This window comes from Streptomyces sp. NPDC107454 (assembly GCF_055582885.1).
Window position 1 is genome coordinate 57,672 of sequence record NZ_JBVJPA010000011.1, and the last position, 57,229, is coordinate 114,900.

Below are 57,229 nucleotides of genomic sequence, written 5' to 3' on the forward strand. Positions count from 1 at the left end.
GATGTCTCCCGCACCGGCACCGACAACCAGTGCTTCACCTACGACTACCTGCGCCGGCTGACCGAGGCGTGGACGCAGGGCGACCAGACCTGTGCCACCGCCCCGTCCGCCACCAAGCTCGGCGGCCCGGCCCCGTACTGGCAGTCGTACACCTATGACAAGGCCGGCAACCGGCTGACCGACACCCAGCACCACACCGGAGGCGACACCGCCAAGGACGTCAAGCGCTCGTACGAGTACCCGGCCCCCGGGACGCCGAAGGCCCACACGCTGACCTCGGTGACCACCGAGGGACCGGCCGGGACGAGCAAGACCGACTACAAGTACGACCTGACGGGCAACACGACCGACCGAGGGAACCAGCACCTGGACTGGGACGCCGAGGGGCTCCTCGCCAAGGTCACCGAGCCCGTCGAGGGCAAGCCGGACAACGTCACTGAGTACCTGTACGACGCCAACGGCAACCGGCTGATATCCCGCACCGGCGCCCGCACCACCCTGCACCTCGGCCACACCGACGTCACCCTGAACAAGGGCGCGGCCAAGGCCAAGGCGACCCGTTACATGGACCTCGGCAGCGGCCACCAGGCGATCCGCGCCGACGACGGCACCTTCTCCTTCACCCTCGCCGACCACCACGGCACCGGCCTGCTGGCCGTCGCCGCGACGGACCTGGCGCTCACCCAGCGCAGGGTCCTCCCGTTCGGTGGCGCCCGAGGCACCGCTCCGGCCGCCTGGCCGAGCACGCGAGGCTTCGTCGGCGGCATCGACGACACCAAGGACACCGGTCTCACCCATCTCGGTGCGCGCGAGTACGACCCGGCAACCGGCCGGTTCCTCTCCGTCGACCCGGTGATGAACCTGTCCGACCCGCAGCAGATGCACGGCTACACCTACGGCAACAACAACCCGCTGGTGTACGCCGACCCGGACGGCAAGTTCTTCGGATTCCTCGGCATCTTCAAGGCGCTGCAGAAGGCCGTCGAAAAGCTCCTCAACAGGGTTCCCAACAAGAACCCGGGATTCATGCAGCGGCGGGCGGTAGCTCCGTCGGTGAGCAACGGCAAGCTGCGCGGGGCGCTCCAACAGATCTATCCCAAGGCAGTTGCGAAAGAAGTCTTCGGCAACGGAAAGATGTCGACTGCGATCATCTACGAGTTCAACACCGGGAAGAAACTTGCGGGCAAGAAACAACTGCATGTTGAAAAAGGTTGGGCGACGATGCAGGCCCTCTCGGACGTCCTGGACAACGACCGTAAGGCGAGGGAGACGGGGAAGAACACGCAGAAATTCCTCCTGTCCGACAAGGACCTGGCGGTGGCCAAAGCCGAGGCGCAGGAACTATGGGACGCGCTGAACTCGCGCGATGTCACGGGAAACATCAAGAAGACGATGAACGGCAACGCGAACATGAAGTCCGCCATCAAGACGAACTTCGAAGCCGTGATGAAGACGCCCGCCGTCAAGGACCTCACGGGTCAGGACTTCACGCCGCCCACGAAATTCAAGGGGCCCGCGCCCGTCGGTCAGCCCACCCGCCTGCGCGGCTTCTCCCGCACCCTCGGCGTCGCCGGCGGCCTCCTGCAGGCGGCCCAGGCTCCCTCCTACGTCAGGGAGTACGGCGCGGGCGGAGGCGCCTGGGAGATGTTCAAGGACATCGTCGACCCGGTCGGGGCCCACGACTCCGTGGTCGACCCGTTCGTCGGCCAGGGCGGAGGATCATCGGTCTGCGACCCTTCGAGCGGTAACTGCGCCTGAGGTTCGCTGAAATCGGAGGTCTGCCGCGCACGGCGCGGCAGACCTCCGGCTGTACCGCACACTATGACCACCAGATGCCGAACCGGAAAAGACATGAGTGAAATCCCCGACGAAGACGTTCCCGCCCTCCTGCTGCACACGGTGCCTGAATCGGCGCAGTTCATTGCCGAGAAGTACGGTCTGCCGGCGGAGCAGGCAGTACTGACCGAGGACGCAATCGTGGGCCTGTACGGACTGCTGACCGAGTGCTTCACGGAACCGGTGCTGATGTCCCAGTTGCAGAGTCCCGACCCCGACACGGAACTCCTCCAGAGATGCTGGAACTTTGTGGAGCCGATTGTGGACCATTCCTCGGAACACGTGGGAGGCGCTGTTTACTTCGAGGTACTCGAACAGCTCCTGAACGCCGACGGCCTCGTCGAGGCCGCCTGGCCGTACATGAAGGAGCGGACGCGGGCACGGACCCTCAGCATGCTGGATTCCTACGGCGTCTACCTGCCCGGCATCAACCGGCGGTAGGACTCACAGCCGCACGATGACCAGGGCCGTGTCGTCGGTCGTGCCGCGGGCGGCGCCCCTCCAGCAGGACGCCCACCCGCTGCACGGCACGCAGCCGCCCCAGCGCCCGCTTCAGGCGGTGGCCCAGACCAGGGCTGCTGTCGGGCAGTCGAGGGCGGTGAGCGCGCCGACCACGGGACGGGCGAGAACCCTCAGCAGGCCGAGCACCTTGAGGTAGGGCACGTCCTCCGGCTCACCGAGGCGAGCGAGGTGCGGTGGATCTCATCGGCGGCACGGACCGTGTCCGGATTGGATAGCAGGGGCGCGAGAGCATCCCGCGCACCTGCTTGGGCCCTCGCGCCAACCTGGACGTGCACGCAGTTGTGGCGGGTCAGGCAAGGGGTAGCCGCCGTCAGGCAGTCGACCGTCGGGCTTCGACTGATACAGGCGCAGCGCGTATGCGTACAGGGAGGGCCAAGGGGCGGGGACTCCACCGCCTGCCTGGGCGCTCATCGGGTGGGGTAAGGCTCGATTCCATAGGTCATGCAGCGGATCCTGTCACCACTGGTTGGTCGATGGCTAGGCGTTCTAGCTGTTCAGGAACGGACCCGAGGGACGGTCTCGGGAACAGCCATCCGGCGAGGTCTGCACCGGCCACGCTGGAAGGGGACTTCTCTGGAGCGATCCGCGGGAGACCCGGCACGCGTACGAAGGGTCTGTGGGAGGCCGACAATCTTGGTGCCCCTGCTTCTTGTCACCAGTGGTGGCCAGCCGGTGGTCGGACGCCTTTGGACGGTGCAGCATCGGATGGCACGCGTCAACCTGTTGCACGTGCTCTGATCAGGCACAACGTCACTACGCGGCACGACGAAACACCACGCAGCACGAACGCTCACGGTCTCGTAATGCGTAGGTCCCACTATCTGACGTTCACCGACTGCACTCAACACCCTGAGACGGCCTCAAGAGCGCCACGTCGGTCCTGGAGTAGGCCCGTCCACCCGCAAACAGCGACGTTCCCTGGGGAGTTTTCGGAGACTTTCACGTCTGTCCCGGGGAGTTTCTGGGGACTTTCCGCCGCGTAAGCAGGGAAGGCCCTGACAGCACTGAAAGATGCAAACACGCTGGTCAGGGCCTGTTTCCCTAGCACTCGATGATGTTCACCGCGAGCCCGCCCCGCGCCGTCTCCTTGTACTTGACGCTCATGTCCGCGCCCGTCTCCTTCATGGTCTTGATGACCTTGTCGAGGGAGACCTTGTGGGAGCCGTCGCCACGCATGGCCATGCGGGCGGCGGTGACCGCCTTGACCGCTGCCATGCCGTTGCGTTCGATGCAGGGGATCTGGACGAGGCCGCCGACCGGGTCGCAGGTGAGGCCGAGGTTGTGTTCCATGCCGATCTCGGCGGCGTTCTCGACCTGTTCGGGGCTGCCGCCGAGGACCTCGGCGAGGGCGCCCGCGGCCATCGAGCAGGCCGAGCCGACCTCGCCCTGGCAGCCGACCTCGGCGCCGGAGATGGAGGCGTTCTCCTTGAAGAGCATCCCGATGGCGCCGGCGGCGAGCAGGAAGCGCACGACGCCGTCCTCGTCCGCGCCCGGGATGAAGTTGATGTAGTAGTGGAGGACCGCCGGGATGATGCCCGCGGCGCCGTTCGTGGGGGCCGTGACCACCCGGCCGCCCGCCGCGTTCTCCTCGTTCACCGCCATGGCGTAGAGCGTGATCCACTCCATCGCGTGGGCCAGCGGGTCGCCCTCCGCCCGCAGCTGGCGGGCCGAGACGGCGGCGCGGCGGCGGACCTTGAGTCCGCCCGGCAGGATGCCCTCGCGGGCCATGCCCCGGGAGACGCACGCCTGCATCACGCGCCAGATGGCGAGCAGACCCTCGCGGATCTCCTCCTCGGTGCGCCAGGCCCGCTCGTTCTCCAGCATCAGGGCGGAGATCGACAGGCCGGTCTCCTTCGTCAGCCGCAGCAGCTCGTCGCCCGTGCGGAAGGGGTACTTGAGCACCGTGTCGTCGAGCTTGATGCGGTCCTCGCCCACCGCGTCCTCGTCGACCACGAAGCCGCCGCCGACCGAGTAGTACGTCTTCTCCAGGACGAGTGTGCCGGAGGCGTCGTACGCGAAGACCGTCATGCCGTTCGCGTGGTACGGCAAGGCCTTGCGGCGGTGCAGGACCAGGTCGTCGTCGAAGGAGAAGGAGATCTCGTGCGTGCCGAGGAGCGAGAGGCGGCCCGACGACTTGATCTGCTCCACACGGTCGTCGGCGCCCTCCACGTCCACGGTTCGCGGCGACGCGCCCTCCAGGCCGAGCAGCACCGCCTTGGGGGTGCCGTGGCCGTGACCGGTCGCGCCCAGGGAGCCGTACAGCTCCGCCCGGACGGAGGCCACGGAGTCCAGCAGCTCCTCGTTGCGCAGCCGGCGGGCGAACATGCGCGCCGCACGCATCGGGCCCACCGTGTGGGAGCTCGACGGGCCTATGCCGATCGAGAACAGGTCGAAGACCGAGATGGCCACGGGGACTCCTCACAACAGGGGTGGTGCATGGGGGCGGGCGCCGCGCACAGCTCCGATTCCAGTGTGCGCGGCGTCCCGGTGAATCGTACGTTCCATGCGAATTTCTGTACGAAAGTGAACTTTCGCAGGAACTGGTTCTGTACTACTTCAGGCCGGGGTACAGCGGGTGCTTGTCGGCCAGGGCGGAGACCCGGGACTTGAGGGACTCCACGTCGTATGAGGGCTTCAGCGCCTCGGCGATGATGTCCGCGACCTCGGTGAAGTCCTCGGCCTGGAAGCCGCGGGTGGCGAGGGCGGGCGTGCCGATGCGCAGGCCGGACGTGACCATCGGCGGCCGCGGGTCGTTCGGGATGGCGTTCCGGTTGACCGTGATGCCGACCTCGTGGAGACGGTCCTCGGCCTGCTGGCCGTCCAGCTCGGAGTTGCGCAGGTCGACCAGGACCAGGTGCACGTCCGTGCCGCCGGACAGGACGTCCACGCCCACGGCCTTGACGTCGTCCTGGACCAGGCGCTCGGCCAGGATCCGCGCGCCGTCCAGCGTGCGCTGCTGGCGCTCCTTGAAGTCGTCGGAGGCGGCGACCTTGAAGGAGACGGCCTTCGCGGCGATCACGTGCTCCAGCGGACCGCCCTGCTGGCCGGGGAAGACCGCGGAGTTGATCTTCTTCGCCAGCTCGGCGGTGGACAGGATCACGCCACCGCGCGGGCCGCCCAGCGTCTTGTGGGTCGTGGTCGTGACCACGTGGGCGTGCGGCACCGGGTTCGGGTGCAGGCCCGCGGCCACGAGGCCCGCGAAGTGCGCCATGTCGACCATCAGGTACGCGCCGACCTCGTCCGCGATCCGGCGGAACGCGGCGAAGTCCAGCTGACGCGGGTAGGCCGACCAGCCCGCCACGATCAGCTGCGGCCTGGACTCCTTGGCGAGGCGCTCGACCTCGGCCATGTCGACCTGACCGGTCTCGTCGTTCACGTGGTACGCGACCACGTTGTACAGCTTGCCGGAGAAGTTGATCTTCATGCCGTGGGTGAGGTGCCCGCCGTGCGCGAGGTTCAGACCCATGATCGTGTCGCCCGGCTTCAGCAGCGCGAACATCGCCGCCGCGTTGGCCTGGGCGCCCGAGTGGGGCTGCACGTTCGCGTGCTCGGCGCCGAAGAGCGCCTTGACGCGGTCGATGGCGATCTGCTCGACCACGTCGACGTGCTCGCAGCCGCCGTAGTAGCGGCGGCCCGGGTAGCCCTCGGCGTACTTGTTGGTCAGGACCGAGCCCTGGGCCTCCATGACCGCGACCGGAGCGAAGTTCTCCGAGGCGATCATCTCCAGGGTGGACTGCTGGCGGTGCAGCTCGGCGTCGACGGCGGCGGCGACGTCCGGGTCCAGCTCGTGCAGGGGCGTGTTCAGAAGCGACATCAGTCAGAAGTCCTTAAGAGCCGGAGAACTCGGTGTACTCGTCGGCGGAGAGCAGATCGGCCGGCTCGTCCGTGACGCGTACCTTGAACAGCCAGCCACCCTCGAAGGGGGCGGAGTTCACCAGCGACGGGTCGTCGACCACGTCCTGGTTGGCCTCCACGACCTCGCCGGTGACCGGCGCGTACAGGTCGCTGACCGACTTGGTCGACTCCAGTTCGCCGCAGGTCTCGCCCGCGGTCACCGTGTCACCGACCTCCGGAAGCTGGGCGTAGACGACATCGCCGAGCGCGTTGGCCGCGAACTCGGTGATGCCGACCGTCGAGACGCCGTCCTCGGCGACCGACAGCCACTCGTGCTCCTTGCTGTAGCGCAGCTGCTGGGGGTTGCTCATGGCCTGAATTCTCCTGTACGCGGGGGAGTGCGGATGAACGGGATGACCGAGTGGTCTTGGGATACGAGACGTGACACAGCGGCGTGCGTCACGTGGGCGCGCTGGACGGGGCCCTTTCGGCCCCGCAGCTCGGCCCCGAAGCTACTTCTGGCGCTTGTAGAACGGCAGCGCCACGACCTCGTACGGCTCATGGCTGCCCCGGACGTCCACGCCGACCCCGGCCGTGCCCGGCGCGGCGTGCGCGGCGTCGACGTACGCCATCGCGATCGGCTTGCCCAGCGTCGGGGAGGGCGCGCCGGAGGTGACCTCGCCGATCACCTTGCCGTCGGCGACGACCGGGTACCCGGCGCGCGGCACGCGACGGCCCTCGGCGACCAGCCCGACGAGGACCCGCGGGGGGTTCTCCTCGGCGCGGGAGGCGGCCTCCTGGAGCGCGGCACGCCCCACGAAGTCCCCCTCCTTCTCGAACTTCACGACCCGCCCGAGCCCCGCGTCGAAGGGGGTGAGCGAGGTGGTCAGCTCATGCCCGTACAGCGGCATGCCCGCCTCCAGGCGCAGCGTGTCGCGGCAGGACAGGCCGCAGGGGACGAGCCCGACGGGCGCGCCCGCGTCCGTCAGCGCCTGCCACAGCTTCTCGGCGTCGGACGGGGCCACGAAGAGCTCGAAGCCGTCCTCGCCCGTGTAGCCCGTGCGGGCGATCAGCGCCGGGACGCCCGCGACGGTGCCCGGCAGGCCCGCGTAGTACTTCAGCCCGTCCAGGTCGGCGTCGGTCAGCGACTTGAGGATGCCGGGGGACTCGGGGCCCTGCACGGCGATCAGCGCGTACGCGTCGCGGTCGTCGCGCACGAGGGCGTCGAAGCCGGCGGCACGCTCGGTCAGCGCGTCCAGCACCACCTGGGCGTTGGAGGCGTTCGCGACGACCATGTACTCGTCTTCGGCCAGCCGGTAGACGATCAGGTCGTCCAGGATGCCGCCGTCCTCCCGGCAGATCATCGTGTAGCGGGCGCGGCCGACGCCGACGGAGGCGATGTTGCCGACCAGCGCGTGGTTGAGCAGGGCGGCGGCCTGCGGTCCGGTGACCGTGATCTCGCCCATGTGCGACAGGTCGAAGAGACCGGCCCGGGTGCGCACGGCGAGGTGCTCGTCGCGCTCGGAGCCATAGCGCAGGGGCATGTCCCAGCCCGCGAAGTCGGTCATCGTCGCGCCGAGCGAGCGATGCAGGGCATCGAGCGCGGTGAGACGGGGTGCGTTACTGCTCATCGGTGGGGCTCCCAAGGCATGACGGCGAGGTCGTTCCTCCCCATCTGTCATCGGAACCTGAGAGGTTCATCACGACCCCGCGAACGGAGGTCCTGACTTGCACCTTGGGTGGAGCCACTGGACAGCGGCCCGCTTTTCAGATGTGCCTCGCCCGCGCGGTAACGGGGCCTGAGAGATTCAAGGGAGGGACTTGCTCCTTCGGCGCCCGGGTACCCGAAGGTTCCCGGAACTCTCCCGCGCGGATTCAAGCGGCCGGTATGCAGTTGGCGGGCACATCATCGCACGCGCCGTCCGATCATGGCAGTCCGCATCTGTAACCGGCCTGTGGCAGTCCGCGTACGGAAACGAGAGACACCGCGCATTACCTTCTCTTTACACTCGACGGGGATGGGACTCCAGACCCAAGGGGAGGACGATCACGGTGAACAGGACCACGGCGTACGCCACGACCTCGGGCCTCGCGCTGCCCGAGCAGCCCGGTGCCCCGGCCAGGACCCGGGAGACGTGCGGAGCGCTGCCGACAGCCGTGGTCCGCGACCTCAGAGAGCGCGCGGGACACTCTCCGCACGGTCTGCACTTCGCGGCGGCCGATGTCGTCGTGGTCACCGGATTGCCGGGCAGCGGCAAGTCCACCCTGATGCGCCGCGCCGTCGAGGGCCCGCGCATCGACTCCCAGGACACCCGGGACCGCTGGGACGGGCGGACGGGCGGCCGGCTGCCGTACGCCGTCTACCGGCCCCTCGTCCGCCTCGCGCACTACGCGGGCCTGCGTCGCGCCCTGCGCTCCGGCGCCGGGCTCGTCGTGCACGACTGCGGTGCGCAGGCCTGGGTGCGCCGCTGGCTCGCCCGCGAGGCCCAGCGCCGCGGCGGCACCCTCCACCTGCTGCTGCTCGACGTCACGCCCCGCACGGCGCTGGAGGGCCAGCGCGAGCGCGGCCGGGGCGTGTCGCGGTACGCGTTCGCCCGTCACCGGGGCGCGGTCGCCCGGCTGCTGCGCTCCGTCGAGCGGGGCGACCTGCCGGAGGGCTGCGGCTCGGCGGTGCTCCTCGACCGGGACGCGGCGGACGTACTGCGGCGGATCGGCTTCGGTGACTGAGAAACGGCCGCGAGTGGCCGAGAGCAGTCGAGCGGGGCCGTGAGCGGTCGGGAAGTCGTACTGGCCCACTAACCTTTCCAGCCAGAACACCAGAACAGTGGTTCACCGCAGGCGGTAGACAGGTAGACAGATGGACATCCCCGACTTCCCGGACTTCTCGGTACCGGCGTACCCGCAACCCGGCCCGCACCCCCACTCGCACGGCGGCTGGCCGGGCAACGAGCTGGAGGAGGTGCTCTCCGCGTCCCTCGGAGTGCCCTCGGCCGGCGGCCGCATCGTCGAGGTCCTCGGCCGCAGCTTCGTCTGGGTGCCGCTGCCCAACGGCGGCGGACCGCACGCGGGATCCCTCGACCTGCCCACCCTGGAGATCGAGGGTCAGGCGTACGTGCCGGTCTTCAGCTCCGAGGAGCAGTTCCGCCAGGTCGCCGGCGGCCATCTGTCGTACACGATCGCGCCCGCCGTCGAGTTCGCCCGCGGGCTGCCCCCGCAGGTCGGTATCGCGATCAACCCGGACGGGGTGGTCGGCGTACCGCTGCCGCCCCTCGCGGTCGCCGAGCTGTGCCGGACCGGGCGCACCCCGCTGGACGGGCCCACGAGCGGTGGCCGGGTGAAGCTCTACGAGCCCGACTGGCAGGACGATCCGGTGGACTTCTTCGCCGCCGCCTCGGCCGAGTTCACGGCGACGGGAGTCGTCCTGACCGCCCGCCGCTGCCTGGCCAGCATCGAGGGCGACGACCCGGTCATGTTCGTCGGGGTCGAACTCGCCGTGTGGGAGGGAGACCTCCGGACGCTCCCCATGGACGCCCTCGCCCGCGCCCTCGCCCGCGTCGCGGTCAAGTGGCCGGTGAACCTCGTCCTCCTCGACGTCGCCCAGGACCCGGTGGCCGACTGGATGCGAGCCCAGGTGCGGCCCTTCTACCAGCAGGCCCAGTAGAAGCGCCCCGAAAGGGGCGCGAGGCTGTGACCATTGTGCGGCTCCGCCGCGTGGGCGCGCCCGGCCACGAACGAGCCGCAGCCTCCCGACCACAACGGGCCCCGAGCTCTCAACGGCTCCCCCGGCGGAGCGCATTCGCCGCTTAAGCTGGTTTCATGGCTCGGCCGGGGTTCGGCCGAGGTGTTGGTCGACGTCATGATTTCTTCGCGAAGGGGCGGTTGAAGGTGAGCGCGTCGGGCACGGCCGCGGCCGGTCAGGTCGAGCACATGCTGCGCCAGGTGACGCCCGGGCGTTACGACGCCTACGAGGCGCTCCTTCGCGCGCTCGCGACCCCGTCGTCCGGCCAGGTGTGGATGCTGCTCTGGCACGGCCAGGCCGGCTCCCCGGACGCCCAGTACGGGAACATGGAGGTGGAGGGCTTCGGCTACGCGCCGTGCGTCACCTCCGCCCAGGAACTCTCGGCCAGCGGCTGGAACAGGTCGTACGAGGTCGTCGACGGTCTCGACGTGGCCCGCACCCTCTACCCCGACCACTTCGGGCTCTGGCTCAATCCGCACGCCCCGGGCGGCGGGGTCGGTATCCCATGGCTCGATCTGCGCAGAATCGCGGCGGGTCTGGAGCGCCAGCCCGCCGGTCCGCTGCGCATGTCCGAACCCGGCATCGAGATCCCGCAGTTCTACGCCCTGCTCACGCAGAACGCTCATCGCACCACCGCCGTGCGCTCGCTGCGCCGCGCCTGGGTGCAGCCGGCGCTCGGGGCGCCGTATCTGGCCATCGGGCTGGACGTCTACGACACTTCGCCGCCCGCCGTCGACTCGGTGCGGGCGATGATGCAGCAGTCCATCGGCGCGGTTCCGGACGGGCTGCCCGTGTCGACCGTCGCGATGTCGGACGAGTACGACCCGGTGGCGATGTGGCTGCGCGCCAACGCGCGGCCGTTCTACGACCGCGAGGCCCACGCGGCTCCCGCGGCCCCCGCCCAGGCTCCGATGGCGGGTGGGTACGGCTATCCACCGGCGCCCGGCGGATACTGATCCACCGTCCGGCGGACCGTGAAGGATCGGCACGGTACCTTCACCGCGGCTCTGCATTTCTTCGCGCGTAGATGGCAAGGGAACGTCCGGGTAATGCCCGTATTAACCTCCGGAGTCCCAACTGCCCCGTGTCCGACCCCCGTTACCCACCGTCCGGATAACGGAACACCCCTGTCAGCATCACGTTTACGCATCCATTCACCGTCAAGTCTGGCTACAGATCGCCGAGGCGTTGAAGACTCCCGCTCCAGGGGGTTTAGCCCCTGTGTACGACGGACTGATCACGCCGCTACAAGCGGCACGTGTGGGCCGGCTACCGCCGGTTGAGAGGGGTCCCTGCCACGATGACGGCACCATTGCACGAGCCGACCACGGACGCGGCACCGAGTGCGGCCGAAGAAGCGGCGGCTGCCGCCGCCGGCGACAAGGTCGTGCAGGGACGTTCCCTGGGCCGGATCGCCTGGGAGCGCCTGAAGAGGGACAAGCTCGCCCTGACCGGCGGCATCGTCGTGCTCGTCCTCATCGTGATCGCCCTGCTGGCGCCAGTGATCACCCACCTGCTCGGTCAGGACCCGGACACCTTCAACGAGAAGCTGATCGACCCTCTGTTCGGCACCCCCACGGGGTCGTTGGGCGGCATCAGCGGTGACCACCTGCTGGGCGTCGAGCCCGTCAACGGCCGCGACATCCTCGCCCGCATCCTCTACGGTGCCCGCGTCTCGCTCCTGGTGGGCTTCCTCTCCGCCGTCGTCGCGGTCGTCCTCGGCACCGTGCTCGGCATCCTGGCGGGCTTCTTCGGAGGCTGGGTGGACTCGCTCATCAGCCGCGTGATGGACGGCCTGCTGGCCTTCCCGCAACTCCTGTTCACGATCGCCCTGGTCTCGGTGATGCCGAACGACATGCTGGGCCTGTCCGGCTCCAACGTGCGTGTGTTCGTGATGATCCTGGTCATCGGCTTCTTCGGCTGGCCCTACATCGGACGCGTGGTGCGCGGCCAGACGCTCTCGATGCGTGAGCGCGAGTACGTCGAGGCCGCGCGATCGCTGGGCGCCGGGCGCTTCTACATCCTGTTCAAGGAACTGCTGCCCAACCTGGTCGCGCCGATCATCGTCTACACGACGATGATGATCCCCACGAACATCCTCACCGAGGCGGCACTCAGCTTCCTGGGTGTGGGCGTCAAGCCGCCCACCTCGTCCTGGGGACAGATGCTGTCGAGCGCGATCGACTACTACGAGTCCGACCCCATGTACATGGTGGTCCCTGGTGTGGCGATCTTCATCACCGTCCTTGCCTTCAACCTCTTCGGCGACGGCGTGCGGGACGCGCTGGACCCGAAGGCCTCCCGCTGAACTGCCGCACCCCAAGCGTCCCGTGGCACCAACACGGGGTCTCTCATCAAATCCGGAGGATCCGAGATCGTGACTACCCAACGCACCTCAGGGCGGCGTAAGCAGGCGCTTGCCGCCGCTGCTGCGGTCGCCGCACTGCTGACCACGGCGGCGTGCGGCGGCGGAGGCAGCGACGACAACAACGGTTCGAAGACCGGCGCCGCCGGCTTCGACGCCGCGAACAACAAGGTCGCCCAGGCTTCCCTGGTCAAGAAGGGCGGCACGCTGCGGTTCGGCGGTGCCCAGGACGCCGACTCGTGGGACACCACGCGTGGCTACTACGGCTTCATGTGGGACTTCGCGCGCTACTACAGCCGCCAGCTGGTCACGGGCAAGGCGGAGCCGGGCAAGGCCGGCGCCGAGCTCACGCCGGACCTCGCCACGGGTCTCGCGAAGGTCACGGACGACGGCAAGACCTACACGTACACCCTGCGTGACGGCATCACGTGGGAGGACGGCAAGGCGATCACGTCCAAGGACGTGAAGTACGGCATCGAGCGCGTGTGGGCGCAGGACGTGCTGTCCGGCGGTCCGACGTACCTCAAGGACTTCCTGGACCCCAAGGGCGAGTACAAGGGTCCCTACAAGGACACGTCCAAGGACAAGCTGGGCCTGAAGGCCATCACCACGCCGGACGACAAGACAATCGTCTTCCACCTCCCCAAGGCCAACTCGGACTTCCAGGAGGTGCTGGGTCTGGTCTCGGCCTCCCCGGTCCGCCAGGACATGGACACCAAGTCCAAGTACGGCCTGAAGCCGTTCTCCTCCGGCCCGTACAAGTTCGAGTCCTACAGCCCTGGCAAGAGCCTGACGCTGGTGCGCAACGCGAACTGGAAGCAGGCCTCGGACCCGGTCCGCAAGGCGTACCCGGACAAGATCACCGTCCAGTTCTACTCGGACGCCAACCAGCTGGACCAGCGTCTGCTCAACGGTGACCTGGACCTGGACATCAACCAGACCGGCATGTCCCCGCAGGGCCGCACCACCGCCCTGAAGGAGCACAAGGGCAACCTGGACAACCCGACCTCGGGTTACATCCGTTACGCGGCCTTCCCGCAGAGCGTGAAGCCGTTCGACAACGTCGAGTGCCGCAAGGCGGTCATCCTCGGCGCCGACCACGTCTCTCTGCAGACCGCGCGCGGTGGCCCGATCGCCGGTGGTGACATCGGCACCAACATGCTCCCGCCGTCCGTCCCGGGCGCCGAGGGCCAGAAGTACGACCCGTACAACATCGCCGGCGCCGACAAGAACGGCAACGTCGAGAAGGCCAAGGCGGCGCTGAAGGCGTGCGGCAAGCCGAACGGCTTCTCCACCACCATCGCGGTGCGGAACAACAAGCCGGTCGAGGTGGCCACGGCCCAGTCGCTCCAGGCGTCGCTGAAGAAGATCGGCATCACCGCGCAGATCGACCAGTTCGACGGTTCGCAGACCACCGGCATCATCGGCAGCCCCTCGAACGTGAAGAAGAAGGGCTACGGCATCATCATCATGGGCTGGGGTCCGGACTTCCCGACCGTCCAGGGCTTCGGTCTGCCGCTGTGGGACAGCAAGTACATCGCACCGAGCGGTAACAACAACTTCGCCCTGATCAACGACAAGACCATCGACGGTCTGTTCGACCAGTACGTCACCACGCTGGACGCCGCGGGCAAGACCAAGCTCTCGACCGAGATCAACCACAAGGTCATGGAGGGCGCGTACTACCTGCCCTTCACCTTCGAGAAGTTCATCAACTGGCGCGGCGACAACCTCGCGAACGTCTACACGACGGACAACTACAGCGGTACGTACGACTTCGTGAACCTCGGTCTGAAGTCCGCAAAGTAATCCCGGCACACCCGCCGTACGGCACGAAAGGCAGGTGAAGGCCGGCGCGGCGTGGTCGCGGGCCATCGGATGACCTCCGGTGGCCCGCGGTCCCGCGGCGGGCCGTAAGCTGTGCTCGCTTACCTGATCAGGCGGCTGTTCGCCGCCGCAGTGATGCTCGTGGTCATCGTGATGGTGGTCTTCGGCATCTTCTTCCTCATCCCCAAGTGGGCGGGTGTGGACATCGCCTCGAGCTTCGTGGGCAAGCAGGCCGACCCGGCCGCCGTCGAGGCCGTACGGCAGAAGCTGGGCCTGAGCGACCCGATCTACTCCCAGGTCTGGGAGTTCTTCAAGGGCATCTTCGCCGGCCGCACCTATTCGGGCGGTGGCGACGTCACGCACTGTGCGGCGCCCTGCTTCGGCTATTCCTTCCGCAGCGAGCAGGCCGTCTGGCCGGTGCTCACCGACCGCTTCCCGGTGACCCTGGGTCTCGCGCTCGGTGCCGCCGTGCTGTGGCTGATCTTCGGTGTCGCGGCCGGTGTGCTCTCCGCGCTCAAGCGGGGCAGCATCTGGGACCGTGGCGCGATGGTCGTCGCCCTGTCCGGTGTCTCCCTCCCCATCTACTTCACGGGTCTGCTCAGCCTGGCGATCTTCGACTTCGGCCTGCACTGGATCGACGCGCAGTACGTGCCCCTCGGCGACAACCCCGCTCGCTGGTTCGAGAGCATGGTCCTTCCCTGGGTCACCCTCGCCTTCCTGTACGCGGCGATGTATGCGCGGATCACCCGCGCCACCATGCTGGAGATCCTCGGCGAGGACTACATCCGTACGGCGCGCGCGAAGGGCCTCAAGGAGCAGGTCGTCATCGGCAAGCACGCCATGCGCTCCACGATGACCCCGCTCCTGACCATGCTCGGCATGGACCTGGGCGCCCTCATCGGCGGCGCCATCCTGACGGAGTCCACGTTCAACCTGCCCGGTCTCGGCCGTGCGGTGCTCGACGCCATCAAGAACCAGGACCTGCCCATCATCCTGGGCGTCACCCTGATCACTTCTCTCGCGGTGCTCCTCGCCAACCTCGTGGTGGACATCCTGTACGCCGTGATCGACCCCCGCGTGAGGCTGTCATGACCGAACTCAGCAAGACCGGAGCAGCCGTGGGCGAGCCCACCGCCACGCACACCCCGGCCGCCTTCCTCGAAGTACGCGACCTGAAGGTGCACTTCCCGACCGACGACGGTCTGGTCAAGTCCGTCGACGGTCTCTCCTTCCAGCTGGAGAAGGGCAAGACCCTCGGGATCGTGGGCGAGTCCGGCTCCGGCAAGTCGGTGACCTCGCTCGGCATCATGGGCCTGCACACGGCCGGCCAGTACGGCAAGCGCAAGGCGCAGATCTCCGGCGAGATCTGGCTGAACGGCACCGAACTGCTGTCCGCCGACCCGGACTACGTGCGCAAGCTGCGCGGCCGGGAGATGGCGATGATCTTCCAGGATCCGCTGTCCGCGCTGCACCCGTACTACACGATCGGTCAGCAGATCGTGGAGGCGTACCGCATCCACAACAACGTGGACAAGAAGACGGCGAAGCGCCGCGCGGTCGAGATGCTCGACCGGGTGGGCATCCCGCAGCCGGACAAGCGCGTCGACAGCTACCCGCACGAGTTCTCCGGCGGTATGCGCCAGCGCGCGATGATCGCGATGTCGCTGGTCAACAACCCCGAACTGCTCATCGCGGACGAGCCGACGACCGCCCTGGACGTGACCGTCCAGGCGCAGATCCTCGACCTGATCCGGGACTTGCAGAAGGAGTTCGGCTCCGCGGTCATCATCATCACCCACGACCTGGGCGTCGTCGCGGAACTCTCCGACGACATCCTGGTGATGTACGGCGGCCGTTGCATCGAGCGCGGTCCGGCGGAGAAGGTGTTCTACGAGCCCCGGCACCCCTACACCTGGGGGCTGCTCGGATCGATGCCGCGCCTGGACCGTGAGCAGACCGAGCGCCTCATCCCCGTCAAGGGCTCCCCGCCCTCGCTGATCAACATCCCGTCCGGCTGCGCCTTCAACCCGCGCTGCCCGTACGCGGACGTTCCCAAGGACAACGTGACCCGCACGGTCCGCCCCGAGCTGACCGAGGTCGGCGGACGGCACTGGGCCGCCTGCCACATGACCCAGGAGCAGCGGGAACGCATCTGGACCGAAGAGATTGCGCCGAAGCTGTGAGCGAAGAAGCCAAGGACGCGGAAGTGACCATTCCCGCACAGGCACAGGACGAAGGCGGCGCCACCCTCACCAAGGACGCCGCCCCGGGTGACGTCCTGCTTAAGGTGACCGGGCTGCAGAAGCACTTCCCCATCCGCAAGGGCCTGCTGCAGCGTCAGGTCGGCGCGGTGCGTGCCGTCGACGGCCTCGACTTCGAGGTGCGCTCGGGGGAGACCCTGGGCGTCGTGGGCGAGTCCGGCTGCGGCAAGTCCACCATGGGCCGGCTGATCACGCGGCTGCTCGAACCGACCGCGGGCAAGGTCGAGTTCGAGGGCAAGGACATCACGCACCTCGGTGTGAGCGCGATGCGCCCGATGCGCCGTGACGTCCAGATGATCTTCCAGGACCCGTACTCGTCGCTGAACCCCCGGCACACGATCGGCACGATCATCAGTGCCCCGTTCAAGCTGCAGGGCGTCACTCCCGAGGGCGGCGTCAAGAAGGAGGTCCAGCGACTGCTGTCGGTCGTCGGCCTCAACCCCGAGCACTACAACCGCTATCCGCACGAGTTCTCCGGCGGTCAGCGCCAGCGCATCGGCATCGCCCGCGCGCTCGCGCTCAACCCGAAGCTGGTCGTGGCGGACGAGCCGGTCTCGGCGCTCGACGTGTCGATCCAGGCGCAGGTCGTCAACCTCCTCGACGACCTTCAGCAGGAGCTCGGCCTGACGTACGTGATCATCGCGCACGACCTGTCGGTGGTCCGGCACGTCTCGGACCGGATCGCGGTGATGTACCTCGGCAAGATCGTGGAGCTCGCCGACCGCGACTCGCTCTACAAGGCGCCGATGCACCCGTACACCAAGGCGCTGATGTCCGCTGTGCCGATCCCGGACCCCAAGCGCCGGAACGTGAAGAGCGAGCGCATCCTGCTCAAGGGCGACGTGCCCTCGCCGATCGCGCCGCCGAGCGGCTGCCGCTTCCACACGCGGTGCTGGAAGGCCACGGAGATCTGCAAGACGACCGAGCCGCCGCTCCTGGAACTGAAGCCCGGCCAGCAGGTCGCCTGCCACCACCCGGAGAACTTCGAGGACCAGGCGCCGCAGGACACGGTGCTGCTGTCCGCGGCGAAGGAGGCCGCGGAGCTCGTGGCCGACGAGGTGCTGGCGGAGTCGGCGGAGACGTCGGCGGCGGTGGCCGCGGAACTGGGAACCTCGGAGAAGACTCCGGAGCCCGCCGCGGAGACGACCACCGAGCCTGTCGAGGAGGCCACCCCGAAGGAGGCCGCCGCTGAGGAGGCCGCCCCCAAGGAGGTAGCCCCGAAGGAGGCCGCCCCCAAAGAGGCCGCCGCTGAGGAGGCTTCCGAAACGGTCGCCGTCGACGAGTCGGACTCGTCGGAGGAGCCGGGAACCGACAGCCAGAAGTGAACAGGGCGGTGTGAATTCACCGAAACAAATGCCCCGGTAACCAGAGGAATGGTTACCGGGGCATTTGTTTTGAAGAATTATCAGCTACTGGTTTCCCAGTAGTGCCAGCCGACCGAAGTCGCCGGAAGCTTGGCCGTTCCGCTTGCGAGCGTCGTCACCGAACAATTCGGGTTCGTGCGGTTCGACTCCCATCCGACCTTGAAGCCATTGGAGCCGTACTGCAGGTTCCCGTACTTGTTGGAGTGGATGTTGTGCGAGTACGTGTGGCCGGTCGTGATCGCCACGGACTTCGTGATGCTGCCGCTCACCGACGCCTTGGCCGAGGCGAAGAGGTAGCTCGCGCTCACCTCCAGGGAGGCGGAGACGCTGTACGTGATGGTGGACGCCCTGGTGACGGAGGCGGTGATGGTGCCGCCCGGACCGTCCTTGAAGTAGGCCCCCGAGGCGGGAATCCGATAGGCCGAGTGCGAGGTGATCAGGACCCCGTAATCGACCGGGCACGACCTTTTCGGAGTGACGACCGCCGAGGCCGGCGCCGCACCCGCGACGAGCGGCATTACTCCGGCGACGACGAGTGTGGCCAGCTTGGTTCTCTTACGCATGAACTTCCCCCATGCAAGTGGTCCGGCCTCCGTTTCGGCGGAGCCCGTCAAGCTGGAATGAGCCTATGAAGTTGACCGAGACCGGTCAATCGCATTCTGTGGAGTTGAGCAACAATTGAGCCTGCCGCTCCGGGTGGTAAAAACTCGGAATTGCCGGGGTCTTCGTACGGTCAAATGGCGGACCGTTTCCGCGCGTTCGGGGGAGACCGGAAGCCGATCGTCAGGAGTCAACCGACCGGTAGGCCATGACGATTGGGCAAAGTCATGAGCATGCCCGAATGGAAGAGTGCAGAGTCTCGCGTGTCCAACTGATCGGGAACGATCGGAACACGTACGAAAGGGACGCTCATGGCACTCTCCCGTTCGGCACGTTTAGGGGCCCTCGCGACCGCGGCGGCCTCCTTCCTCGTCATCGCCGCCTCCCCCGCCCCGACCCCGGGCGCCGACGGCATCGGCGACTCCTACTTCCCCCAGCTCGGCAACGGCGGCTTCGACGCCCGCCACTACGACCTGAACGTGGCGTACAACCCGGACACCGACCGTCTGGACGGCCGTACGACGCTCACGGCCCGCGCCACCCAGTCCCTCTCCTCCTTCGACCTCGACCTCCAGAGACTGGAGGTCACGCGCGTCGAAGTGAACGGCAGACGCGCCGACTTCACCCGCGACGGCGACGAGATCCACATCACCCCGCACGGGGCGATCCGCAAGGGCAGGACCTTCACCGTCACGGTCACCTACGGCGGCGTCCCCGAGGCCCTCAACGGTCCCATCGTCTTCGGCTCCGACTACGGGTGGATGAAGACCGCCGACGGAGTCTTCGTCGCCTGTGAGCCCAACGCCGCCTCCACCTGGTTCCCTTCCAGCGACCACCCCTCCGACAAGGCCACCTACGACATCCGGATCAAGGCACCCAAGGGCCTGACGGGCGTCTCCAACGGGCGGCTGATCTCGACGTACGACAAGGGCGGCAGCACGGTCGCGCACTGGCGCGAGAGCAGGCCGATGGCGACCTACCTCGCGACCGCTACCATCGGGAAATTCGACGTGAAGACGGGGACGACCCCGGCCGGAACGCCGATCTACGTGGCCATCGACCCGGTGCTCGCGGGCAGCAACAGCGTCGACGTGTACGCGGTGACGGCCGAGGCCACCGACTACTGGTCGCAGGTCTTCGGCCCCTACCCCTTCGAGGAGACCGGCGCCATCGTCGACGACATGCCGCAGGCGGGGTTCTCGCTGGAGGTGCAGTCGAAGCCCGCGTACTCCGCCGTGCGCTCGGAGTCGACCATCGTGCACGAGCTGGCCCACCAGTGGTTCGGCGACTCCGTGTCGGTGGAACGCTGGAAGGACATCTGGCTGAACGAGGGCTTCGCGACCTACGCCCAGTGGCTGTGGTCCGAGCATAAGGGGATCCGCTCGGCGCACGACTCCTTCCTCGCCGGGTACAACGCGCGGCCCGCGGACTCCGCCTTCTGGGGGACCGTGGTCGCCGACCCGCAGCGCGACACCATGTTCGCCTCGGCGGTCTACCAGCGCGGCGCGATGACCCTCCAGATGCTGCGTGAGCGCATCGGCGACACCGCGTTCTTCAAACTGCTGCCCGCCTGGACGAAGCTCCACAAGTACGGCAACGCCGACACCGCCGACTTCATCCACCTCGCCGAGAGGATCTCGGGACGACCGCTCGACGACCTCTTCCAGACCTGGCTGTTCACCACAGGGAAACCAACCCTGTAGGCCTTTCTTTGTAAGGTGTGAGCCCCGCGACGGGTGAGAATGTCCGGGTGCTTCAGGAACTGTTCACCCCCTCCGTCCAGCATGTGCTCGACCTCGTGGGGATCTTCGTCTTCGCGATCTCCGGCGCCCTGCTGGCCGTCCGCAAGAACTTCGACGTCTTCGGCATCGCCGTCCTCGCCGAGGTCACCGCACTGGGCGGAGGGCTGTTCCGCGACATGGTCATCGGGGCCGTACCCCCGGCCGCGTTCACCGACCTCGGCTACTTCAGCACCCCGCTGCTCGCCGCGCTGCTGGTGTTCTTCCTCCACCCGGAGGTGGAGCGCATCCAGGTCGCGGTCAACGTCTTCGACGCGGCCGGACTCGGCCTGTTCTGCGTCGCGGGCACCACGAAGGCGTACGAGTACGGCCTCGGCCTGACCCCGTCCGCCGCCCTGGGCCTGGCCACCGCGGTCGGCGGCGGTGTGCTGCGCGACGTCCTCGCCAACGAGGTGCCCTCACTGCTGCGCTGGGACCGCGATCTGTACGCGGTCCCGGCGATCGTCGGCGCCACGATGGTGGTCCTGTGCATCCGCTACGACGCGCTGTCCCCGTTCACCAGCGGGGTCGCGGCCGTCACCGCTTTCGTCCTGCGGCTGCTTGCGATGCGGTACCACTGGCGAGCGCCGCGTGCTTGGCACCGCCGTTCGACGGCGACGGAGTCGGAGACTCCTTAGCGTGCGCCCCCGGCCCGATCTGGAGGGTCAGCCAACGGAAGGTCTCCGGGATCTGCGGCCGCCACAGGGCCATGTTGTGCCCGCCCGCGCTCCGCGGCAGCAGCACCACCTGCACGCTCGTCGGTGCCTTCGCGATCGACTGGAGCGCCGCGCCGGCCTCGTAGCCGTCGTGCGTCTCGCCGGAGACGTAGAGGGAGATGCGGGGCGGCGTGCGGTAGGACTTGAGCAGCAGGTAGGGATTGTTCTCCCGGCGCAGCGTCAGGCTTCGCGCCGCGAGCGAATTGCGTTCGCCGATCGGGTCGTTGTACCCGGACATGCTCACCGCGGCCCGGTAGCGGTCGGGGTGAGCGACGGCGAGCTTGGCCGCGCAGTGCGCCCCGGCCGAGTAGCCGGCCACGCCCCAGCCGTCCGGCGCGGACTTCGCCCGGAAGTTGTCCATCACCATCTTCGGCACGTCGATGCTGAGCCAGGTGTCGGCGTTCACCTTGCCGGGCACGTTCGCGCAACCGGTGTCGGTCTTGGCCAGCAGATTCGTGCGCGGCGCCACCAGGATGAACGGCGCGACCTGCCCGTCGCGCATCAGCGGCAGCAACTGCTCATGCACCTTCAGCGAACCGAACCACGCCTTCGCCGAGCCCGGATAGCCGGGCAGCAGCTCCACGACGGGGAACTTCCGGTTGCGGTAGGCGGGCTCGTTGTACTGCGGCGGCAGCCAGACGTAGACCTCCGCGTCCACGCCCGACACCTGGCCGTGCAGCTGGGTGACCTTCACCCCGCCGGCCTGGGACATGCCGGGGCCGTCGGCCGCCGAGAACGTCTGGCGGACCTTGGGGAGCTGGCGCAGCGAGATGCCGCCGGTGCCGTCACGGCCGAGGTTGGCGGCCGCCCGCACGTGGTTGCCCGTGCCGAGCAGGTCGGCCCAATTGTCGTACAGGCTGTTGGCGTTGTTCACGAGCACGAAGACGAGGGCGATCGCGGTGCCCTGGGCGAACAGCAGCATCACCATCCGGGCCGCGCTGCGTACCAACGCGGGGCCGGGAATGCGTGACCACAGCACGAGGGGCAGGATCAGGGCGACCGCGACCAGGATGATCGTGGTGAGGAGGAACGACGTTCCGGTGAGGCTCACGATGGGTGCGGTCTTCCTGTGACGGGCCGGATCAACGGTCTGCAGCTGCATCGGGTTCTATGTCCTTGGAGAGGGGCATCCGATGCCGTTGGTTCACGGAAGAGTTCGGACACTTACTAAGAAATTGCCGAAACCTCACTCTCGGGTGACGGGGTTCACATGCCCGAAACAGAAAAAGCTACCGCTTAGTAATTACCTGTTGTACCGTTCAGGCATGTCAGAAGCAGCTACCGCACAGGCCGCGCGTGCCGCGATCGGTGACAGCGAGTTCGACCGCGACACCGCGGTCACCCTGCGCGAACCCGGCGTCTACGACATCGACCTGTCCGCCGGATGGACCATCATCAGCGCCGTCAACGGCGGATATCTGCTCGCCGTCCTGGGCCGCGCCCTCTCCGACGCGCTGCCGCACAGCGACCCGTTCACCGTCTCCGCTCACTATCTGACCGCGTCGCAACCCGGCCCGGCGGTGGTCCGAACGGACGTCGTCCGGACGGGGCGGACCCTGTCGACCGGTCAGGCCTCGCTGTTCCAGTACGACGACGAGGGCCGCGAGGTCGAACGGATTCGCGTACTCGCCTCGTACGGCGATCTCGACGCCCTGCCCGACGATGTCCGTACCACGGCGACACCTCCCGCGATCCCGCCCATGGAGCACTGCTTCGGGCCGGAGGACGGACCGGCGCCGGTCGACGGCAGCTCCGCCATCACCGAGCGGCTGATGCTCAAGCTCGACCCCGCGACCCTCGGCTGGGCCCTGGGGGCGCCGTCCGGGAAGGGCGAGATGCGCTCCTGGTTCGGGCTCGCCGACGGCCGTGACCCCGACCCGCTCTCGCTGCTCCTCGCGGTGGACGCGCTGCCGCCCACGGCCTTCGAGCTCGGCATCTCCGGCTGGGTGCCGACGGTCGAACTGACGGTCCATGTGCGCTGCCGTCCGGCGCCGGGCCCGCTGCGGGTGTCGATCACCACCCGCAACCTCGCCGGCGGTTTCCTGGAGGAGGACGCCGAGGTGTGGGACAGCGCGGACCGACTGGTCGCGCAGTCCCGACAGCTCGCCCGGGTCCGGCTCAGCTGAGCGGTCGCCGGCCCAGGTAGGCCGCGAGCCGTCCATAGGCGTCGGCCCCTTCGGGGGTCGGCACCGCCGAGTCGAACGGCAGTTCCTCGTCGTCGCGCTGTTCGTCCGGCAGCACGCGCCGGGCGATCTCGAGCGCGAACTCGGCCGGCTCCGGATCGAGTGCGAGCGGTCGGCCCAGAGACTCGGAGAGATCCCACGTGTGGGTGACGGTCTCCATCACATAGCCGGCCAGGGCGAGACGTCCGGGGACCTCGCCCCACGGCACGGTGACGAGGGCGTCCAGGCGCGCGTCGTCCGCCCAGGACTTCTGGGCCTCCGCCCTGACCTCGTCGTACGCCGCGCTCCAGTGGTCGTCCTCGACGCCGTCGAGGAACGGTCGTACGGCCATTCCGTCACCGCCCGCGCCGACCACGGCGATCCGGCGGGTACCGCCCGCGATGTGCGACAGCAGGGTCCGTACGTCGAACTCGGCGCACGGGGTGGGACCGGCGAGCTGCTCCGGGCGAACCGTCGCGACCAGGGCGGCGGTCTGCCCGGTGGCGCGGGTGTAGAGGGGGCGGGGGTCGATGTTCATGGCGGACCTCTGTCGCGTAGGTGTGTCGGTGTCGTGTGGCGCGGTCGGATATCGGCATTGCGTTGTCCTGCCGCTGCGCCTCAGGTTCGCCGGATAACCTGACAGTTTCCGTCAGCATTTACGACGGGCTTCGGGCGAGCGTCCGCGGGCGTCGGCGGACGTGATCCGCGGTGCGCGATCCTGGTGCGCGTGAAGTCCGACCGCCTGCTCTCGATCCTTCTGCTGCTGCAGACCCGCGGCCGCGTCCCCGCCCATGAACTCGCCGACCGGCTCGAGGTGTCGGTGCGCACCATCTACCGCGACATCGAGGCACTCTCGGCCTCCGGCGTCCCGGTGTACGCCGAGCGCGGGCGGCACGGCGGCATCGAACTGCTCGCCGGATTCCGTACGGACGTCACGGGACTGACCGCCGACGAGTCCCGCGCGCTGTTCATCCTGGCCGCGCAGGGCGCGCACGCCGCGCTCGGCCTGGACGCGGCGCTCGGCTCCGCGCTGCGCAAGGTGATGGCGGCGCTGCCGGCGCCGCACCGTCCGGCCGCCGAGGTGGCCAGCCGCCGGATCCTCGTCGACGCGACGCGCTGGAAGGGCGGCCCCCAGCGGGCCGTGGACCTGGAGGTGCTCCAGGACGCGGTCTTCGCCGACCGCAGGCTGCGGCTCAGCTACCGGCACAGCGGGCACACCGAGCCCAGCACCTGCACCGTCGACCCGTACGGGCTCGTGTCCAAGGCGGGCGTCTGGTACCTCGTGGCCGACCGGCGCGGCCGGCCACGGCTGTTCCGGGCCGACCGGGTGCACTCGGCGGCACTCCTGGGCGACCCCGTGAAGCGGCGTCCGGGCGTCGAACTCGGTGACGTCTGGGAGGTGTTGCGGCGCCAGGTCGAGGAGCGGCCGGGCGGTGTCGATGTCACAGTTCGGGTACGGCGTTCCCGCCTCGACATGTTCCTCAGGCTCAACGCGGCCTCCCTCACGGCGCTTCCGGAGGACGACGGCGAGAGCGAGTGGGTCCTCGTGCACCTGTCGTACGGCGTCGTCCGCGAGGCCCGCACGCTGCTGGCCTTCGTGGACACGGTGGAGGTGCTGTCGCCGCCGGAGGCGCGGGCGGAACTGGCCGGGGCGGCGGCCGCGATCGGTGTCGTCTACGGCGGGGACCGCGCCCCGCACGAGGGAAGTTGACCCACAGGTAACCACAGGTTCGGCACAGCGCGGCCCTACGTGGATCTGATCCTCTGTCCACCGCTCATCCCGCACTCATCCGGCCTTCATCAACCGGTCCACGTGACTTGACTGGGAGTTACCTCATGAACCGTCGTGCCCGACTCGTCCCCGCCGTGGCCCTGCTGGCGCTCTCGCCGTTGCTGGCGGCCTGCGGCTCGGGCGACTCGTCGTCCTCGAACAGCGGCAACTCGAGCCAGAACTGTCAGCGGCCCTCGGGCATGCCGAGCGGAGGCCCGTCGGGCATGCCGAGCGGCGGGCGCTCCGGGATGCCCACGGGCTCGCCCTCCGGGACACCGTCGAACATGCCCACCGGCAAGATGCCCTCCGGCGGTCCCTCGGGCATGCCGTCCGGCGGTCCGGGCGGCGGCCAAGGGGGCGGTCAGGGCAACGGCCAGGGCGGCTGCGGCGGCGGCCCCGGCGGCGGGGGGCAGCCGAGCGGGCAGCCCAGCGGGCAGGCGGCACAGGGCTGAGCCCGTCCCGGTTCTCTCAGGGGTGACGTACTCGGTACTCGGGTGCGTCACCCCAGCCAGTTGCGGCGGCCGATGGCGATCAGCCGCATCTGGCAGGTCGCGACACGGGTCACCCGCTCCCGCTCCTTCTCGGACGCCTCCAGAGCCTCCAGATAGAGCGAGGCCGTCATGAGCATCTGGTCGACATACAGCCCCGCGAGCATCAGCAGGTCGTCGTCGCTCCACCCCTCCGACTCGGGGTGCTTGGCCAGCTCGACCTTCACCTCCTCGGCGAACCGCTCCAGTTGCTCCCTGATCGCCTGCCGCACCCGCTGGACGCCGCCGTGCCGCTCGCGCGCGATGAAACGGACGTGCGCGGGGTGGGATTCGACATGGTGGGCGATCAGGTCGACCGCGCGCTCGATGCGCCCGGCGCTGTCGCCGGCCGCGGAGACCGTGTCCCCGATCATCGGGTGCAGACTGCCGAGCGCCTCCTCGACCAGCGCCACGCCGAGGTCCTCCGTCGAGCGGAAGTGCCGGTAGAAGGCGGTCGGGGCGACTCCGACGGCGCGGGTGACCTCGCGCAGACCCAGGCTGCTCAGGCTCTGCTCCTCCAGCAGTTCCAACGCCGCGTCCAGGAGCGCCTGACGGGTCTTCTGCTTCTGGGCCTGCCGGATGCCGAGAGTGTGACTCATGCCATGCAGTTAACAACTGTTCTCTGTAATTGAAAAGCCGGGCGACACGCTAGACTCTGGAGTCAGTGAACAACTGTTACTACAACCGTTCACTGAGTCGTCAAGTCCCCGAAACAATCGGGGTTCACTGTCGAGAGGCACCTCATGCTGTTCCTCGTCGCCGCCCTCCTGCTGCTGGGTGTCGTGATGGGCTCCGTAGCCCACGCCCCGCTGCCCGTCACCCTCGTCGCCGCGGTCGTCATCGGCGTCTGGCTGGCCGTCTTCGCGGTCCGCGAGCGCAACGCCCGTCGGCGCCACACCTCCACCAACTGATCGTTGGGAGCTGATTCACGTCATGGAACTCACCGAGCGAACCCACCTCACCACCGCGACGAAGCCCACCGCGACGAAGCCCACCGCGGCCAAGCCCACCGCGACCGCGCCCGACGCGCCCACCCGCGCGACCGGCGCCAAGGACGCCGACGGCATGGCCGTCGCCTCCTTCATCCTCGGCCTCCTCGGCCTGCTGGTCCTGAACGTCTTCCTGGGCCCGATCGCCATCGCCCTGGCCTCCGTCGCCCTCTGGCGCGGCACCGCCCGCCGTGGCCGCGCCTTCCTCGGCCTGGGCCTCGGCATCGCCGATCTGCTGGTGCTGGTGGCGTTCATGCAGTTCGACAGCACGGTGTCCTGGAACTTCTGAGCCGCCGCCGAACGAGGCGTTCGCTCCACGGCGGAACGAGGAGCGGACGGGCGGCTACCCGGACGGGGGCCGAGGACGCGGACGGGCGGCCCGTAGAATCGGGCCCATCATGGCTTACCTCGACCACGCCGCGACCACACCGATGCTTCCCGAGGCGGTAGAGGCGCTGACCGCCCAGCTGAGCGTCACGGGCAACGCCTCCTCCCTCCACGCCGCCGGCCGCCGCGCCCGGCGGACGGTCGAGGAAGCCCGGGAAACCCTGGCGGAGGCCCTCGGCGCCCGCCCCAGCGAGGTCGTCTTCACCTCCGGCGGCACCGAGGCCGACAACCTCGCCGTGAAGGGCCTGTACTGGGCCCGCCGCGACGCCGATCCGGCCCGCACCCGGGTCCTCGCGAGCCCGGTCGAACACCACGCCGTCCTCGACGCCGTTCACTGGCTCGGCGAACACGAGGGCGCGACGGTCGAGTACCTGCCCGTCGACTCCTACGGCCGCGTCCAGCCGGACGTCCTGCGCGAGGCCATCTCCCGAAACCCCGACGATGTCGCCCTCGTCACCGTCATGTGGGCCAACAACGAGATCGGCACGGTGATGGCGGTCCGCGAACTGGCCGACGTCACGGCGGAGTTCGGGATCCCGCTGCACGCCGACGCGGTCCAGGCCTTCGGCCAGGTGCCCGTCGACTTCACCGCCTCCGGCCTCGCCGCGATGACCGTCTCCGGCCACAAGATCGGCGGTCCGTACGGCATCGGCGCCCTGTTGCTGGGCCGCGAGTACACGCCCGTACCCGTGCTGCACGGCGGTGGCCAGGAGCGGCATGTGCGCTCCGGCACCCTCGACGTACCCGCCATCGCCTCGTTCGCGGTCGCCGGGAGGCTCGCCGCCGAGCAGCGCGAGTGGTTCGCCCGCGAGATCGGTGCCCTGCGCGACGACCTGGTCGACGCCGTACGCGCCGCCGTGCCCGACGCGATCCTCGGCGGTGACCCCACGGCCGGCGGCCGGCTGCCCGCCAACGCGCACTTCACGTTCCCGGGCTGCGAGGGCGACTCCCTGCTGCTTCTGCTGGACGCCCAGGGCATCGAGTGCTCCACGGGCTCCGCGTGCACGGCGGGCGTCGCCCAGCCCAGCCATGTCCTGCTGGCCACCGGCGCCGACCCCGACCTGGCCCGCGGCACCCTGCGCTTCTCCCTCGGCCACACCTCCACGGAGGCGGACGTCGAGGCCGTGGCCAAGGCGATCGGCCCGGCGGTGGAGCGGGCACGGACGGCAGGCCTGACCTGACACCACCGCGCTCGCTCACCTCGCGCCGGCTGTCGTCCTAGCTGTCCGTCACCATGAGGGAGGCCATCATGCCCTCGTCCTCGTGTTGCAGCAGATGGCAGTGGAGCATGTACATATAGGTGTCGTCCGAGAAGTCGGTGAACTTCATCGCGATCTCGATGGAGCCGCCGCCCACCACCTCGAACGTGTCGTACCAGCCCAGCTGGACGCCCGTCGGATCGTCCCCGTTGATGGAGATCAGCTGGAACGGCACATCATGCAGATGGAACGAGTGTTCAAGCTGCGTGCTGTTCTTGACCGTCCACACCTCCTCGGCACCCAGGGTGGTGCTGATCATGGCCATCGAGGACATGCTCGTCCCGGCGGAGCCGTTGATCGTCATCGTCGTGCCGCTCTGGCCGAGCGTGATCGTCCGGGCGGTGAAGTCACTGGTGTCGTAGCGGGTGATGGTGTTGAGGGTCGGCAGGGTCTCCGGGGTGTCCGAGGTGTCGGGGGTGACGGTCAGGAACTCGTACGTCCCGCTGCCGCCGCGCACCCATCCCGTCGTCACCACCGCCTCCAACGTCACCGCGTCGCTGAGCTCCATGACGAACTCGGCCCGCGCGCCCGCCACCAGCCGGATCGACGCCACCTCGGTGGCCTCGGTCAGATAGCCCTGGTCGGTGGCGATCTGGGTGAGCGTCGCGCCGTCGCTGCGCTGGATGGTGAGGATGTCGGACGGCGAGGCGTTGAGCAGCCGGAAGCGAGTGCGCTTCTTGGTGGCGGTGAAGGAGAGAGTGGTGTCGTCGACGTTCGTGCCGTTGCACAGCAGCGGGAAGCTGAGACCGTTGCCGAGGTAGCCGCTCAGGTTGTACTTGATGTCTCCCGCGCTGTCCGTGGCCAGACACTGCAGGATGATCGGGATGTCGTCGGTGCCGTAGGTGCTCGGCAGGGCCGCGGACGCGTCCGAGTCGTCCTCGACGATGATCATGCCCGCGAGGCCGTGGGTGGCCTGCTCCGCCGTGGTGCCCAGGGCGTGCGGGTGGTACCAGAGCGTCTTCGCCTCGTCCTTGACCGTGAAGGTGGGCGACCAGGTCTTCCCCGCGGTGAAGGCGTTCTGCGGGCCGCCGTCCATGCTGGGCGGGACGTGCGCGCCGTGGAAGTGGACGGTGGTGTCCTCGGTGAGGCTGTTGGTGATGTTCAGCAGGACGGTGTCGCCCGAGGTCCACTTCATGGTGGGGCCGAGGAACGACTGGTTGTAGCCCGCGGTCGTGCTGGTCACTCCGCTGAGCACCTCGCTGGTGCCGGTCTTCGCCTCCAGGGTGTACGTCGTGGTGCCGTCCGTGGTGGTCCCCTCCAGGAGGTCGGGGATGGTCAGCGTGGTGCCCGCGGCGTGCGCCTTGTTCTGCGTCGCGTTCGTCAGTAAGGCGATGGCCGTGCCGCCGGCGGTCACCGCCGCGATGCCCGCTCCGGCCATCCCGCCGAGGAACTTGCGGCGGTGCATGCCCTTGCCCGTGGTCTTGCGCGGGGTGTTGCCCGTGGTGTGAGTCATAGCGGTGGACTCTCGGCCTAAGGGCTATGTAAAGACTGGGCCGGAGTTAGGAGAACGCCGTCGTCGCTGTGAAATCCGATGACTCAAAGTCAGGATCAACTCCCGTGGAAACAGCGAGCGTTGACGTGTCGCTGGTCACATCGGCGACACGGGACGCAACGGACAGGCCCGTCCCGCCGGTGCCTCACAGCATCACGATTAGGTGACTTGAGTCCTGTGCGCCGCTGTCTGTGAGCGCGCATCGAAAGCGCTCTCCGTCGGCTACGCCCCGGCTGTGCGCGTCGGCTCCGCCGCGGTGCGGGCCTGCCGTACGAGCCGTATGTACCGGTCCCAGTCCCAGTACCGCCCGGGGTCCGTGTGGTCGGTGCCCGGCACCTCGACGTGTCCGATGATGTGCGCACGGTCGACGGGAATGCCGTACCGCCCGCAGATCGCGGCCGTCAGCCGCGCCGAGGCCGCGTACATGGCGTCCGTGAACGACGAGGCGCGCTCCACGAAGCCCTCGTGCTCGATGCCGACGCTCCGCTCGTTGTACCCCCGGTTGCCCGCGTGGAAGGCCACGTCCAGCTCGCGGATCATCTGTGTGATGTGTCCGTCCTTGCGCACGATGTAGTGCGCGGCGGCGCCGTGTGCCGGGTCCTGGAAGACCTTCACGGCGCTTCGGTAGCTGCCCTGGGTGACGTGGATGACGACCCGGTCTATCCCGTAGTCGTCGGGCCGGTCCGCCCGCCGCCAGTTCGCCGACGAGGCGGCCACCCACTGCGCGCCCCGGAAGTCGACGGCTCCCGCCACCCGGGGCTTTTCGACGCCGGGCAGCCGCCACCACAGGTGGCCGAGCTCACCGCGTGCGAGCACCGCCGTGCCCACGGCGGCCGCGGCGCCACCGATCAGCAGCGTCCGCCGTCCGATCCGCCGGTCACGGTCCCGGCGGGCACGTCCCTTGGTCCCGCTCGCGCCCACGCCGCCCCCGCTGCTTCCGGTGGATTCCCCGGCTCCAGTGATCCCCGTGGTGCCCACAGCCCCTGTGGCTTCTGTGGTTCCCGTGTTCCCTGTGCCGGCTGCGATCTCCCTGGTTCCCACGCTTCCTGTGGCTTCGGTGGTTCCCGAGTCGCCTGTGTTCTCGGTGTTCTCCGCGGCTCCACCCATGGCGTCCGCCCCCGTCCTCCGTACCCGCCCGTCCGTCAGCGGTCCCCGCTGCGATCATCAACGGATACCCGCGGGCTTCGGTTCCCGCGGCCCCGTACTCTGGAGGGGCTATGACTGAGACCTCGCAGCGCCCCCGCCCCCTCCGCGTCCTCGCCGCCATGTCCGGCGGCGTGGACTCCGCCGTCGCCGCCGCCCGCGCGGCGGAAGCCGGTCACGACGTGACGGGCGTGCATCTCGCGCTCTCCGCGAACCCGCAATCGTTCCGCACGGGCGCGCGAGGCTGTTGCACCATCGAGGACTCGCGCGACGCCCGCCGCGCCGCGGACGTCATCGGCATCCCGTTCTACGTGTGGGACCTCGCCGAGCGCTTCCGCGAGGACGTGGTCGAGGACTTCATCGCCGAGTACGAGGCCGGGCGCACCCCCAACCCGTGCCTGCGGTGCAACGAGAAGATCAAGTTCGCGGCCCTGCTCGACAAGGCGCTCGCGCTCGGCTTCGACGCGGTCTGCACGGGCCACTACGCCAAGGTGATCGTGAACGAGGACGGCACGCGCGAGCTGCACCGGGCCTCGGACATGGCCAAGGACCAGTCGTACGTCCTCGGTGTCCTCGACGACCGCCAGCTCACCCACGCGCTGTTCCCGCTGGGCGACACGGTGACGACGAAGGACGAGATCCGCGCGGAGGCGGAGCTCCGGGGCCTGGCCGTCGCCAAGAAGCCCGACTCGCACGACATCTGCTTCATCGCCGACGGCGACACCCAGGGCTTCCTGGCGAACCGCCTGGGCAAGGCGGAGGGCGACATCGTCGACGAGTCCGGGTCGGTCATCGGCTCCCACGAGGGCGCGTTCGGCTTCACGATCGGGCAGCGCAAGGGGCTGCGCATCGGCACCCCGGCCGCGGACGGCAAGCCGCGCTACGTCCTGGACATCTCGCCGGTGAACAACACGGTGACCGTGGGTCCTGCGGCATCCCTCGATGTCAGCGGGCTGAGCGCCATCAAGCCCCGCTGGTGCGGCGCCGCTCCCACCGGCCCGGGCACCTACACCGCCCAACTCCGCGCCCACGGAGGCGAGACGGAGGTCGCGGCCGAGCTGGTCGACGGCGAACTCGAGGTCACGTTCACCGAGCCGGTCCGCGGCGTCGCCCCCGGCCAGGCGATCGTCCTGTACGACGGCACGCGCGTGGTGGGCTCGGCGACGATCGCGACGACCACGCGCGCGACGGCGGGCGTCTAGGGCCGGCGCGCCGCCCGACGAGATGACGTAGGGCGCCGCGCCGCTCCGCGGTCGTACGGTTCGAAGTGGCCCGATCCGCTGCCGGGTAAGGAACTCGTCGGTTAGGCCACTTCGACTTCGTAGAAGCAGAAGTGGTCCTTGATCCGGGCGACGTCCGGCTTGGGGTCGGGGTAGGACCAGACGAGGTCGGGGGCGTCGGGCAGGGACCAGTAGGACGCGTCGCCCTTGAAGGGGCAGTGCGTGTGGGTGTCGGAGGTCGTCAGCAGGTCGAGGCGGACGTCCTCGGCCGGTAGGTAGTAGCGCACGGGACAGCCGGTCTCGCGCAGCACCAGGGGCCGGTCGCTCTCCGCCAGCACCTGGTCGCCATGTACGACGCGGACCCGCTCCGTGCCCTGTTCGATCGTGATCGTGTGTCCATTGGCCATACCCGTACAGCGCGCGTGGGACCCGGGTTCTTCCCTCGTACCGTAGGCACATGAATATCTGCGTCTTCCTCTCCGCCGCCGACCTCGACGACCGCTACACCCGTCCCGCCCGGGAGTTCGCCGAGCTCCTCGGCAAGGGCGGTCACTCGCTGGTGTGGGGCGGCTCCGACGTCGGGCTGATGAAGGTGGTCGCCGACGGGGTGCAGGAGGCGGGCGGACGTCTGCTGGGCGTCTCCGTGGACTTCCTGGCGGCGACGGCGCGGGCGGGGGCCGACGAGATGGTGATCGCCTCGGACCTCGCCGAGCGCAAGGCGCTGCTCCTGGCCAGGGCGGACGCCGTCGTGATCATGGTGGGCGGCACCGGGACCCTCGACGAGGCGACCGAGATCCTGGAACTGAAGAAGCACGGGAAGACCGAGAAGCCGGTCGTCCTGCTCAACACCGCGGGCTTCTACGACGGCCTGAAGGAGCAGTTCCGCCGTATGGAGGCCGAGGGCTTCCTGCCGAGCCCGCTCACCGACCTGGTGTTCTTCGCCGAGGAGCCGGTGGGCGCGCTGGCCTACCTGGAGGAGAGTGTGGGCACCCGGTGATGCGAGCATGGCGTCCATGGCTACACATGTGATCACCGGGGCGGGCTCCGGCATCGGCGCGGCCGTCGCCCGCCGTCTGCACGCGCGCGGGGACGACCTCGTGCTCCACGCGCGCGACGCGGGCCGCGCGAAGGAACTGGCGGCCGAGTTCCCCGGGGCCCGGACCCTGGTCGGCGATCTGGCGGACCCGGACAAGCTCTCCTGGGCGTTCTCGCACCAGTCCCTGCCCGAGCGCGTCGACTCGCTCCTGCACATCGCGGGCGTCGTCGACCTCGGCCCCGTCGGGGAGCTGACCCCCAAGTCCTGGCGTCACCAGCTCAACGTCAACCTGATCGCCCCCGCCGAGCTGACCCGCCACTTCCTGCCGCAACTCCGCGTCGCCCAGGGCCACGTCGTGTTCGTGAACTCCGGCGCCGGCCTCGCCGCGGGCGCCGACTGGTCCGCGTACGCCGCCTCCAAGCACGGCCTGAAGGCCCTCGCGGACTCCCTGCGCCACGAGGAGCACGCGAACGGCGTCCGGGTGACCTCCGTCTACCCCGGCCGGACGGCGAGCCCCATGCAGGCGAAGGTCCACCAGCAGGAGGGCAATGAGTACGACGCCTCGAAGTGGATCGACCCGGAGTCCGTCGCGACGACGATCCTGATGGCCGTCGACCTGCCGCGCGACGCGGAGGTCAACGACCTGACCGTGCGGCCGGGACGATGAGCTTCACCTGGGGCCCTGCCACCGGGGTCGGATCCATGCCCGGCGGCGACGCCCGCGAGGCCGCCAAGACCGTGACCGGGTCCTTCGAGGACTTCCCGTTCCTGCCCGAACTGCCCGCCCGGGGCCCCGGCGCGGACATGATCGGACGGACCGCCGGGATGCTGGTCGAGCTCTACGCGCGCGTGGAGCCCAGCGGCTGGCGGATCGGGGACCGGCCGGGGCGCGACACCAAGCGGGCCTGGTCCTGGCTCGGTGAAGACCTCGACGCGCTGGAGGAGTTCACCCAGGGCTACGAGGGGCCGCTCAAGGTACAGGCCGTGGGCCCCTGGACGCTGGCCGCCGCGCTGGAGCTGCGGGGCGGCGAGGCGGCGCTCTCCGACCTCGGCGCCTGCCGGGACCTCGCCGGATCGCTCGCCGAGGGGCTGCGCACGCACCTCGACGAGGTACGGCGGCGGGTGCCCGGCGCCCAGATCGTGCTGCAGCTCGACGAGCCCTCGCTCATCGCGGTGCTGCGCGGCCAGGTGAAGTCCGCCAGCGGCTACCGCACCCACCGTGCCGTCGACCGGCAACGGGTGGAGGCGACGCTGCGGGACGTCGTCGGGGTGCACACCGACGGCCCGGTCGTGGTGCACTCGTGCGCACCCGACGTACCGTTCGCGCTGCTGCGCAGGGCGGGGGCCGCCGCCATCTCGTTCGACTTCTCGTTGCTCACCGAGCGTGACGACGATGCGATCGGTGAGGCGGTGGAGGGCGGCACCCGGCTGTTCGCCGGTGTCGTGCCGGGCGCGGACGGACCATTGTCAGACCCTGCCGGTAGCGTCATGGGGGTCAGGACGCTGTGGCGCAGGCTGGGGCTGCATCCGGGTCTTCTCGCGGAGGCGGTCACGGTCACCCCCTCGTGCGGACTCGCGGGCGCTTCCCCGGAGTACGCGCGCCGGGCACTCGCCCACTGCGCCCGGGCGGCGAGATCCCTCGCGGACAACCCAGAGTAACGGGAGGACAACACGGTGGCCGGCGACAAGGACGCACAGCCCAATTCCCTGCCCGCCGAGGCACGGGAGCAGCACGCGCAGCTCGCTGAGCAGATCGAGGAGCACCGCTTCCGGTACTACGTGAAGGACCAGCCGGTCGTCAGCGACGCGGAGTTCGACCGGTTGCTGCGCTCGCTGGAGGCCCTGGAGGAGCAGTATCCCGAGCTGCGCACCCCCGACTCCCCGACCCAGAAGGTCGCGGGCGCGTACGCGACCGAGTTCACCTCCGTCCAGCACCGCTCGCGCATGCTCTCGCTGGACAACGCCTTCAGCGACCTGGAGCTGGCGGCCTGGGCCGAGCGCGTCGCCAAGGACGTGGGCACCTCGGACCACCACTTCCTGTGCGAGCTGAAGGTCGACGGCCTCGCGGTCAACCTGACCTACGAGCACGGCCGCCTCACCCGTGCGGCGACCCGCGGCGACGGCCGCACGGGCGAGGACATCACGCCCAATGTGCGCACGATCGCGGAGATTCCGGACCGCCTCCATGGCGACCACGTGCCGGACCTGGTGGAGATCCGCGGTGAGGTCTACTTCCCGATGGAGAAGTTCGAGCAGCTCAACGCCCGCCTGGTGGAGGCCGGCGACAAGCCCTTCTCCAACGCGCGCAACGCGGCGGCGGGTTCGCTGCGCCAGAAGGACCCGCGCGTCACCGCGAGCCGCCCGCTGCACATGGTGGTCCACGGAATCGGCGCCCTGGCGGGCTTCGAAGGCCTCGCCCGACTCTCCGAGGCGTACGCGCTGCTGCACTCCTGGGGCCTGCCGACCACGCGGTACGCGAAGGTGGTCGACGACCTCGACGGCGTACGGGAGTTCATCGCGTACTACGGCGAGAACCGGCACTCCGTGGAGCACGAGATCGACGGAGTCGTCGTCAAGCTCGACGAGATCCCGCTGCAGGGCCGCCTCGGCTCCACCTCGCGCGCGCCGCGCTGGGCCATCGCCTGGAAGTACGCGCCCGAGGAGGTCAACACCAAGCTCGTCAACATCCGGGTCGGCGTCGGCCGCACGGGCCGCGTCACGCCGTACGCGCAGGTCGAGCCGGTCACGGTGGCCGGCTCGGAGGTCGAGTTCGCCACCCTGCACAACCAGGACGTGGTGAAGGCCAAGGGCGTCCTCATCGGGGACACGGTGGTGCTGCGCAAGGCCGGTGACGTCATCCCCGAGATCCTCGGCCCGGTCGTCGACCTGCGGGACGGCAGCGAGCGCGAGTTCGTGATGCCCGCCGAGTGCCCCGAGTGCGGTACGCCGCTGCGGCCGATGAAGGAGGGCGACGTCGACCTGCGCTGCCCGAACGCGCGCTCGTGCCCGGCCCAGTTGCGTGAGCGTCTCTTCTATCTCGCGGGCCGCAAGTCACTCGACATCGAACACTTCGGGTATGTGGCGGCGGCGGCCCTCACCAAGCCGCTGGAGCCGGCCGAACCGCCGCTGGCCGACGAGGGCGACCTCTTCGACCTCACCATCGAGCGGCTGCTGCCCATCAAGGCGTACGTCCTCGACCAGGACAGCGGCCTGCCCAAGCGCGACCCGAAGACCGGCGAGGAGAAGATCGCCACCGTCTTCGCCAACCAGCAGGGGGAGCCCAACAAGAACGCGATCGCGATGCTGGACAACATCGCGGCGGCCAAGGAGCGCCCGCTCGCCCGGATCCTGACCGGCCTGTCGATCCGTCATGTCGGGCCGGTCGCGGCGGAGGCGCTGGCGCGCGAGTTCCGCTCCATCGACCGCATCGAGCAGGCCACCGAGGAGGAGCTCGTCACCACCGAGGGAGTCGGCACGATCATCGCCGCCTCGCTCAAGGAGTGGTTCGCGGAGGACTGGCACCGCGAGATCCTCCGCAAGTGGCGGGCGGCGGGCGTCCGTACGGAGGACGAGGGTTCCGGCGAGGACGAGGGCCCGCGGCCGCTCGAAGGACTCACCGTCGTCGTCACCGGCACGCTCGAACACCACACGCGGGACGGCGCGAAGGAGGCCCTTCAGAGCCGGGGAGCGAAGGTGACCGGTTCGGTCTCGAAGAAGACGTCTTTCGTGGTGGTGGGCGACAATCCGGGATCCAAGTACGACAAGGCGATGCAGCTGAAGGTGCCGGTTCTGAACGAGGACGGCTTCGCCGTTCTGCTCGAACAGGGACCGGAGGCCGCCGCGGAAGTCGCCCTCCCGACCGAGGAGTAGCGGTTGAAGGCCACCCGTTCGGCGCATATCAGATGCATACGGGTGGCCGGGTCGCATTCGGGCAACCGTCGTCGACCGCTGCCCGTAGAAGCCTTCTGCGGCCTACTGTTGAGATGTGCGCCTGCCGTGCCCAGCTGCGGTTGGGGCATCCCCTGCTCCGCAAGAGTCTGGGGAAGGGTTTTCAGACGCGGTGCCGTTGGCAGTTGTCGCCGGCAACGGGCCGCGTGGCGTGGGCACCGCCGGCTGTGAGAGGGACGGGAATGGAACCGACCGAGAGCGCCGCCCCGGACTCACGGCTGCGCCTGCGCCGGATGACCGGCGCGTGGATGGCCGGCCTCCGGACGGGGCGTCCGTCGGAGCGCCCCGGCACGGGCGGGCAGGGCTCCGCACCACCCCTCACCGTAGCCGCCCCCGCCCCGGGCGCCGACAGGCTCGCCGCAGGGCGTGGCGGGGACCTGTCCGGTCACGAACCCGAACGGCACCTCTCCTGGCCCACGCTGCCCGCCGCGGTCGTCGGGGCAGCCGCGTTCGTCCTCGGCGGCGGCTTCTACCGGGCGTTCGGCGGCCACCACGCCCTCTTCCCGTCCGGCGCGGTCGGCTGGTCGCTGGCGGTACTGACCGGCATCATCGTCGGCCATCTGGTCGCCCTCGGCCGCGCCCGCTGGTGGGGCGGCACGGGCTCCGGCGCCGCGCTCACCCTCGCGGTCCTGCTGCTGTACGGCTGGGTGGCCGCCGGGATGGTCAGCCTGACCGTCGTCGTGCTGGTCGGCGCCGCGCGCCGGGGCCGCTGGCGCCAGGGGGTGTTGCACGGCGCGGTCGACATCCTCGGCATCGGCGCCGGAGCGCTGGTCCTCGCCATGTTCGGGCGGGTGCCGTCCGTGGAGGCGCCCTGGAACCCGGAGAGCTGGAACTTCTACGCCGCACCCCAGGTGGTGCTGGTCGCGACCGCCTATCTCGCGATCACCCACGTCCTGCTCTGGTACCTGCACGCGCCGGGCACCGGCGGACTGCCGACCGCCACCCGCACGGCGCTGGTCAGGCAGGGCCTGGTGGCCGTCGCGCTGCTCGGTATCGCGCCGCTGATCTGCGTGGTCGCCGTGGCCCAGCCGATGCTGCTGCCGCTGTTCTCGATCCCTCTCATCGCACTCGACTCCACCCTGTGGATCGCCCGCGTCCGGGCCGAGGAGCAACTGCGCGACCCGCTGACCGGACTGCCCAACCGCCAGTGGCTGCTCGAGCGGACCTGGACGGCTCTGGACGATGCAGAGCGCATCGGCGCGCGGTCCGCCCTGATGCTGATCGACCTCGACCGCTTTCGTTCGGTGAATGACACGTTGGGGCACCTCGCCGGCGACCGGCTGCTCCTTCAGATAGCCGACCGGCTGCGGCTGGCGCTGCCGCGCGGGGCGGAGGCCGCGCGGCTCGGCGGGGACGAGTTCGCCGTGTTACTCCCCGTCGCCGACTCCACCACGTCGGCCACGCGGGTCGCCCGCAATCTCGTCGCCGCCCTCGGCTCGCCGCTCGACCTCGACGGACTCACCCTCGTCCTGGAGGCCAGCGCCGGGCTCGCCGTCTTCCCCGACCACGCGCTGGACGCGGAGGGGCTGCTGCGGCGGGCGGACGTGGCGATGTACCAGGCCAAGCGGGACCGTACGGGGGTGGAGGTCTACGAGTCCAAGCGGGACTCGAACACACCGGACCGGCTCGGTCTCCTGGGAGATCTGCGCCGGGCGCTGGACGCCGGTGACGTCGAACTGCACTACCAGCCCAAGGTCCGCTTCGACGGACAGGTGGCCGGCCTCGAGGCGCTGGTCCGCTGGGTGCACCCCGAGCGGGGGAAGGTGCCGCCGGACGAGTTCATCGCGATCGCCGAGTCGTCCGGACTGATGCCGCACCTCACCGAGTACGTGCTGGAGACGGCGCTCGCGCAGGTCGCGCGCTGGCGGGCGCAGGGACTGCGCGTACCGGTCGCGGTGAACGTGTCCCCCCGGGACGTCCACACCCCCGGCTTCGCGGGCTCGGTCGCCGCGCGGCTCGCCCGGCACGGGGTCCCCGCGGGGGCCTTGCAGCTGGAGATAACGGAGCATGTGCTCCTCGAGGACCCGCAGCGGGCCGCGGACACGCTGGCCGGACTGACCGGGCACGGCGTGAAGATGTCGCTGGACGACTTCGGGACGGGGTACTCCTCTCTGGTGCATCTGCGGCGGCTGCCGGTGAGCGAGCTGAAGATCGACCGGTCCTTCGTCGCGCGGCTCGCCGTGGACAACGAGGACGCGGAGATCGTGCGCTGCACCGTCGATCTCGCGCATTCGCTGGGGCTGCTCGTCGTGGCGGAGGGTGTCGAGGACGACGAGACCTGGGAGCGGTTGCGGGATCTCGGGTGTGACGCGGTACAGGGGTGGCTGGTCGCGGCGGCGATGCCTCCGGAGGAGGCGACGGCGTGGCTGCTGGCGCGGGGGTCGCGCGGCTGGCAGCGGCCGCGTGCCGCGCTGCCCGCCGCGGAGTAGCTCCGCCGGTTAGTTCGTCGGGTGCGGGTCGGTGGGGGCGCCCGGTTCTCCCGCTCGCGCACCGCCCGTGGCGGTCTCCCGACAAGGCGAGTTCTCCTGTGGGGGTGCACCGCCGTCGGCGTCCGCACCTCGGCAGGGGCGCGGGAAGCTGCGTGCTCAGCGGGGCGGCGCCGACGGTGAGGAACCGCCGCCGGTGACTTCCATCTCGTATACGAACCGTCACGGGTGGTGCGGGTGGGAGAGGGGCCTGAGGCAAACCCGTGCGCGGGCATCGGCCCCGGACCCATAGGATTGGGCCAAACCACACACTCTCACCCAGAGGATCGCTGCATGCCTGGCATCACGCGCGAGGAGGTCGCCCACCTCGCACGGCTGGCGCGTCTGGAGCTGAAGGCCGAAGAACTCGACCACTTCGCCGGCCAGCTCGACGACATCATCGGCGCGGTCGCCCGCGTCAGCGAGGTCGCCGACCAAGACGTACCGCCGACCTCTCACCCGCTGCCGCTGACGAACGTCATGCGCGCGGACGAGGTCCGTCCGTCGCTCACCCCCGAGCAGGCGCTCTCCGGCGCCCCGGCCCAGGAGCAGCAGCGTTTCAAGGTGCCGCAGATCCTGGGGGAGGACTAATCACCATGACGGACACCAACGTCAACATCATCAAGCTGACGGCGGCCGAGATCGCCGCGAAGATCGCCGCGGGCGAGCTCACGGCCGTCGCGGTCACCGAGGCCCACCTCGCCCGGATCGAGGCCGTCGACGAGAAGGTGCACGCCTTCCTGCACGTCGACCGCGAGGGCGCCCTCGCGCAGGCCCGCGCCGTCGACGCCAAGCGGGAGCGGGGCGAGAAGCTCGGCCCCCTCGCCGGTGTGCCGCTCGCGCTCAAGGACATCTTCACCACCGAGGGCATCCCGACGACCGTCGGTTCGAAGATCCTCGAGGGCTGGATCCCGCCGTACGACGCGACCCTCACCAAGAAGCTGAAGGCCGCCGACGTCGTCATCCTCGGCAAGACCAACATGGACGAGTTCGCCATGGGGTCCTCCACCGAGAACAGCGCGTACGGCCACACCGGCAACCCCTGGGACCTCACCCGTATCCCCGGCGGCTCCGGCGGCGGGTCGAGCGCCGCGCTCGCCTCGTTCGAGGCGCCCCTCGCCATCGGCACGGACACGGGCGGCTCCATCCGCCAGCCCGCCGCCGTCACCGGCACGGTCGGCGTCAAGCCGACGTACGGCGGGGTGTCGCGGTACGGCATGGTCGCGTTCTCCTCCTCCCTGGACCAGGGCGGCCCCTGCGCCCGTACGGTCCTGGACGCCGCGCTGCTGCACGAGGTCATCGCGGGCCACGACCCGCTGGACTCCACCTCCATCGACGCCCCGGTCCCGCCGGTCGTCGAGGCGGCCCGCAACGGCTCCGTCGCCGGCATGCGCGTCGGTGTCGTCAAGCAGTTCCGCGGCGAGGGCTACCAGGCCGGTGTCGTGCAGCGCTTCGACGAGGCCGTCGTCCTGCTCAAGGAGCTCGGCGCCGAGATCGTCGAGCTGGACTGCCCGTCCTTCGACCTGGCGCTGGCGGCGTACTACCTCATCGCCCCGTCCGAGTGCTCGTCGAACCTCGCCCGCTTCGACGCCATGCGCTACGGCCTCAGGGTCGGCGACGACGGCACGAAGTCGGCCGAGGAGGTCACCTCCCTCACCCGTGAGGCGGGCTTCGGCCCCGAGGTCAAGCGCCGCATCATGCTCGGCACGTACGCGCTCAGCTCCGGCTACTACGACGCGTACTACGGCAGCGCCCAGAAGGTCCGTACGCTCATCACGCGCGACTTCGAGAAGTCGTTCGAGAAGGTCGACGTCATCGTCTCCCCGACGACGCCCACCACGGCCTTCCCGATCGGCGAGCGCGCCGACGACCCGATGGCGATGTACCTCGCGGACCTGTGCACCATCCCGACCAACCTGGCGGGCAACGCCGCCATGTCGCTGCCCTGCGGTCTCGCGCCGGAGGACAACCTCCCGGTCGGTCTGCAGATCATCGCCCCCGCGATGAAGGACGACCGGCTGTACAAGGTCGGCGCCGCCGTCGAGGCAGCCTTCGTGGAAAAGTGGGGCCACCCGCTGCTCGAGGAGGCTCCGTCGTTGTGAGTAAGGCTCTGACCAAGGCCAAGGGCTTCAAGAAGTCCAAGTCCGGCACGTACCTGTCCATCGCGAGCACCGCGTTCGGTGCGATCGGCGTCGCCAAGCAGGCCAAGAAGGCCCGTACGGAGCACGACACGCTGCGCCTCATCGACGCGGCCGTGTCCGCCGCCGCCATCGTCACCGGCCTCGCCATCCTCTACCGGGAGCTCAGGCGCCTGGGCGACGACGACGTCCTGCTGGGCTGAGAGGGAAGTTTTCACCGTGACCACCACGACCGACGAGCTGGTGTCGTACGAGGACGCTCTCGCGACGTACGACCCCGTCATGGGCCTCGAAGTCCATGTCGAGCTCGGCACCAAGACCAAGATGTTCTGCGGGTGTTCCACCGAGCTGGGCGCCGCGCCCAACTCGCAGACCTGCCCGACCTGCCTCGGCATGCCCGGCTCGCTGCCCGTCGTCAACGCGACCGGCGTCGAGTCCGCCATCAAGATCGGCCTCGCGCTGCACTGCGAGATCGCCGAGTGGTGCCGCTTCGCCCGGAAGAACTACTTCTATCCGGACATGCCGAAGAACTTCCAGACGTCCCAGTACGACGAGCCGATCGCCTTCAACGGCTACCTTGACGTACAGCTGGAGGACGGCGAGGTCTTCCGCGTGGAGATCGAGCGCGCCCACATGGAGGAGGACACCGGCAAGTCCACCCACGTGGGTGGCGCGACCGGCCGTATCCACGGCGCCTCGCACTCCCTGCTCGACTACAACCGCGCGGGCATCCCCCTCATCGAGATCGTCACCAAGCCGATCGAGGGTGCGGGCGAGCGCGCTCCCGAGGTCGCCAAGGCGTACGTCGCCGAGCTGCGCGAGCTCATCAAGGCGCTCGGCGTCTCGGAGGCCCGCATGGAGATGGGCCAGATGCGCTGCGACGTGAACCTGTCGCTGCGCCCGCACGGCCGCGAGAAGTTCGGCACGCGCTCCGAGACGAAGAACGTCAACTCGCTGCGCTCCGTGGAGCGTGCGGCCCGCTTCGAGATCCAGCGGCACGCCGCGGTTCTGGACAGCGGCGGCACGATCATCCAGGAGACCCGCCACTTCCACGAGGACACCGGGTCCACGACCTCGGGCCGCGTGAAGGAGGAGGCCGAGGACTACCGGTACTTCCCGGAGCCCGACCTCGTCCCCGTCGCCCCGTCCCGCGAGTGGGTCGAGGAGCTGCGGGCGGGCCTGCCCGAGCAGCCGCTCGCGCGTCGTAACCGCCTCCGTGAGCAGTGGGGTGTCTCGGCGCACGACATGCAGTCGATCCTGAACGCCGGTGCCATCGACCCGATCGTCGCCACGATCGGGGCCGGTGCGGACGCCGCGTCCGCCCGTAAGTGGTGGATGGGTGAACTGGCGCGCAGCGCCAACGAGTCGGGCAAGGCCCTGGAGGACCTGCCCATCACTCCGGCGCAGGTCGCCCGGGTGACGCAGCTCGTCGCCTCCGGAGATCTGAACGACAAGCTCGCCCGCCAGGTCATCGAGGGCGTGCTCGCGGGCGAGGGGACCCCGGACGAGGTCGTCGACAAGCGCGGTCTGAAGGTCGTCTCGGACGAGGGTGCGCTGACCGCCGCCGTCGACGAGGCCATCGCCGGCAACCCGGGCGTCGCGGACAAGATCCGCGGCGGCAAGGTGGCCGCGGTCGGCGCCCTGGTCGGCGCGGTCATGAAGGCCACCCGTGGCCAGGCCGACGCGGCCCGCGTCAAGGAACTCATCCTGGAGAAGCTGGGCGTCAGCGAGGGCTGAGTACCCGTCAAGTACCCACCTGGGGGGATGCATCGGCTTCGATGCATCCCCCCAGGCGTGTCCGGGCCCCTTGGTGCGACAGAGTTCACCGGATTGTCGTGTGAACTAACTCGCACTCTCGTGAGTAGACCCACGAATGAGATGAACGGCCGCTTCTGGCTGCAAGAGTGATGACGTATTCGTCATGCGTTCTTTGCGGGCAACTCCCGGTAAAGATCCATAAATCACTCAGGGAGCTTGTCCGTTGGCAGCCCTTGCACACTGGTGTGTACGGCACCGCCTCGTCACCGTTCTGCTGTGGCTCCTCGCCCTCGGCGGGGTGAGCGCCGCCGCGGCCGTCGCGGGTTCCGCGTACTCGAACAACTACGAGGCACCCGGCACCGAATCGAGCCGCGCCGACCGGCTGCTGCGGCAGGGGTTTCCCGGTCTCGGCGGCGACAGCGACACCGTCGTCTGGCGCACCGGCCCCGGCACCGTCCGCTCCGCCGCCGTCGAACAGACCATGACCCGCGCCCTCGACGAGATCGCCGCGCTGCCCGGCGTGGCCTCCGTCGTCAGCCCCTACGAAGGGCAGGGCACGGGCCGGATCAGCGGCGACGGACGTACGGCGTACGCCACCGTCACCTTCGACGACCAGGCCGACGACCTCTCCAGGAGCGAGGCACAGGCCGTCGTCGACGCCGCCAAGGCCGCCGAGACCGACGGGCTCCAGGTGGAGTTGGGCGGCAGCGCCATCGGGCTCACGGAGTCCTCCGGTGGGCACCTCGCCGAGGTCGTCGGCGTGGTCGTGGCCGCCGTGGTGCTCTTCCTCGCCTTCGGCTCGCTCGCCGCCTCCCTGCTGCCCATCGCCACCGCCCTGGTCGGCGTCGGGACGGCGTACGCCTCGATCGTGCTCCTGGGGCACGCGATGACGGTCGCCGACTTCGCGCCCATGCTCGGCATGCTGATCGGCCTCGGCGTCGGCATCGACTACGCGCTGTTCATCGTGACCCGGCACCGGCGCGGGCTGAAACGCGGGCTTTCCGTGGACGAGGCGGCCCGCAACGCCGTCGCCACCACCGGCCGCGCGGTCGTCTTCGCGGGCGCCACCGTCTGCATCGCCCTGCTCGGCATGCTCATCCTGCGGCTCAGCTTCCTGAACGGTGTGGCGATCGCGGCCTCCTTGACCGTGGTCCTCACCGTCGCGGCCTCCGTGACCCTGCTGCCCGCCCTCCTGTCCTTCATCGGCCCGCGAGCCCTCAGCCGACGCGAGCGGCGCAGGCTGTGCGAGCACGGGCCCCAGCCGGAGCTCCCCACCGGACTCGCCGCCCGCTGGTCGGTGTTCGTGGAGCGCCGCCCCAAGCTGCTCGGCGCGCTCGCCGTGCTCGTCATGGCAGTGCTCGCGCTGCCCACGCTCTCCCTCCACCTCGGCACCTCCGACCAGGGCAACAACCCCAGGTCGGCGACCACCCGGCAGGCGTACGACCTCCTCGCCAAGGGCTTCGGGCCGGGCGTGAACGGGCCGCTGACCCTGGTCACCCACGTCGGCGGCGCCGAGGACAGGCTCGCCCTCGACAGCCTGGACAGCGCACTCCGGGCGACCGCCGGGGTCGCCTCGGTGACCCCGATGACGTACGGCACCGGGGGCGCCACCGCGTACCTCACCGTCGTCCCGGACTCCGCGCCGCAGTCCCAGAAGACCAGCGACCTCGTGGACCGGCTGCGCACCGAGGTGCTGCCACGCGCCGAGGCGGGCAGCGGGCTCGACGTGCGCGTCGGCGGGGTGACGGCGAGCTACGACGACTTCGCCGCCGTCATCGTCGGCAGACTGCCCCTCTTCGTGGGCGTCGTCATCGGCCTCGGCTGTGCCCTGCTCCTGCTCGCCTTCCGCTCGCTCGGCATCCCGCTGAAGGCCGCCGTGATGAACATCGCCGCCGTGGCCGCCGCGTTCGGGGTGGTCGTCGCGATCTTCCAGTGGGGCTGGGGGAGCGAACTGCTGGGCCTCGGCCGCGCGGGTCCGATCGAGCCCTTCCTTCCCGTGATCATGGTGTCGGTCCTCTTCGGGCTCTCCATGGACTACCAGGTCTTCCTGGTCAGCCGGATGTACGAGGAGTGGCTGGAGACCGGCGACAACCGGCGTGCCGTCCGGGTCGGGCTCGCCGAGACCAGCCGGGTGATCAACTCCGCAGCCGTCATCATGATCTCGGTCTTCCTCGCCTTCGTGCTCAGCGGCGACCGCGTCATCGCGATGTTCGGCATCGCCCTCGCCTCCGCCGTCGCCCTCGACGCCTTCGTCCTGCGCACCCTGCTCGTCCCCGCCCTCATGCATCTGCTCGGCGGCGCCAACTGGTGGCTGCCCCGCCGGCTCGACCGGTGGCTGCCGCGCATCAGCGTCGAGCCGCCCGAGTGCCGCGCCGCCCATGAGAGGCTGGCCGCTGCGACGGACGCCGAGGTGGCGGACGTACTGGAGGACGAGCTGGAGAAGGAGCGGGAACGGGATGTACGCGATATCCCTGGGTGACGACGGCGCGGAACTGCGGCCCCTGGAGCCCTGGCATGCGGAGGAGTTCCTCGCGCACCTGGACCGGGGGAGGGAGTTCATCGGGCAGTACATCCCCTTCGGGTCCAAGGCCACGGACGTGCCCTCCGCGCGGGAGACACTCCAGCGGTACGCCGACATGCGCGCCGCCGACACCGGGTCCCTGCACGGTCTGTGGCTGGAGGGGAAGCTCGTCGGCGGGGTGCTCTTCCTGAACTTCGACGCCGAGCACGGCAACTGCGAGGTCGGCTGCTGGCTGGAACCCGCCGGTACCGGACGCGGTCTGGTCACCAGGGCGATGCGGATCCTCATCGACTGGGCCGTCGAGGAGCGCGGGATCCATCGGGTGGAGTGGATCGCCGCCTCCGCGAACGTGCCGAGCGTGAACGGCGCCCGGCGGCTCGGGATGACCCGGGACGCGGTGCTGCGGGAGAGCTACCCCCACCGGGGTGTACGCCTCGACATGGAGGTCTGGTCGGTGCTCGCGCCCGAGTGGCGGGCGGCACGCGCGCGTGAGCAACGATGATCGTGGTCGTCGCTCACAACGATCATTAAGAGACTTCTCAGACTCCGTCCGTACGGTGCGGGTCATGGGAACCAAGACAGTTGACGAAGCCGTGGACGCGAACGGCACCGAGGCAAAGAGCGACGAGGAGACCGTGAACGCCACCAAGACCGCCGAGGCGCCGGACGCCGAGGTCGAGGAGACCGGCAACGCCGAAGCCGAGGACGCCGCGGACGCCGAGGACCAGGACGACCTCGACGCCGAGGCCCTGGAGGGCGAGGACACCCCCGAGGCCGAGAAGGGCACCCCCGGCGTCGGCCAGGGCGCCGCCGCCGTCGTCTCCGCCGGCCTTGGCGTCGTGTCCCTCACCGGCAGCTGGGTCGCCACCGTGGCCGCCGCCCGCGAGACCCTCGTCGGCCAGCTGGGGACCTCCTCGTCCGCGAGCGTCGCCAAGCAGGTCAAGGAGGTCTACGGCGACGCCTGGGCGACCACCGCGCTGGTCGGCGGCCTCTTCGCGCTGGCCGCGCTGATCGTCGGCGTCGTGGTCCTGGTCCGGCCCGCCTTCGGCGCCCCCGGCAGGCCGCAGGCCGCCTGGATCAAGTCGGTCGCCTGGGCGGGCGTCTCGCTCGGCGTCATCGGCCTGGTCCTCGCCGTCGCCAAGTACTCCGACATCATTCTCGGACTGCCGTCCACCAGCTGACACCTGGCTGGAAACCCGCTGGATCCACGGCTGGATCTCCGTACCTCTGAGGGGCCTTAGGGCCGCCGTAAGTCACTTACGGCCGCCCTAAGGCCTTTCGCGTGCGCAAGATGCGGAACTCTCCCGATGTGACGCACCCCCCTGGGAGACGAAGGTTGAGGCATCGCACAAAGCGATGACGAAACCGAATCCTCACGAGGGACACGACATGTTCGAGTACGAGCTCCAGCAGATGCGATCCAACGAGCTGATCCGCGAGGCACAGAACCACCGCCAGGCCCAGGAAGCCCTCCGTGGTCGCCGTGCCGCCCGCCGCGCCGCCGCGCGCGAGTCGGGACAGAACGACCCGGAGGGGCAGGCGCATAGCCGGCGTCCCCGCCGGCACCGGTTCGCCCGCGCCGCATGAGCGCGGGGGCGGGGGGCGGCCGTACGGGGGTCGGCCGCCTCCCGGCGAACGGTGACCGCCGCGACCCGGCGACGGTCACCCGTCACGCGAACGGGGCGACGGTCGCCCGCTCGATAACCAGTGCCGCACTGTCAGACCCCTGTGCGATGCTCGGGTCCGTGGAAACCAGGTCTGTCAGCCCGGTGTTCGTCGGCCGCACCGCCGAACTCGGCATCCTGCACGACGCACTCGCCCGCAGCGCCACCGGGGGAACCTCCCAGGCGTTCAGCACCGGGGGAGAGCCGCAGGCGTTGCTGCTCGGCGGTGAGGCCGGGGTCGGAAAGACGCGCCTGCTCGAGGAGTTCGCCACCGCGGCCGTCCGCGAGGGCGCCGTCTTCGTGAGCGGCGGCTGTGTGGAGATCGGCGCCGACGGACTGCCCTTCGCCCCGTTCTCCACCGCCCTGCGCGCCCTGCGCCGACTGCTCCCCGACGAGCTCGCCGCCGCGGCCGCCGGACAGGAGGACGAGCTGGCCCGGCTGCTGCCCGAGCTGGGCGAGACCGGCCGCGGCGGCCGGCCCGACGAGGAGGGCATGGCCCGCCTCTTCGAGCTCACCGCCCGTCTCCTGGAGCGCGTCGCCGCCGACCGCACCGTCGTCGTCGCTCTCGAAGACCTGCACTGGGCCGACGCCTCCACCCGCCACCTGCTGGCCTACCTCTTCCGCACCCTGCGCAGCGGCCGCCTCGTCGTCATCGCCACCTACCGCGCCGACGACATCCACCGCCGCCACCCGCTGCGCCCCCTGCTGGCCGAACTCGACCGCCTCCGCACGGTCCGCCGCATCGAACTCGGCCGCTTCAGCCGCGCCGAGGTCGGCCGCCAGATCGCCGGCATCCTCGCCCACGAACCCGACCCCGCCCAGGTCGACGACATCTTCGAACGCTCCGACGGCAACGCGTTCTTCGTCGAGGAACTCGCCGTCGCCGCCCACCAGGGCTGCCGCACCGGGCTCACCGACTCCCTGCGCGACCTGCTCCTCGTCCGCGTCGAAGGCCTCCCCGAGAGCGCCCAGCGCATCGCCCGGATCGTCGCCGAGGGCGGCTCCACCGTCGAGTACCCGCTGCTCGCCGCCGTCGCCCGGCTCGCCGAGGACGACCTCATCGAGGCGCTGCGGGTCGCCGTCGGCGCCAACATCCTGCACGCCTCACCCGGCGGCGACGGCTACCGCTTCCGCCACTCCCTGGTCCGCGAGGCCGTCAGCGACGACCTGCTCCCCGGTGAGCGCTCCCGTTTCAACCGCCGCTACGCCGAAGCCCTGGAGGACGACCCCACGCTCGTCCCGGCCGACGAGCGCGCCACCCGCCTGGCCAGCTACTGGTACCACGCGCACGACGCGGCCAAGGCCCTCCCCGCCGTCCTCGACGCCTCCGTCGAGGCCCGCCGCCGGCACGCCCACTCCGAGCAACTCAGGCTCCTGGAGCGCGCGATGGAGCTGTGGGAGGCCACCCCCGAAGCCGTACGGGACGAACTGCGCCCCATCGACTACGTCGAGGTCTTCCCACCCTGTGGCTGCGACCCGGCCACCACCCCCCTGCGCTACCTCGACCTGATGGCCGAGGCCGCCGTCGCGGGCCGGCTGTGCGGGGAGCGCGAGCGCGCCCTGAAGATCACCAAGCGGGCGCTGCGCGTCCTGGAGGACGAGGACGACCCCCTCCGCGCCGCCTGGTTCTGGATCCAGCGTTCCCGTCTGGTGCAGGCACAGGCCCGCGGGGACGGCTGGACGGAGCTCGCCACCGCCCGGGACCTGGTGCGCGGCCTGCCGCCGTCGGAGGTGCACGCCGAGGTGCTCTCCATGGTCGCCGCCTGGTGCATGCTGCACGAGCCGGGTCCCGGCGCCCTCTCGGCCGCCGAGCGCGCCGTGGAGTACGCGCGCATGGTGGGCGCCCGGGACATCGAGCTGAACGCCCGGCTCACGCTCGGCGGCCTCATGGTCGACGCCGGCGACGTGGAGGCGGGCATCGCGGAGATGTACGAGGTCAAGGAGCGGGTGCTCCGGCACGCCCCCTCCATGGTCACGGGGCGCGTCCACATCAACCTGCCCTCCCACCTGGAGTCCGTGGGCCGCTCCCGGGAAGCGGTCACGGTTCTGCGCGACGGCATCGAACTCGCCCGTAAGTCCGGGCTGTTGGACACCGAGGCCTGGGCGTGGGGCAACCTCTCGGAGTCGCTCTACGCGCTCGGCCAGTGGGACGAGGCCGTCGAGGCCGCGCGCAACGCGCTGGGTGTCGGGCTCAGCGGCAAACCGTCCGGCAGCGGTGCCATGCGCCTCGCGGATCTCGCGCTCGCCCGCGGCGACCTCGCCGAAGCGGCACGTCAGCTCAATGCCGCCCGCGCCCACTTCGGCACCCACGACCCCATGCCGCAGCACTCGCTGCCCCTGGTCCGCACCGCGATCGGCATCGCCGCCGGAGAGGGACGCCTCCTCGACGCCCGGGCCGCCCTGGAGGACGCCCTCGACGCGGGCTTCCCGCCCGGCACCCAGCGCGACGGCTGGCCGCTGCTGCTCGCCGCCGTCACCGCGGAGGCCGACGCCCGCGGACTGCCCGTCGCCGAGGCGGGCCGCGCCGGAACCCTGGAGCGGCTGCGCAAGGCCGCCAAGTCCCTGGCCACCGGAGCACCCGTCTGGCTCGCCCACGAACAGTGGGTACGCGCCGAGCTCTGCCGCGCCGACGGCACGGCCGACCCGCACGAGTGGTCCGAGGCGGTCACCGCCTTCGAACCGCTGGAGCGCCCCTACGACCTCGCCCGTGTCCGGCACCGTCTGGCCGAGTCCCTGCTGATCGCGGGAGCCGACGAGGACGACCGGGCCCGCGCCACGGAGCTTCTGCGGCTGGCCGGGGCGGCGGCCGCCCACCTCGGCGCCCGCCCGCTCGCCGACACCGTCGCGCTCCTCGCCCAGCGGGCCCGCCTCGCCCTGGGCCGCGCCCCCGAGCCGTCGGCCCCGGCTCCCGCCGACCCGGCCGAGGCCCTCGGCCTCACCAGCCGTGAGCGCGACGTCCTGCGCCTGGTCGCCGCCGGCCGCAGCAACCGCCAGATCGCCGAAGAACTCTTCATCTCCCCGAAGACCGCCAGCGTCCATGTCTCGAACATCCTGGCCAAGCTGGACGTCTCGGGCAGGGGGGAGGCGGCGGCGCTGGCGCATCGGCTGCGGTTGTTCCCCCGGGAGGCCCCCACCACCCGGACGGCGGGCTGAGGCATACGCTGGTACGGACCCGGGCCGAGGGAGGCGCCGTGTTCAACATGTTCGAGGAGCTCTTCGCGCCAGGCCGCAAGCACACCAGCGACGAACGCAAGCGACTCGAACTGAGCCGCGTGGACCTGAACGACGGTGACCCGGGCCGCGGCCCCATAGACCTGACCTCCGGCAAGGTGGTCGTACGGCTGCCCAAGCAGGAGCGAGACCAGGAGCAGGAGGAGGGGCAGGACGACACGGGGGAGGAGCCCGTGTCGGAACCGGACGAGTCCTGAGGCCGGACGCCTACTTCACCTCCAGCTCCAGAATCCTGTCGTCGCCCTTGCCGGGGCTGCCGCGGCCGTCCGTCTCGCTCGTCACGAGCCAGAGCTTGTCGCCGCCCGCCGGGACCACCGTGCGCAGCCGCCCGAACTCGCCCTTCAGGAAGGCCTGCGGGGCGGCGGCGGCCTCCGTGCCCTTCAACGGGATGCGCCACAGACGCTGGCCACGCAGCCCCGCCATCCAGATGGAGCCCTCGGCGTAGGCGATACCGCTCGGGGAGGCCTGGTCCGTGTGCCACTGGGCGACCGGGTTGTGGTACTTCGGATCGTCGCTCCTGCCCTCGACCACCGGCCAGCCGTAGTTGTCGCCCGGCTTGATCTGGTTCAGCTCGTCCCAGGTGTCCTGACCGAACTCGGACGCCCACAGCCGCTGCTTGTCGTCCCAGGCGAGGCCCTGCACATTGCGATGGCCGTACGAGTAGACCACCGAGTTGTCGAAGGGGTTGCCGGGCGCCGGATCGCCGTCCGGCGTCATCCGCAGGATCTTGCCGCCGAGCGCCTTCGTGTCCTGAGCCTGCCCCCGGTCACCCGTCTCGCCCGCCCCCGCGTACAGCATCCGGTCGGGGCCGAAGGCGATCCGCCCACCGTTGTGGATCATCCCCTTGGGGATGCCCTTGAAGATCGTGTCCGGCGCCCCGAGCTGCTCCCCGGACGGCTTCTTCTCGTCGTAGAGCATGCGGACGATGCGGTTGTCCGAGGCCGTCGTGAAGTACGCGTAGATCATGTGGTCGGAGGCGTACGCGGGGGAGAGCGCGATGCCGAGGAGGCCGCCCTCGCCGGCGGGGGCCACGCCGGGCACCTGGCCCAGCTCGGTCTTCTTGCCGGTCTTCTCGTCGACCCGTGTGATCGTCCCCTCGTCCCGCGAGGACACCAGCAGGCCGCCCTCCGGCAGCGGCGCCAGGCCCCAGGGCGACTTGAGGTCCTCGGTGACGGTGCGCACCACCTTCACCGAGCCCTTGGCGGGCGCGGCCGTCTCGGTGGCCCGCGGGGCGGACGACGCCCCCGTCCCCGTACCGCTCGACGACGGGCTCAGGCCGCCGATCGGATCCCCTCCTGAGCCGCCGGAGGAACAGCCGGCGGTCACCACCAGCGCTGCCGCGGCCAACACGGCCTTCATCACTCGACGTTGCACGATCAGAGGTCCCTTCGACGCGGCGGTCCTACTGTTCATACACCGCGCGAGTCCCAGGGGTTCCCGAACCCGGACACCCGGTCCCTCCGGAGCGGGGCGGCCTCAGTCCCAGGACCCCCGTGCCCCCGGCAGCGCCGCCACCTCCGCCAGGTCCTCCGGCGTCAGCCGCAGCCCCGCCGCCCCGGCGTTCTCCGTGACCCACCGTTCCCGCTTGGCCCCCGGCACCGGGACCACGTGCCGCCCCTGGGCCAGCACCCAGGCCAGCGCCACCTGAGCCGGCGTGACCGCGTTCCCGGGCAGGTCGTGGCGCCGGGCGATGCGCCGCAGCCCGACGACGATGGGCTGGTTCGCGGCCATCATCTCGGCCGTGAAGCGGGGGTGGCGGGCGCGCAGGTCATCGCGTTCGAACCCCTCGCCGGGGGTGAGCGTGCCGGTCAGGAAGCCGTTGCCCAGGGGCATCGCCGCCAGGAAGCCCACCCCGCGCGCCGCGCACCACGGCAGCAGCGCGTCCAGCGCCTCCGTCGACCACACCGACAGCTCCGCCTCCACCGCGCTCACCGGGAAGACCTGCTGCACCCGCTCCAGTTGCCGGATCGTTCCGTCGTGCAGCCGCGCCCCCGCACGACGGGCGGACCTGGCGCCCACCGCGCACAGCCCGAGCGAGCGCACCTTTCCGGCCGACACCAGGTCGGCCATCGCGCCCCACGTCTCCTCGACCGGAATCTCCGGGTCCGCGCGGTGCAGTTGGTACAGGTCGATCACATCGGTCTGGAGGCGGCGCAGCGAAGCGTCGCAGGCCCGCCTCACATAGCCGGGGCGCCCATTGGCCACGATGTGCTGCTCGCCCACCAACAGCCCCACCTTCGTCGACACGAAGGCCTCGGAGCGCCGCTCCTTCAGCGCCCGCCCCACCAGCAACTCGTTGGTGAAGGGCCCGTACATGTCGGCCGTGTCGAGCAGCGTCGACCCCCGGTCGAGCGCCGCGTGCACCGCGCGCAGCGACTCCTCACCGCGCTGTCGCGAACCGGTGTACGCCCAGTTCATCGGCATGCACCCGAGCCCGATCGCCCCCACATCGAGCGTTGCCGCGCCGATCGTCCTGCGCTCCACCTGGCCCTGACCCTCCTTCTTCCGGCACCCCAACCTAACCTCTGCGCGACCGGGCGCCTGGCATAGCCTCCCGACCATGACTTCCGATGTGTGGCTTCCCTTTCACGCCGACGAGATCGAGGGCCTCCCCGAGGGCCTGAGCTACCGCTTCTGGGACGGCGACCAGGAGTTTCCCGCGGATCCCGCCGACTGCGAGTTCTACGTCGTCCCCTATATGAAGGCGCCCGGCGTCGGGCAGCGGCCGCTGCCCGAAATGACCTCCCTGCGGGTCGTGCAGACGCTCTCCGCGGGGGTCGACCACGTCCTGCGGGCCGTGCAGTCCCTGTCCCCGGGCGTGCAGTTGTGCAACGCGCGCGGCGTGCACGAGGCGAGCACCGCCGAGCTCGCGCTCACGCTGATCCTCGCCTCGCTGCGGGGCGTCCCCGACTTCGTGCGGGCGCAGGACAAGGGGGAGTGGCGCTCCGGATTCCATCCGGCGCTGGCCGACAAGTCCGTACTGATCGTGGGCTACGGCTCGATCGGGTCCGCGATCGAGGACCGGCTCACGCCCTTCGAAGTAGCGCGGGTGGCGCGCGTCGCGCGCTCTGAGCGCACCACGGCGCGCGGTCCGGTGCACCCACTCACGGAACTGCCCGCACTGCTCCCCGAGGCCGACATCGTGGTGCTCGCCACGCCCCTCACCGACAGCACACGGGGCCTGGTGAACGCCGAGTTCCTGGCCCGGATGAAGGACGGCGCACTGCTGGTGAACGTCGCCCGCGGGCCGGTCGTGGACACCAAGGCGCTGCTCGCCGAGCTGGACAGCGGGCGCCTCACCGCGGCCCTCGACGTCACCGATCCGGAGCCGCTGCCCCAGGGACATCCCTTGTGGCAGACGCCCGGCGTGCTCATCAGCCCCCATGTCGGCGGCCCCACCTCCGCGTTCCTGCCGCGCGCCGAGCGGCTTCTGACCGCGCAGTTGAATCGATTCGTGAACCGGGAACCCCTGGGCAACGTGGTCCTTACGACGGGCGCGTAGCCCGCTTCGGGCACCCTCCGCAGTCCGGCGAATGCGGGCGGTGTCCGCGCTGCCGCTGATCGTCACGGAGCGTAGAGGCACTATGTCCCTGAGTGACGAGACTGGTGTATCGTCCCGACAGGGGCTGCGCCGCGCACCGTTCGGCGCCGGGGATGGACATTCGGACTGCGAGGGGGGCGACGGGCGATGCACGGCCTATGGACCAACGATCCGACGCGGCGGAGCCGCCGACGACCCTGGCGCGCGGCCACGCGCAGACGCGGCCACGGCAGCCATGGTGGTCACGGTGGCCATCACCACCGTGGGCACAGCGGCCGCAGAAGGCATGCGCACCCAGCGCACACGGGCCAGCGGGACCCCGCGCGGACCGGGTGGGCCCGGTGAGCTCCCCCGGGGCACTGCTGTCCCGTCGGCCGTTGTACGGCGCTGGGACAGGCCTGATTCCGCAACTCGTGCTGGCCCTGGTGTGCGCGGGCTACGCCTTCGGTTCCGCGCTCGGCTGGGGCTCCGCGAGCCTCGCGCTGTTCATGGGCGACTTCGGGCTGAGCGCCGCCGCGGGCGCCGCCGCGGTCTCCTGCTTCCTCTACGCCCGCAGCCGCCGCAGCCGCTTTCGACCCGCGTGGCTGCTGTTCGCGCTCTCCTCCACCATGGCCTCGCTGGGCAACGGAGTCTGGGGGTGGTACGAGGTCGTCCTCGACCGCCAGGTCCCGAGTCCCAGTTACGCCGATCTCTTCTTCCTCTGTTTCGCTCCGCCCGCCATCGTAGGACTGCTCGTGCTAGCCAAGAGGCCCGTGACCAAGGCGGGCTGGGTCTGCCTGGCGCTGGACTCCTGGCTGATCGGCGGTTCCCTGCTCACGCTGTCCTGGAGCCTCGCGCTCGCCCAGGCGGCGAAGTTCGACGGGCCGAGCGTCGCGCACACCGCGCTCTCGCTGGCGTACCCGCTACTGGACATCGCCCTGGTCAGCATGGTGCTCGCGCTGCACTTCAGGCGCTCGTCGGTGAACCGCTCGGCGGTGAACACCGCGATCGGGGCGCTCGCCCTGACCGTGATGTGCGACGCCCTGTTCACCTCGCCCCTCCTGCACAACAACTACCACTCCGGGCAGCTCCTCGACGCGGGCTGGTTCGCCGGGTCACTGCTCCTCGCGTACGCCCCGTGGGTCGGTCCCCGGCTCGGGCAGGCGACCGCCGACGGTCATGACACGGAGGAGCCCCGTAGGGACGGGCACGCGCGCGTGGTGCACGAGCACATCCCGGGGCCCCGCCAGGGCGGACCAGGGATCACCCAGGGATCTCAGGGGCATCAGGGACCTCAGGGGGCTCAGGACGGTGGCCACAACCGCTACCCGGCCACCCGTCCGATCGCCGGATCACTGGCCGCACTCACGCCCTACCTGGCCGCCGCCGTGTGCACGCTGGGCATTCTCTACAACGTCCTGAACGGCCGCAGCGTCGACCGCGTCGTGCTCATCACGGCCGGCCTCGTCGTGCTCGCCCTCGTGGTGCGCCAGGGCATCATGCTGCTCGACAACATCACCCTCACCCAGGAGCTGGCCCAGCAGGAGAACCACTTCCGCTCCCTGGTGCAGGGCTCCAGCGACGTCATCATGATCGCCGCACCGAACGGCATCCTGCGGTACGTCAGCCCGGCCGCCGCCGGGGTCTACGGTCGTAACGCCGAGGAGCTCGTCGGCTCCGAGCTCGCCTCCCTCATCCACCCCGAGGACCTCGGCTGCGTGGTGCACGAGGTGCGCCGCTTCCTGGCCGCAAGCCATCTGGAGGAGCCCACCACCCGCATCGAGTGCCGCTTCAAGTCCGGCGACGGCGGCTGGCTCAATGTGGAGTCCACCGTCAACCGACACCACGGCGGCCTCATCTTCAACAGCCGTGACGTGACCGAGCGGGTCCGGCTCCAGGCGCAGCTCCAGCACAACGCCGAGCACGATCCGCTCACCGACCTGCCCAACCGCGCGCTGTTCACCCGGCGCGTCCAGCAGGCCCTGTCCGGCCGCCGCTCCACCGACCGCGGCGCCGCGCTGCGCGGCACGGCCGTCCTCTTCATCGACCTCGACGGCTTCAAGGCCGTCAACGACACGATCGGGCACCAGGCCGGCGATGAGCTCCTCGTCCAGGCCGCCCGCAGACTCCAGGACTCGGTGCGCCAGGGCGACACCGCCGCCCGCCTCGGCGGCGACGAGTTCGCGGCGCTCATCGTCGGCGACGGCAACCGCGACCGGGGTGCGCGCGAACAGCAGATCCTGGAGCTCGCCGACCGGCTGCGGATCAAGCTCTCCCAGCCGTACGCCATCGGCGGCAACGATGTCCGCGTCGCCGCGTCCATCGGCGTCGGCTTCGCCGAACCGGGCCTGGGAGCGGGCGAGTTGCTGCGCAACGCCGACCTCGCGATGTACCGGGCCAAGGCGGCCGGAAAGGGCCGCGTCGAGCTGTACGCGCCCCAGATGCAGCAGGACGTCGTACGGAAGGCGGAGCTGGCCACCCGGCTGCGCTCCGCGCTCCAGGACGGCGAGTTCGCACTGCTCCACCAGCCCGTGGTCTGCCTCGGCAATGGCCGGATCGCGACGGTCACCGCCCAGGCCCGCTGGCGTTCCTCCCAAGGGGTGCTCTTCACGCCGGCGGAGTTCCTGCGCGTCGCCGAGGACAGCGACAAGACCGCCGAGCTGGGCCGATGGATGCTCGAGGAGGCCGTCGAGCAGGCCGCCGAGCGGGCCGCCGCGGGTGTCACGGTGCCCGTCGCCGTGCGGATGAGCGCCCGGCGGCTGCTGGACCGCTCGATGCCGCTCGGCTCCGTGGAGGCCCTGCTGACCCGGCACGGGCTCGCCTCCGGCTCCCTGATCGTCGAGCTGGCCGACACCGACCCCCGGGTCTCCCTGGACGAGCTGGAGCGGCGGCTGAACGCGCTGCGGCGGCTCGGCGTCCGGATCGCCCTGGACGGATTCGGCAGTGGCTACGCGGCCATCACGACGCTCAGAAGGCTGCCCGTCGACGTACTGAAACTCGACCGGGGCCTCGTCGAGGGTGTCGTCGAGTCCGCCCGGCTCCACAAGATCACCAGCGGGCTGCTGCGGATCGCCACCGACCTCGGGCTGCAGTCCGTGGCCGACGGTGTGGACCTGCCCGAGCAGGTCGTCGCCCTGCGCGCGATGGGCTGCACGC

The 57,229-nt window shown here is 70.1% G+C and carries 49 protein-coding genes and 2 riboswitches (2 of these 51 only partly in view); of the genes, 36 read left to right on the top strand and 13 right to left on the bottom strand.

Annotation, left to right across the window (positions count from 1 at the left end):
* Both ACZ69M_RS27730 and ACZ69M_RS27735 read left to right on the top strand, forming a co-directional pair.
* Positions 1-1,758 carry the final stretch of an RHS repeat-associated core domain-containing protein gene (locus tag ACZ69M_RS27730; protein ID WP_470053974.1) on the top strand. It extends 4,659 nt beyond the left edge of the window, so 1,758 of the gene's 6,417 nt are visible here — the last part of the coding sequence; the start codon falls outside the window, past its left edge; the stop codon is at positions 1,756-1,758.
* Positions 1,759-1,851: 93 nt separating this feature from the next.
* The gene (locus ACZ69M_RS27735) at positions 1,852-2,277 is read left to right on the top strand and encodes a hypothetical protein (protein ID WP_470053976.1); all 426 of its coding nucleotides are present in this window, start codon (positions 1,852-1,854) and stop codon (positions 2,275-2,277) included.
* Positions 2,278-3,399: 1,122 nt separating this feature from the next.
* On the opposite strand, the gene ACZ69M_RS27740 is transcribed toward ACZ69M_RS27735, so the two are convergent.
* From ACZ69M_RS27740 to gcvT, 4 genes are all read right to left on the bottom strand, one after another.
* Complete coding sequence (locus tag ACZ69M_RS27740) at positions 3,400-4,767, bottom strand: L-serine ammonia-lyase (protein ID WP_470053978.1); 1,368 nt, start codon at positions 4,765-4,767, stop codon at positions 3,400-3,402.
* Between the two features lie 142 nt (positions 4,768-4,909).
* Positions 4,910-6,172 (bottom strand): serine hydroxymethyltransferase, encoded by a 1,263-nt coding sequence (gene glyA, locus ACZ69M_RS27745; protein WP_470053980.1) that lies wholly within the window; start codon positions 6,170-6,172, stop codon positions 4,910-4,912.
* 13 nt (positions 6,173-6,185) lie between these two features.
* Positions 6,186-6,563 (bottom strand): glycine cleavage system protein GcvH, encoded by a 378-nt coding sequence (gene gcvH / locus ACZ69M_RS27750; protein WP_054234610.1) that lies wholly within the window; start codon positions 6,561-6,563, stop codon positions 6,186-6,188.
* Between the two features lie 141 nt (positions 6,564-6,704).
* Positions 6,705-7,823, bottom strand: coding sequence for a glycine cleavage system aminomethyltransferase GcvT (gcvT, locus tag ACZ69M_RS27755; RefSeq protein ID WP_470053982.1), 1,119 nt, complete (start codon positions 7,821-7,823; stop codon positions 6,705-6,707).
* Positions 7,824-7,857: 34 nt separating this feature from the next.
* Positions 7,858-7,969: riboswitch (glycine riboswitch) on the bottom strand.
* Positions 7,970-8,070: riboswitch (glycine riboswitch) on the bottom strand.
* A 168-nt stretch (positions 8,071-8,238) separates the two neighbouring features.
* Between gcvT and ACZ69M_RS27760 the strand changes: the two genes are divergently transcribed.
* The 8 genes from ACZ69M_RS27760 (at position 8,239) to ACZ69M_RS27795 (ending at position 17,709) form a co-directional block, all read left to right on the top strand.
* Entirely contained in the window at positions 8,239-8,919 is a 681-nt protein-coding gene (locus tag ACZ69M_RS27760) for an AAA family ATPase (RefSeq protein WP_470054400.1), read from the top strand.
* Between the two features lie 130 nt (positions 8,920-9,049).
* On the top strand, positions 9,050-9,853 hold the full coding sequence (locus tag ACZ69M_RS27765; protein WP_470053984.1) for an enhanced serine sensitivity protein SseB: 804 nt from the start codon (positions 9,050-9,052) through the stop codon (positions 9,851-9,853).
* A gap of 224 nt (positions 9,854-10,077) precedes the next feature.
* Positions 10,078-10,887: an enhanced serine sensitivity protein SseB C-terminal domain-containing protein gene (locus ACZ69M_RS27770; RefSeq protein WP_470053986.1), complete on the top strand. Its 810-nt coding sequence runs from the start codon at positions 10,078-10,080 to the stop codon at positions 10,885-10,887.
* 344 nt (positions 10,888-11,231) lie between these two features.
* A complete protein-coding gene (locus tag ACZ69M_RS27775) occupies positions 11,232-12,239 on the top strand; it encodes an ABC transporter permease (protein WP_470053988.1) in 1,008 nt (335 codons plus the stop codon).
* Between the two features lie 69 nt (positions 12,240-12,308).
* On the top strand, positions 12,309-14,105 hold the full coding sequence (locus ACZ69M_RS27780) for an ABC transporter substrate-binding protein (RefSeq protein WP_470053990.1): 1,797 nt from the start codon (positions 12,309-12,311) through the stop codon (positions 14,103-14,105).
* Between the two features lie 111 nt (positions 14,106-14,216).
* On the top strand, positions 14,217-15,215 hold the full coding sequence (locus tag ACZ69M_RS27785) for an ABC transporter permease (protein ID WP_470053991.1): 999 nt from the start codon (positions 14,217-14,219) through the stop codon (positions 15,213-15,215).
* Entirely contained in the window at positions 15,212-16,306 is a 1,095-nt protein-coding gene (locus tag ACZ69M_RS27790; protein WP_470053993.1) for an ABC transporter ATP-binding protein, read from the top strand. The genes ACZ69M_RS27785 and ACZ69M_RS27790 overlap by 4 nt, the downstream gene beginning before the upstream one ends.
* Before the next feature lie 23 nt (positions 16,307-16,329).
* Positions 16,330-17,709, top strand: a complete 1,380-nt coding sequence (locus ACZ69M_RS27795) for an ABC transporter ATP-binding protein (protein ID WP_470053995.1) — start codon at positions 16,330-16,332, stop codon at positions 17,707-17,709.
* Between the two features lie 80 nt (positions 17,710-17,789).
* Here ACZ69M_RS27795 and ACZ69M_RS27800 read toward each other — a convergent pair whose 3' ends face one another.
* A complete protein-coding gene (locus tag ACZ69M_RS27800; protein WP_470053997.1) occupies positions 17,790-18,311 on the bottom strand; it encodes a hypothetical protein in 522 nt (173 codons plus the stop codon).
* 348 nt (positions 18,312-18,659) lie between these two features.
* Here ACZ69M_RS27800 and ACZ69M_RS27805 point away from each other — a divergent pair, with 348 nt between their 5' ends.
* Both ACZ69M_RS27805 and ACZ69M_RS27810 read left to right on the top strand, forming a co-directional pair.
* Complete coding sequence (locus ACZ69M_RS27805) at positions 18,660-20,051, top strand: M1 family metallopeptidase (RefSeq protein WP_470053999.1); 1,392 nt, start codon at positions 18,660-18,662, stop codon at positions 20,049-20,051.
* A gap of 47 nt (positions 20,052-20,098) precedes the next feature.
* Positions 20,099-20,764: a trimeric intracellular cation channel family protein gene (locus tag ACZ69M_RS27810; protein WP_352049333.1), complete on the top strand. Its 666-nt coding sequence runs from the start codon at positions 20,099-20,101 to the stop codon at positions 20,762-20,764.
* Here ACZ69M_RS27810 and ACZ69M_RS27815 read toward each other — a convergent pair.
* Positions 20,664-21,893 carry an alpha/beta hydrolase gene (locus ACZ69M_RS27815; protein ID WP_470054402.1) on the bottom strand — a complete coding sequence of 410 codons (1,230 nt, stop codon included), beginning with the start codon at positions 21,891-21,893 and terminating at the stop codon, positions 20,664-20,666. The two genes, ACZ69M_RS27810 and ACZ69M_RS27815, sit on opposite strands and share 101 nt — an antisense overlap.
* A 214-nt stretch (positions 21,894-22,107) precedes the next feature.
* Here ACZ69M_RS27815 and ACZ69M_RS27820 point away from each other — a divergent pair, with 214 nt between their 5' ends.
* Entirely contained in the window at positions 22,108-22,968 is an 861-nt protein-coding gene (locus tag ACZ69M_RS27820) for a thioesterase family protein (protein WP_054234599.1), read from the top strand.
* Here the strand turns inward: ACZ69M_RS27820 and ACZ69M_RS27825 are convergent.
* The gene (locus ACZ69M_RS27825; RefSeq protein WP_470054001.1) at positions 22,961-23,542 is read right to left on the bottom strand and encodes a TIGR03086 family metal-binding protein; all 582 of its coding nucleotides are present in this window, start codon (positions 23,540-23,542) and stop codon (positions 22,961-22,963) included. The genes ACZ69M_RS27820 and ACZ69M_RS27825 overlap by 8 nt on opposite strands.
* A gap of 189 nt (positions 23,543-23,731) precedes the next feature.
* Between ACZ69M_RS27825 and ACZ69M_RS27830 the strand changes: the two genes are divergently transcribed.
* Together ACZ69M_RS27830 and ACZ69M_RS27835 are read left to right on the top strand one after the other, a co-directional pair.
* Complete coding sequence (locus ACZ69M_RS27830) at positions 23,732-24,715, top strand: helix-turn-helix transcriptional regulator (RefSeq protein ID WP_470054003.1); 984 nt, start codon at positions 23,732-23,734, stop codon at positions 24,713-24,715.
* A gap of 125 nt (positions 24,716-24,840) precedes the next feature.
* Positions 24,841-25,227 carry a hypothetical protein gene (locus ACZ69M_RS27835; RefSeq protein ID WP_352049337.1) on the top strand — a complete coding sequence of 129 codons (387 nt, stop codon included), beginning with the start codon at positions 24,841-24,843 and terminating at the stop codon, positions 25,225-25,227.
* 47 nt (positions 25,228-25,274) lie between these two features.
* On the opposite strand, the gene ACZ69M_RS27840 is transcribed toward ACZ69M_RS27835, so the two are convergent.
* Positions 25,275-25,901, bottom strand: a complete 627-nt coding sequence (locus ACZ69M_RS27840; protein ID WP_470054005.1) for a TetR family transcriptional regulator — start codon at positions 25,899-25,901, stop codon at positions 25,275-25,277.
* Positions 25,902-26,045: 144 nt separating this feature from the next.
* On the opposite strand from ACZ69M_RS27840, the gene ACZ69M_RS27845 reads away from it, so the two are divergent.
* The 3 genes from ACZ69M_RS27845 to ACZ69M_RS27855 all read left to right on the top strand — a co-directional run bounded on the left by ACZ69M_RS27845 (position 26,046) and on the right by ACZ69M_RS27855 (position 27,859).
* Entirely contained in the window at positions 26,046-26,213 is a 168-nt protein-coding gene (locus tag ACZ69M_RS27845; protein WP_095852481.1) for a hypothetical protein, read from the top strand.
* Positions 26,214-26,367: 154 nt separating this feature from the next.
* Positions 26,368-26,580 carry a hypothetical protein gene (locus ACZ69M_RS27850; protein ID WP_054234680.1) on the top strand — a complete coding sequence of 71 codons (213 nt, stop codon included), beginning with the start codon at positions 26,368-26,370 and terminating at the stop codon, positions 26,578-26,580.
* A 109-nt stretch (positions 26,581-26,689) separates the two neighbouring features.
* Positions 26,690-27,859, top strand: coding sequence for a cysteine desulfurase family protein (locus ACZ69M_RS27855; protein ID WP_470054007.1), 1,170 nt, complete (start codon positions 26,690-26,692; stop codon positions 27,857-27,859).
* Between the two features lie 37 nt (positions 27,860-27,896).
* Here ACZ69M_RS27855 and ACZ69M_RS27860 read toward each other — a convergent pair whose 3' ends face one another.
* The gene (locus ACZ69M_RS27860; RefSeq protein WP_470054009.1) at positions 27,897-29,390 is read right to left on the bottom strand and encodes a multicopper oxidase family protein; all 1,494 of its coding nucleotides are present in this window, start codon (positions 29,388-29,390) and stop codon (positions 27,897-27,899) included.
* Positions 29,391-29,651: 261 nt separating this feature from the next.
* Complete coding sequence (locus tag ACZ69M_RS27865) at positions 29,652-30,350, bottom strand: N-acetylmuramoyl-L-alanine amidase (protein ID WP_470054011.1); 699 nt, start codon at positions 30,348-30,350, stop codon at positions 29,652-29,654.
* Positions 30,351-30,646: 296 nt separating this feature from the next.
* Between ACZ69M_RS27865 and mnmA the strand changes: the two genes are divergently transcribed.
* The gene (gene mnmA, locus ACZ69M_RS27870) at positions 30,647-31,774 is read left to right on the top strand and encodes a tRNA 2-thiouridine(34) synthase MnmA (RefSeq protein WP_470054013.1); all 1,128 of its coding nucleotides are present in this window, start codon (positions 30,647-30,649) and stop codon (positions 31,772-31,774) included.
* Between the two features lie 101 nt (positions 31,775-31,875).
* On the opposite strand, the gene ACZ69M_RS27875 is transcribed toward mnmA, so the two are convergent.
* A complete protein-coding gene (locus ACZ69M_RS27875; protein WP_060901251.1) occupies positions 31,876-32,199 on the bottom strand; it encodes a DUF427 domain-containing protein in 324 nt (107 codons plus the stop codon).
* Positions 32,200-32,249: 50 nt separating this feature from the next.
* Between ACZ69M_RS27875 and ACZ69M_RS27880 the strand changes: the two genes are divergently transcribed.
* The 15 genes from ACZ69M_RS27880 to ACZ69M_RS27950 all read left to right on the top strand — a co-directional run bounded on the left by ACZ69M_RS27880 (position 32,250) and on the right by ACZ69M_RS27950 (position 50,750).
* Positions 32,250-32,789: an LOG family protein gene (locus ACZ69M_RS27880; protein ID WP_470054015.1), complete on the top strand. Its 540-nt coding sequence runs from the start codon at positions 32,250-32,252 to the stop codon at positions 32,787-32,789.
* A 7-nt stretch (positions 32,790-32,796) separates the two neighbouring features.
* Positions 32,797-33,495 (top strand): SDR family oxidoreductase, encoded by a 699-nt coding sequence (locus ACZ69M_RS27885; RefSeq protein WP_470054017.1) that lies wholly within the window; start codon positions 32,797-32,799, stop codon positions 33,493-33,495.
* Entirely contained in the window at positions 33,492-34,487 is a 996-nt protein-coding gene (locus ACZ69M_RS27890) for a methionine synthase (protein ID WP_470054019.1), read from the top strand. Before ACZ69M_RS27885 ends, ACZ69M_RS27890 begins: the two co-directional genes overlap by 4 nt.
* A 15-nt stretch (positions 34,488-34,502) precedes the next feature.
* Entirely contained in the window at positions 34,503-36,698 is a 2,196-nt protein-coding gene (gene ligA, locus ACZ69M_RS27895) for an NAD-dependent DNA ligase LigA (RefSeq protein WP_470054021.1), read from the top strand.
* 260 nt (positions 36,699-36,958) lie between these two features.
* Positions 36,959-39,205, top strand: a complete 2,247-nt coding sequence (locus ACZ69M_RS27900) for a putative bifunctional diguanylate cyclase/phosphodiesterase (RefSeq protein WP_470054023.1) — start codon at positions 36,959-36,961, stop codon at positions 39,203-39,205.
* A gap of 330 nt (positions 39,206-39,535) precedes the next feature.
* Positions 39,536-39,832 carry an Asp-tRNA(Asn)/Glu-tRNA(Gln) amidotransferase subunit GatC gene (gene gatC / locus ACZ69M_RS27905; RefSeq protein ID WP_010984178.1) on the top strand — a complete coding sequence of 99 codons (297 nt, stop codon included), beginning with the start codon at positions 39,536-39,538 and terminating at the stop codon, positions 39,830-39,832.
* Between the two features lie 5 nt (positions 39,833-39,837).
* Positions 39,838-41,343 (top strand): Asp-tRNA(Asn)/Glu-tRNA(Gln) amidotransferase subunit GatA, encoded by a 1,506-nt coding sequence (gene gatA, locus ACZ69M_RS27910; protein WP_470054025.1) that lies wholly within the window; start codon positions 39,838-39,840, stop codon positions 41,341-41,343.
* Positions 41,340-41,582 (top strand): hypothetical protein, encoded by a 243-nt coding sequence (locus ACZ69M_RS27915; protein WP_054234587.1) that lies wholly within the window; start codon positions 41,340-41,342, stop codon positions 41,580-41,582. The genes gatA and ACZ69M_RS27915 overlap by 4 nt, the downstream gene beginning before the upstream one ends.
* A 16-nt stretch (positions 41,583-41,598) precedes the next feature.
* Positions 41,599-43,116 (top strand): Asp-tRNA(Asn)/Glu-tRNA(Gln) amidotransferase subunit GatB, encoded by a 1,518-nt coding sequence (gatB, locus tag ACZ69M_RS27920; protein ID WP_470054030.1) that lies wholly within the window; start codon positions 41,599-41,601, stop codon positions 43,114-43,116.
* A 244-nt stretch (positions 43,117-43,360) separates the two neighbouring features.
* Positions 43,361-45,616: an MMPL family transporter gene (locus tag ACZ69M_RS27925; protein ID WP_470054032.1), complete on the top strand. Its 2,256-nt coding sequence runs from the start codon at positions 43,361-43,363 to the stop codon at positions 45,614-45,616.
* Complete coding sequence (locus ACZ69M_RS27930; RefSeq protein WP_054234584.1) at positions 45,594-46,160, top strand: GNAT family N-acetyltransferase; 567 nt, start codon at positions 45,594-45,596, stop codon at positions 46,158-46,160. The genes ACZ69M_RS27925 and ACZ69M_RS27930 overlap by 23 nt, the downstream gene beginning before the upstream one ends.
* Before the next feature lie 64 nt (positions 46,161-46,224).
* Positions 46,225-46,839 (top strand): hypothetical protein, encoded by a 615-nt coding sequence (locus ACZ69M_RS27935; RefSeq protein WP_470054034.1) that lies wholly within the window; start codon positions 46,225-46,227, stop codon positions 46,837-46,839.
* Between the two features lie 208 nt (positions 46,840-47,047).
* Positions 47,048-47,245 carry a hypothetical protein gene (locus ACZ69M_RS27940; RefSeq protein ID WP_382118407.1) on the top strand — a complete coding sequence of 66 codons (198 nt, stop codon included), beginning with the start codon at positions 47,048-47,050 and terminating at the stop codon, positions 47,243-47,245.
* A gap of 146 nt (positions 47,246-47,391) precedes the next feature.
* Positions 47,392-50,475: a helix-turn-helix transcriptional regulator gene (locus tag ACZ69M_RS27945; RefSeq protein ID WP_470054036.1), complete on the top strand. Its 3,084-nt coding sequence runs from the start codon at positions 47,392-47,394 to the stop codon at positions 50,473-50,475.
* A 38-nt stretch (positions 50,476-50,513) separates the two neighbouring features.
* Positions 50,514-50,750, top strand: a complete 237-nt coding sequence (locus tag ACZ69M_RS27950) for a DUF6191 domain-containing protein (RefSeq protein ID WP_470054038.1) — start codon at positions 50,514-50,516, stop codon at positions 50,748-50,750.
* A 10-nt stretch (positions 50,751-50,760) separates the two neighbouring features.
* On the opposite strand, the gene ACZ69M_RS27955 is transcribed toward ACZ69M_RS27950, so the two are convergent.
* Together ACZ69M_RS27955 and ACZ69M_RS27960 are read right to left on the bottom strand one after the other, a co-directional pair.
* Entirely contained in the window at positions 50,761-51,912 is a 1,152-nt protein-coding gene (locus ACZ69M_RS27955) for a PQQ-dependent sugar dehydrogenase (RefSeq protein ID WP_470054039.1), read from the bottom strand.
* Between the two features lie 117 nt (positions 51,913-52,029).
* Positions 52,030-53,037, bottom strand: coding sequence for an aldo/keto reductase (locus ACZ69M_RS27960; RefSeq protein ID WP_470054041.1), 1,008 nt, complete (start codon positions 53,035-53,037; stop codon positions 52,030-52,032).
* Between the two features lie 76 nt (positions 53,038-53,113).
* Here ACZ69M_RS27960 and ACZ69M_RS27965 point away from each other — a divergent pair, with 76 nt between their 5' ends.
* Together ACZ69M_RS27965 and ACZ69M_RS27970 are read left to right on the top strand one after the other, a co-directional pair.
* Positions 53,114-54,055: a 2-hydroxyacid dehydrogenase gene (locus tag ACZ69M_RS27965; protein WP_470054043.1), complete on the top strand. Its 942-nt coding sequence runs from the start codon at positions 53,114-53,116 to the stop codon at positions 54,053-54,055.
* A 380-nt stretch (positions 54,056-54,435) separates the two neighbouring features.
* Positions 54,436-57,229, top strand: the 5' portion of a protein-coding gene (locus ACZ69M_RS27970; protein WP_470054045.1) for a putative bifunctional diguanylate cyclase/phosphodiesterase. Its footprint extends 209 nt past the window's final position; only the first 2,794 of its 3,003 coding nucleotides appear in the window; the start codon lies at positions 54,436-54,438; its stop codon lies beyond the right edge, outside the window.

What these genes read in the sequence shown, in the direction of transcription:
- ACZ69M_RS27735 (WP_470053976.1), top strand. Translation starts at nt 1,852, where the DNA reads ATGAGTGAAATCCCCGACGAAGACGTTCCCGCCCTCCTGCTGCACACG.
- glyA (WP_470053980.1), bottom strand. Translation starts at nt 6,172, where the DNA reads ATGTCGCTTCTGAACACGCCCCTGCACGAGCTGGACCCGGACGTCGCC.
- gcvH (WP_054234610.1), bottom strand. Translation starts at nt 6,563, where the DNA reads ATGAGCAACCCCCAGCAGCTGCGCTACAGCAAGGAGCACGAGTGGCTG.
- gcvT (WP_470053982.1), bottom strand. Translation starts at nt 7,823, where the DNA reads ATGAGCAGTAACGCACCCCGTCTCACCGCGCTCGATGCCCTGCATCGC.
- ACZ69M_RS27765 (WP_470053984.1), top strand. Translation starts at nt 9,050, where the DNA reads ATGGACATCCCCGACTTCCCGGACTTCTCGGTACCGGCGTACCCGCAA.
- ACZ69M_RS27775 (WP_470053988.1), top strand. Translation starts at nt 11,232, where the DNA reads ATGACGGCACCATTGCACGAGCCGACCACGGACGCGGCACCGAGTGCG.
- ACZ69M_RS27790 (WP_470053993.1), top strand. Translation starts at nt 15,212, where the DNA reads ATGACCGAACTCAGCAAGACCGGAGCAGCCGTGGGCGAGCCCACCGCC.
- ACZ69M_RS27800 (WP_470053997.1), bottom strand. Translation starts at nt 18,311, where the DNA reads ATGCGTAAGAGAACCAAGCTGGCCACACTCGTCGTCGCCGGAGTAATG.
- ACZ69M_RS27805 (WP_470053999.1), top strand. Translation starts at nt 18,660, where the DNA reads ATGGCACTCTCCCGTTCGGCACGTTTAGGGGCCCTCGCGACCGCGGCG.
- ACZ69M_RS27820 (WP_054234599.1), top strand. Translation starts at nt 22,108, where the DNA reads ATGTCAGAAGCAGCTACCGCACAGGCCGCGCGTGCCGCGATCGGTGAC.
- ACZ69M_RS27825 (WP_470054001.1), bottom strand. Translation starts at nt 23,542, where the DNA reads ATGAACATCGACCCCCGCCCCCTCTACACCCGCGCCACCGGGCAGACC.
- ACZ69M_RS27835 (WP_352049337.1), top strand. Translation starts at nt 24,841, where the DNA reads ATGAACCGTCGTGCCCGACTCGTCCCCGCCGTGGCCCTGCTGGCGCTC.
- ACZ69M_RS27840 (WP_470054005.1), bottom strand. Translation starts at nt 25,901, where the DNA reads ATGAGTCACACTCTCGGCATCCGGCAGGCCCAGAAGCAGAAGACCCGT.
- ACZ69M_RS27845 (WP_095852481.1), top strand. Translation starts at nt 26,046, where the DNA reads ATGCTGTTCCTCGTCGCCGCCCTCCTGCTGCTGGGTGTCGTGATGGGC.
- ACZ69M_RS27850 (WP_054234680.1), top strand. Translation starts at nt 26,368, where the DNA reads ATGGCCGTCGCCTCCTTCATCCTCGGCCTCCTCGGCCTGCTGGTCCTG.
- ACZ69M_RS27855 (WP_470054007.1), top strand. Translation starts at nt 26,690, where the DNA reads ATGGCTTACCTCGACCACGCCGCGACCACACCGATGCTTCCCGAGGCG.
- ACZ69M_RS27860 (WP_470054009.1), bottom strand. Translation starts at nt 29,390, where the DNA reads ATGACTCACACCACGGGCAACACCCCGCGCAAGACCACGGGCAAGGGC.
- mnmA (WP_470054013.1), top strand. Translation starts at nt 30,647, where the DNA reads ATGACTGAGACCTCGCAGCGCCCCCGCCCCCTCCGCGTCCTCGCCGCC.
- ACZ69M_RS27875 (WP_060901251.1), bottom strand. Translation starts at nt 32,199, where the DNA reads ATGGCCAATGGACACACGATCACGATCGAACAGGGCACGGAGCGGGTC.
- ACZ69M_RS27880 (WP_470054015.1), top strand. Translation starts at nt 32,250, where the DNA reads ATGAATATCTGCGTCTTCCTCTCCGCCGCCGACCTCGACGACCGCTAC.
- ACZ69M_RS27885 (WP_470054017.1), top strand. Translation starts at nt 32,797, where the DNA reads ATGGCGTCCATGGCTACACATGTGATCACCGGGGCGGGCTCCGGCATC.
- ACZ69M_RS27890 (WP_470054019.1), top strand. Translation starts at nt 33,492, where the DNA reads ATGAGCTTCACCTGGGGCCCTGCCACCGGGGTCGGATCCATGCCCGGC.
- ACZ69M_RS27900 (WP_470054023.1), top strand. Translation starts at nt 36,959, where the DNA reads ATGGAACCGACCGAGAGCGCCGCCCCGGACTCACGGCTGCGCCTGCGC.
- gatC (WP_010984178.1), top strand. Translation starts at nt 39,536, where the DNA reads ATGCCTGGCATCACGCGCGAGGAGGTCGCCCACCTCGCACGGCTGGCG.
- gatA (WP_470054025.1), top strand. Translation starts at nt 39,838, where the DNA reads ATGACGGACACCAACGTCAACATCATCAAGCTGACGGCGGCCGAGATC.
- ACZ69M_RS27930 (WP_054234584.1), top strand. Translation starts at nt 45,594, where the DNA reads ATGTACGCGATATCCCTGGGTGACGACGGCGCGGAACTGCGGCCCCTG.
- ACZ69M_RS27935 (WP_470054034.1), top strand. Translation starts at nt 46,225, where the DNA reads ATGGGAACCAAGACAGTTGACGAAGCCGTGGACGCGAACGGCACCGAG.
- ACZ69M_RS27940 (WP_382118407.1), top strand. Translation starts at nt 47,048, where the DNA reads ATGTTCGAGTACGAGCTCCAGCAGATGCGATCCAACGAGCTGATCCGC.
- ACZ69M_RS27945 (WP_470054036.1), top strand. Translation starts at nt 47,392, where the DNA reads ATGCTCGGGTCCGTGGAAACCAGGTCTGTCAGCCCGGTGTTCGTCGGC.
- ACZ69M_RS27955 (WP_470054039.1), bottom strand. Translation starts at nt 51,912, where the DNA reads ATGAAGGCCGTGTTGGCCGCGGCAGCGCTGGTGGTGACCGCCGGCTGT.
- ACZ69M_RS27965 (WP_470054043.1), top strand. Translation starts at nt 53,114, where the DNA reads ATGACTTCCGATGTGTGGCTTCCCTTTCACGCCGACGAGATCGAGGGC.